This window comes from Oceanicella sp. SM1341, from assembly GCF_003448965.1.
Taxonomy (GTDB): Bacteria; Pseudomonadota; Alphaproteobacteria; order Rhodobacterales; family Rhodobacteraceae; genus Paroceanicella.
The window spans coordinates 1-55,616 of sequence record NZ_QRGC01000031.1 but is presented as its reverse complement, the minus strand read 5'-3'; the positions used below and the strand labels follow the sequence as shown (position 1 = coordinate 55,616).

Here is a 55,616-nt window from a genome sequence, read left to right as displayed (position 1 = left end):
ACCGAGGAGGCGACGCTGCTCTTCGAGGAGATCCGGCCCGTGTTCGGCATGCTGCGCGGCTTCACCTCCCGCGCGCGGGACATAAGGCAGGGGCATTCGGGGCGGCTGCGCATCATGGCCACGCCGCCGCTGGGCCACACCGTGGCCCCCGCCGCCCTGCGCAACCTGCTGCGTGACCGGCCGGAAGTCTCGGTGTCCTACGACGTGCGCCGGCTGGAGAACGTGGTCGAGGCGGTGAAGGACGGCTCGGCCGACATCGGCCTCGCCCTCGCGCTGGAGCGCCACCCGGCAGTGCATGTCGAGGTGCTGCACCGCGGTCACATGGTGGCGATGGTGCCGGCCGCCTCGCCCCTCGCGGCGCGGGCGGAGGTGACGGCGCATGACCTCGCCGAGCAGGGGTTCATCGGGCTGGAGAACGAATCCCGCCTCGGCAAGCTGGTGCAGACCGCCTTCGAGCGCGACGGTGCCGAGTATGCCCCCCGGGTGGAGGTGCGTTACTGCTCTACCGCCGCGGTGCTGGCGAATGCCGAGCTGGGGGCGGCGGTGGTCGACCCGTTCACCGCCCGGTTCCACGGCGCGCCGGGCATGGTGGTGCGGCCCTTCATGCCGCCCTCCGAGGTGGCGGCGGTGCTGATCCTGCGCCGCGGCGTGCCGCGCTCGCGCCTGTTGCACAGCTTCATCGCCGAGCTGAAGGCGGTGTTCCAGGAGCCCGGGGCCTTCACGTGAAACATTCAGGCTCCCTGATATAAGCACTGCCGCCGGGGCGGGCAGGTTCCGATGGGAAATGCCTTGCAGCGAGAGGTCCGGGGCCCCGCGCACCGCTGCTCCGGCCGCAGAGCCGGAGCCTCGCCGGGCGGGCGGAGGGCGCAGCGGCACGCGCTCAGCTCCCCGGGCCCGTCTCCAGGGCGTCGAGGTAGAGGCGCACCGCGTCCTGCACGTGGCGGAAACGGTCTCCGCCGAGGTGCTTTCCGCCATACCAGCGTGTGACGACCACGATGTGGTCCCGGACCCCCTCGCGCTCCAGCATGCGCAGGATCACCATGCCGGCACCACTCTCGCCATCGTCGTTCTTCACCGGGCCGGCCTCGGTAAGCAGGCCCCAGGTGTTATGCGTGGCCTTCGCGAATTTCTTCCGCCGCTTCAGCTCGGTGATGAAGGCGCGGGCCTCCTCCTCCGATGCGCAGGGACCGCCGGAGACGGCGTATTTCGACCCGCGGTCGCTGATGATGTTCTCGAAGACGCGCATGGCACCGGCCTATCGGCGCCCCGCCGGCAATGCAAGCGGGGGCGCCCCGCGGCCCCGCCTCAGCGGATGGTGATGTCGCGCGGCAGGGCGGAGAGGGGCTCGCAGCCGGTGGCGGTAACGATCACGGTCTCGCTTGCCCCCACGGTCCAGGTGCCGAAGGCGCGCAGCGTGGCGGGCAGGTGGAAGACCATGCCCTCCTCCAGCACCGTGTCGACGCCGGTGAACAGGCTCAGCACCGTGCCCTCGCCCCAGTCCGGCGCGAAGGCGACACCCATGGAATAGCCGATGCGCTTGCCGAAGGCGGAGGTCTGGCCGGCGGCGTCGATCACGGCCTGCGCGGCCTCGTGGGGGGCGGAGCAGGGGGCGCCGGGGCGGATGGCGGCGAGCGCCGCGGCGAGGGCGTCGAGCGCGCAGTCCATCATCGCGCGCGCCTCGGCCGGGGGCTGGCCGATCCAGGCGCTGCGCATCAGCGCGGCGTGATAGCGGGCGTGGCTGCCGGCGAGCTCGAGGAACAGCGGGTCGCCCTGCTCCAGCGCCCGGCGGCGCCAGGTCATGTGGGGCAGGCCGGAGCGCGGGCCGGAGGAGACCAGCGGCTCCATCGCCATCGCCTCGGAGCCCGCGGCAGTGGCGGCGGCGAGCATGGCGGCGGCCACGTCGTTCTCGCTCGCCCCGGCGCGGCAGGCCGCGAGCGCGGCGCTCATGCCGGCCTCGGCATAGGTGGCCGCGGTGCGGATGGCGGCGAGCTCGGCCGGCGATTTCACCATGCGCAGCGGCTCTACGAGGCCCGAGCCGTCGGGCAGGGGGCCGGCACCGAGCACCTCCTCGATGCGCGCGATCAGCCCGGGCGAGACGAACCAGCCCTGCCGCTCCAGCGCCGGCCGGGCCAGCCCCATGCGGGCCAGCAGGCCGGCGAGGGCGGCGGCGGGGTCTTCGCCATCGGCCCAGGTGGTGAGCGGCAGGAAGGTGTTGGCCGCCGCCCCCGGCCCCTCGAGCCGGCGCACCAGCAGCTCCGGCGTGCCCTCGGCCGGCAGCACCAGCGCCTGGAAGGCGAAGTAACCGGCGGTCTGCCGCCCGGTGAGCCAGAAGATGTTCTCCGGCCCGGTGACCACCAGCGCCTCGTGCCCGGCGGCGGCGATGGCGGCGCGGGCGCGGGCCTGGCGGCCGGCGAATTCGGCTTCGGGGAAGGCGGCCTCGCAGCCACGCGGCAGGGCGGTGTCGATCATCTCGGTCTTTCGGGCAACGGAAGGGGAGGGGGTCAGGGGCGGGCGAGCCAGCCCAGGAAACGGGCCCGCACGCTCTCGAAATGCGCGTCCATCGCGGCGCGGGCGGCCTCGGGGCGGCCGGCGGCGATGGCGTCGATCACGGCGATATGCTCCTGCGCCTGCTCGGCGAAACGGTCATGGGTGCGGGTGATGGTGCAGCGCCGGGCCTCGTCGCGCATCTGGGCGAGCAGGCCGGGCAGCAGATGCAGCCCGGCGGCCTCGGCCACGGCGGTGTGGAAGGCGTCGTCATCGGCCCAGAAGGCGGGGAAGGCGGCGTCGGCGCCCGCGGCATAGGCCGCCATGCGCCGGCGCGCGCGGGCGAGCGCGGGGCTGAGGGCGGCGCCCGCGGCCACCGCCTCGGCGGCGCGGGCGGCGGCGGCGGCCTCGAGCAGCCGCCGGGTCTGGACGATCTCGAGCAGCGTCTCGGCGGTGACCGGCCGGATCATCAGCGCGCCGCCCGGCAGCCGGGCGATCACGCCTTCCGTCTCCAGCCGCGAGATCGCGGCACGCAGCGGGGTGCGCGAGACACCGGAGGCCGCGGCAAGCCCGCGCTCGGTGAGCATGTCCTCGGGCGCGAAGCCGCCCTCCAGGATCCGGCTCTTGAGCGCGCGGTAGGCCTGCTGGGCCAGTGTCTCGGCGCCGCTCACCGCGGGGCCTGCCGGTCTGCGAAGGCGGCGTGGACCATGCGCACGGCCTGGCCGAGGTCGGCGGGGTCCATGCCCTCGGCGGGGTTGTGGCTGCCGTCCCAGTTGCGCAGGAACACCATCACCGAGTCCCAGCCCGCCTGGGCGAAGGCCGCGGCATCGTGGCCGCCACCGGAGAGGATGCGGCGCGGCGCGTGGCCCAGCGGCGCCGCCGCCTCGGCCAGCCGGTCTCCCAGCGCGGCGGAGAGCGGCGAGGGCTGGCTGCGCGACTGCGCGCCGAGCGCGAAGCGCACACCGCGCGCGGCCTCGATGGCTGCGATCTGCGCCTTCAGCTCGGCGTCCATCCGCTCCAGCACCGCGACATCGTCGGAGCGCAAATCGAGGCAGAAGTCGCACAGGCCCGGCACCTTGGCGAAGGCGTGTTCCTCGGTGGCCGCATCCACCCGGCCGAAGGTGACCGCGAGGTCCTGCCCCCCGGCCAGCACCTCGCCCCACACCCGGTCGAGCCCGGTCACGAGGTCGGCGAGGGCGAAGACCGCGTCGGCCCGGGTCTCGCGCGGGGCGCCGCCGGAATGCGCCCAGGTGCCCTCGATGCGCGCAGTGCGGTAGCGCAGGCCGCCGCGCACGCCCTTCACGATGGCGAAGGGCTCATCGGCGTCGAACAGCACCGGGCCCTGCTCGATGTGCAGCTCGATGAACTGCGCGGGCGCGAGGCCGGGGCCGCGCAGCACCGCCTCGGGGTCGGCGCCCTCGTCGCGCATGTGATCGGCGAGGGTGCGGCCGGTGTCGCAGCGCACTGCCTCCATCTCCTCCGGTTTCAGCCGGCCGAGGGCGGCGCGCGAGCCGATGTAGGACACCGGGAACCACACGCTCTCCTCCGCCCGGGTGACGGTGACGACGATGTCGACCGGCGGCGTCTCGCCGCTCTTCACGAAGGCGGCGACGAGGGCCATGGCCCCGGCCACGCCGGCCGCCCCGTCATAGGCACCGCCGAAGGGCACCGTGTCGACATGCGAGCCGATGTAGAGCGGGGGCGCCGCGCGGTCGCGGCCCGGCAGGCGGGCGAAGAGGTTCATGCCCGCGTCGCGCGTCACCTCCAGCCCCAGCGCCTCGGCCTCCTCGGCCACGATGGCATGGGCCTGGCTCTCCAGCGGGCTGTAGGAGGGGCGGGTGTAGCCCGGCCCGGGCAGGCTGAGGGCGTTGATGCGGGTGAGCAGTCGGTCGATGGTCTCGTCGATCACGTGGGTCATGCGAAGTCCGGTTCCGGGGCGTTGAGGGCCGTTGCGGGGCGCTGCCCGGAGAGGGCGGCGACGACATGCCCCGCCGCGCCGAGGGCGACACGGCGGAGTGCCTCTTCGGTAGTGCCTCCGAGATGCGGTGTGAAGATCACCCGCGGGCTTTTTGCCAGCGGGCCGCGCGGCGCCTCGGGCGAATAGACGTCGAGCCCGGCGGCGGCGATGTGGCCGGAGGCGAGCGCCTCGGCCAGTGCGGCCTCGTCCACCAGCCCGGCGCGGGCGGTGTTCACCAGGATGGCGCCGGGTTTCATCGCGGCCAGCGCGGCGGGCCCGATGAGGCCGCGGGTCTCTGCCCTGAGCGGCGTGTGGAGCGAGACGAGGTCGGCGCGCGCCAGCCCCTCCTCGAGGCTCGCCACGCGCTCGAAGCCGCCCACGTCCGCCGCGCGGGGGGAGTGGACGAGCACGCTCATGCCGAGGGCCGCGTGCAGCATGCGGCCGAAGCCGGCCCCGGTGGCGCCCCAGCCGACGATGAGCGCCGTCTTGCCCGAGAGCTCGGAGAAGGAATGCGTCTCGCGAAAGCCGCTGGCGCCGGCGCGCTCGGCGGCATCGGCGGCGGGAATGGCGCGTGCGGCGGCGAGGGCGAGGCCCAGGGCCAGTTCGCTCACCGAGCGGGCGTTGGCGCCGGGCGTGTTGCACACCAGCACGCCGCGGGCGGTGGCGGCCTCCTTGTCAACCGCGTCATGCCCGGCGCCGTGTACCACCACCACCTTCAGCGCATCCGCCGCGGCGATGGCGGCGGCGGAGAGCCCGGCATCGCGGGTGATGACCGCGGCACAGCCGGGGATGTGATGGGCCACGGTCACCATGTCCGGCGCGGGGCAGATCACCGGGGTGATGCCGTGCTCGCGCAGCAGCGCCTGGCCGGCTTCGTGAACGGGCTGGATGAGAAGGCAACGGGTCATCTGGTCTGTCCGGTCAGCGTGTCGATACGGGCGAGGATGGCGTCGCGCGCGCCGGCCACATGGGCGGCCATCAGCCGGGCGGCGGCGGGGCCGTCGGCGGCGCGCAGGGCGTCGAGAATGGCGAGGTGTTCCTCGCAGCCGCGGCGGAAGCGCTCGGGCACCTGGGTGTGGTCGAACATGCAGGTGCGCAGGCGCAGGTCGTCGACCGTGCGCAGCAGGGTGGCGTTGCCGGTGGCGCCGGCGAGCAGGCGGTGGAAGGCGTTGTCCACCCGCCAGTGCTCCTCGCCCTCTTCCTCCTCGCCGGGGCTGTCGGCCTCGGGGCCGGTGTCCATCAGGGCGCGGATGCGGGCCTCGATGGCGTCGAGCGCCGGCCCGGGGAGGGAGGTGGCGGCGCCGGCGCTGTAGCTTTCCAGCGCGCCGCGCAGGAAGAAGATCTCCTCCACCTCGGCGCGGCTGAGCCGGCGCACGCGCAGGAAGCGCCCGTCGCGGGCCGCCAGCCCCTCCGCCTCGATGCGCTTGATCGCCTCGCGCACCGGGGTGCGCGACATCTCCAGCAGATCGCCCAGCTTGGCTTCCTGCAGGGCGTCGCCGGGGGCGATGGCGCCGGAGAAGATCATCTCGATGATGCGGGCATGGGCCTGGCGGGCCAGCGACAGCGGGCTCATGGCTCGGCCGCCTCCGGCCCCACCACGCCGTCGATCAGGTTGACCGAGAGCAGGTATTCCGAGCTGAGCTGCAGGCTGCCCTTGGGCGCCAGCGTGTCGATGGCAAGGGCGAGGGCGCGGCGGGCGGCCAGCGCCGCGTCCTCCGCCTCCTCCCGGCTCACCTTCGTGAAGCTGAGCGCCGCCCCGCTGGGGGTCTGGGCGAGGCGCGGCAGGTCGGCCGAGGCGACGGTGGCGATCTTGGGATAGCCGCCGGTGGTCTGCCGCTCGGCCATCAGCACGATGGGCCGGCCGGAGCCGGGCACCTGCACCGAGCCCAGCGGCGTGCCGTCGGAGACGATGTCATGCCCTTTCGCGGCGCGGATCTCCTGGCCCTCCAGCGCGGTGGCCATGCGGTCGCGCGTGGCGGAGACGGTGAAGGCGCCGCCGGCGAAGGCCGCCCAGGCGGCCTCGTCGAAGAAATCGTCCTGCGGGCCGGGCACCACGCGGATCGGGCCGGTGGCGCGCGGCAGGGGGCTGCGCAGGCGCAGGCAGGGGCCGACGGCGGTCTCGCCCAGGGGCAGTTCGTCGCCCTCGCGCAGGGCGCGGCCCTCGTGGCCGCCGAGGCCGGTGCGCAGGTGGGTGGCGCGGGCGCCGAGCACCGGCGGGGTCTCGATGCCGCCCGAGACGGCGATGTAACCCCAGACCGCGTCCTTCAGCGCGCCGACGCTGAGCACCTGGCCGGGGGCGAGATCGTGGCTCTCCCAGGGGGCGAGGGCGGTGCCGTCGCGGCTCAGCTGCGCCTCGCCGCCGGTGACGGCGATGCGCACCGGGGCGGTGACCTCGAACGTGCCGCCGAACCCGGCGAATTCCAGCCCCGCCGCCTCCGGCCCGTTGCCCACGAGGGCGTTGGCCAGCGCGAAGGCCGGCGGGTCCATGGGCCCCGAGCCGGAGACCCCGGCATGCAGCAGTCCGCGCCGGCCGCGGTCCTGCACGGTGAGCATGGGCGAGGCGCGGCGGATCTTGAGGAGCGCGCTCATGCCGCCACCTCCGGGGTGACCGGGCTCTCGCCGCGGGCGAGCGCGGCGTCGAGCCGTGCGGCCTCGGCGGAGGTGACGGGGTGGAAGCGGATGCGGTCTCCGGCGCGGAACAGGAAGGGCTCCTCCCGCGCGGGGTCGAAGGGCACCAGCGGCGTGCGCCCGAGGAAGCGCCAGCCGGAGGGGCCGGCCACCGAGTTCACGCTCGCCTGCTTGCCGCCGATGCCGATGGAGGAGGCGGCGACGAACTGGCGCGGCGTGGCCCGGCGCGGGGTGTGCAGCCGCTCGGGCAGCCCGCCGAGATAGGTGAAGCCCGGCGCGAAGCCGATCATGTGCACCCGGTACTCGGCCGAGCCGTGCAGGGCGATGAGCTCGTCGGGGCTCATCTCCTTCATGCGGGCCATCTCCTCGAGGTCGAGCGCGGTCTCGCCGCCGTATTCCACCGGCACGTGCCACAGCCGGGCGGCGCCGGCGCGCACGTCGAGCGCGCCGAGCCGCTCGAGCAGCGCCGCGCCGAGTGCCGCGCCGCGCACCGTTCCGGGGTCGTAGAGCACGAGGAGCGAGCGGTAGGTGGGCACCGTCTCCTCCACCCCGGGCAGGGGATCGTCGGCGAGGGAGCGCGCCAGCGCGATGACCCGTGCGTTCACCACCTCGTCCACCTCGGAGGAGAGTTCGACGGTGAGGGCCTGGTCGCCGGCGGCTAGGATGCGGGGAGTCATGGCAGGGGTCAGTTCCGTGCAGAGAGCGTGTCGGGCAGCCAGGTGACGATGCCGGGGAAGACGGCGATCACCAGCGCGAAGGCGGCCATGATGAAGAAGAACGGCAGCGCCGCGCGGGCGATGGTGCCGATCCGGTCGCCGGTGATGCGCTGGATGACGATGAGGTTGAACCCCACCGGCGGGGTGATCTGCGCCATCTCCACCACCAGCACCAGGAAGACGCCGAACCACACCTTGTCGTAGCCGGCGGCGAGCACCAGCGGCAGGGTGATGGGCAGGGTCATCACGATCGAGGACATGCCCTCCATCAGGCAGCCGAGGATCACGTAGAACACCAGCAGCACCACGATGAGCGCGAAGGGCGACAGGCCGAGCGCCTGGATCTCGCCGGCGATGTAGCGCGGCAGCCCGAGGTAGCCCAGCGACACCGAGAGGAACATCGCGCCGATGATGATCAGCCCGATCATCGCCGAGGTCTGGGCGGCGTGATAGGCCGCCTCGGCCAGGGTCTTCACCGAGAGCGTGCGCTGGAAGGCGCCGACGAGGATGGCACCGGCCACGCCCACGGAGGCCGCCTCGGTGGGCGAGGCGATGCCGCCGTACATCGAGCCGATCACCGCGAGGATGAGCAGCAGCACCGGGCCGAGCCCGCGCAGGGCGGCGAGCTTTTCCATCAGCGTGGTATGGGGCGGGGTGTCGCCCACCAGCGCGGGGTTCATCACCGCGCGGAAGCCCAGGTAGCCCATGTAGGAGAGCGCCAGCAGGCCGCCGGGCAGGATGCCGGCCATGAACAGCTTGAGGATCGATTCCTCCGCCAGCACCCCGTAGATGATCATGATCACCGAGGGCGGGATGAGGAAGCCCAGCGTGCCCGCGCCGGCGAGGCTGCCGATGATCAGGTTGCGGTCATAGCCGCGGCCGATGAGCTCGGAGGCAGAGATGCGCCCCACCGTGGCCGTGGTGGCGGCGGAGGAGCCGGAGACGGCGGCGAACAGCGTGGAGGAGAGCACGGTGATGTGGCTCAGCCGGCCCGGCAGGCGGCGGGTCCAGGGCGCGAGCCCGGTGAACAGCGCCTCCGACAGCCGGGTGCGGAACAGGATCTCGGCCATCAGGATGAACAGCGGCAGGGCGAGCATCTCCATGCTCACGGCCGAGTTCCACGCCTGCTGGGCGAAGAGCTTCTCCACCGGCATCATCGGCTTGAACAGCGCCAGCGTGCCGATGCCGGCGCCGATGAGGCCGAGCCCGACCCAGACACCGGAGCCGAGCAGCAGGGCGAGCAGCCCCAGGAGGGTGAGTCCGATCTTGCCCATCACGCGGCCTCCTCGGTCTTGGGGTCTTCGATGAGGGTCTCGCCGCGCAGCACGCGCAGGAGCTGTGCCAGCATCTGCAGCACGAAGATCAGCGCGCCGACGGCGAGCACCAGCTGCGGGATCCACAGCGGGGTCTTGATCACGGAGGAGGCGGTGGTGCCGCGCCCGAAGGAGAGCCAGGCCATGTGCCCGAGCGCCCAGAGGATGAACGCGGTCACCAGCAGCCCGGCGAGGCAGGCGGCGAGGTCCATGCACCACACGGCGCGGGCCGGCACCACCTCGTGCAGTGCTGTCACCCGCACATGGGCGCCGCCGCGCAGCGCGCTGCCGCCGGCGAGCAGGAAGCACGCGCCCATCATGTAGGCCGCGTAATCCCAGCTGAAGGACAGGCTGGTGCCCCAGATGTTCCGGGCCAGCACCTCGGCGAAGATGAGCCCGAAAAGGGCCATGAGGCAGGCCGCCGCAACGACGCCTCCCGCCAGGGTGATCGCGTCGATGCCGCGGATCAGCGGCCCGAACCGCACAGGTCTCGTCTCGTCCATGGGTAGCTCCGGAGGGGACGTGGAAGGGAACGATGCGCCGCGGGCGAAGGATGCCGCCCGGGGCCGTCACACCGAAGGTGTGCAAAAGGCGTCACACCTCAGGTGTGCAGGTAGCCTGTCACGCCTCTGGCGTGGAGGGAGCCTCTCGCGCCTCCGGCGCGGACAGAGTTTCCTGCGCCGTTGCGGCGCGGGGGGCCGGCACGCCTGCTGGCGGGCCGGCCGGGGCGCGCCTTACTGCTGGCGCGCCGCGAGGTAGGCGTCGATGTAGGGCGCGGCGCCGGGCACGCGCTCCTTGAAGTCGTCCCACATCGGCTTCGCGCGCTCGAGCAGGGCGGCCTTCAGCTCCTCGGAGGGGGCGGTCACGGTGACGCCGTTCTCCTTGAGGACGGCGATCTTCTTGTCGTCCTCGGCCTTGCTGGCCAGCCAGAACTCGCCTTCCAGCTTCTCGGCCACGGCCTCGATGGCGTCCTGATCCTCGGGGGAGAGCTCGTTCCAGGCGTCGAGGTTCACCGTCACGATGTTGGAGGAGGCCTGCCAGTTGAAGGTGCTCATGTTGTCGAGGAATTCCCAGAACGCCCCGTCCACGCCGGAGGAGGAGGAGGTCGTCACGCCCGAGATGGTGCCGGCCGCGAGCGAGGGAACCACTTCGCCCCAGGGCATCTGCAGCGGGGCGGCGCCGAGGCGGGTGAAGAAGTCATGCCCGTTGGCGTCCACCACGCGCAGCTGCAGGCCGGCGAGGTCGTCGATCGTGTTGATCGGGTTCTTCGAGTACACGGCCTGGCCCGGCCAGGGCACCATGTAGAGCAGCTTCTGATTCATCGATTCGGCCACTTCCTCCACCTTGGGGCGGTAGAACTTGTGCAGCAGCGCGAGGTCGGCCAGCGTGGGGGCGAGGTAGGGCAGGGTCTCGACACCGAGCTCCGGCGCGTCGCCCACCTGCTGGCTCATCAGGATGTCGGCGATCGGCACCAGGCCGTCGCGCACCGCGGCCATGCCCTCGGGGCCCTTGATGCCGAGCGCGCCGCCGGAATGCACGGTGATGACCACGTCACCATCGGTAACCTCTTTCACCGCCTCGGCGAATTTCATCGCGTCCTGGGTGTGGAAGTTGCCCTCGGGCCAGACCACGGACATGTCCCAGGCGGTCTGGGCCGCGGCGGGCAGCGCGAGGGTGGCGAGCAGGGCGCCGAAAGCGGCGCTGGACAGGTGTTTCATCTCGGGTCGACTCCTTGTCGGTGGTGGGTCGGTGTCTGCGTCGGCTGTGTGGAGCTGGTGTCCGGATCCTCCGGGATCGGGCCCGTTGATCTCTTGTCATTTCGGTATACCACCTGTATGGCAAGACATGCCAGACGCAATGGCGGATTTTTTCGCAGCGCGGACGGAATGATGAAATTATGCGCTCCCGAGGCAGGTCTTTGCCCGGCGCATCGGCAGGGAAAGGACGGCAGAATGGCGATCTCGATCGATCTCAACTGCGACATGGGAGAGAGCTTCGGCGCTTACACCATCGGCGACGACAGGTCGATGCTGGAGCTGATCACCACCGCGAACGTGGCCTGCGGCTTCCATGCCGGCGACCCCTCGGTGATGCGCGACACCATCCTCAACGCGAAGGCGCGCGGCGTGGCCGTGGGCGCGCATCCCTCCTTCATGGACCTCTACGGCTTCGGCCGCCGCCGCATCTCCGGCGAGCGCCCGGAGGACCTCGAGGCGCAGATCATCTACCAGATCGCCGCCATCCAGGGCATGGCGCAGGCGCTCGGCTGGCCCATCACCCATGTGAAGACCCATGGCGCGCTGGGCAACATGGCCGCGGTGGACCGCGAGCTGGCCGAGGTCTGCGTGCGCGCGGCCAGGGCCGTCGACCCCACGCTCACCTTCGTCACGCTGCCCTATTCCGAGATGATGACCGCCGCCGAGGCCGCCGGCCTCACCGTGGCCTGCGAGATCTACGCCGACCGCACCTACACCGATGCCGGCACCCTGACCCCGCGCAGCGAGCCCGGCGCGGTGATCCATGACCCCGCCCAGAGCGTGGCGCAGGTGCTCTCGATGGTGCGCGACGGGGTCATCCCCACCACCGGCGGCAGGAAGCTGCCGGTGCAGGCCGCCAGCCTCTGCGTGCACGGCGACACGCCGGGCGCCGTCACCATGGCCGCCGAGCTGCGCCGCGCGCTCGAGGCCGAGGGCATCGCCATCGCCCCCTTCCGCACTCCCGGAGTTTCCGCATGACCCGCATCGTCTGGCACAAGGGCGCCTTCATGCCCGAAAACGAGGCACAGGTCTCGATCTTCGACCGTGGCTACCTCTTCGCCGACGCGATCTACGAGGTCACGGGCGTGGTGGGCGGCAAGCTGGTGGAATACGAGGGCCATGCCGCGCGGCTGCAGCGCTCGCTCGCCGAGCTCGGCATTCCCTGCCCGCTCACGCCCGAGGAGCTGCTCGCCGTGCACCGCGAGATCGTGGCGCGCAACGACCTCGACGAAGGGCTGATCTACCTCCAGCTCTCCCGCGGCCCGGCCGACCGTGACTTCGTGTTCCCGGCAAACCCCGAGCCCACGCTCTCGCTCTTCACCCAGGCCAAGCGCGTGCTGGAAAACCCGCAGGCCGGGCGCGGCATCTCGGTGATCTCGCTGCCCGACCTGCGCTGGGCGCGCCGCGACATCAAGACCGTGCAGCTCCTCTACCCCTCCATGGCCAAGATGCAGGCCAAGGCCGCCGGCGCCGATGACGCCTGGCTGACCCAGGACGGCACCGTGACCGAGGCAAGCTCGGCCACCGCGCATATCGTGGTGGGCGGCACGCTGATCACCCGGCCGCTGTCCAACGACATCCTGCACGGCATCACCCGCGCCTCCACCCTCGATCTCGCGCGCGGCGCGGGCATCCCGGTGGTCGAGCGCGCCTTCACCCTGCGCGAGGCCCAGATCGCCGACGAGGCCTTCATCACCTCCGCCACCAATTTCGTGCTGCCCGTCGTGTCCATCGACGGTGCGCCGGTGGGCGACGGCAAGCCCGGCCCCGTCACCCGCCGCCTGCGCGAGATCTACATCGCCGACCGCCTGTCCCGCGCCATCTGAGGAACCCGAGAATGCCGCTGATCGACCGCAACACTTCCGGCGTCTACATCATCTGCGCCACCCCCTTCACCGAGACCGGGGCGCTCGACCTCGACAGCCTCGACCGGCTGGTGGATTTCTACGTCGAGAAGGGGGTCACCGGCCTCACCATCCTCGGCATGATGGGCGAGGCGGACAAGCTCACCCCCGAGGAGCGCCGCGCCGTGATCGACCGGGTGATGGCCCGCACCAGCCTGCCGGTGGTGGTGGGCGTGTCCGACGCAGGCCTGGACAACCTCGCCGCGCTGGGCTCCTACGCGATGGAGAAGGGCGCCGCCGGCCTCATGGTCGCGCCCTCGAAGGGCAGCCCGCGCGAGGACCGGGTGATCGCCTATTTCCACGCCGTCGCCCGGGCGCTGGGCCGCGACGTGCCGCTCGTCTTCCAGGATTTCCCGCAGGCCACCGGCATCCCGGTGTCCTCGCGCACCATCCTCGAGCTCTCCGCCGACCTGCCGCAGATGGTGATGCTCAAGCACGAGGACTGCCCGGGCCTCACCAAGATCACCACCCTGCGCGAGGCCGAGGCCAAGGGCGCGCCGCGCCTCTCCATCCTGTGCGGCAACGGCGGGCTCTACCTGCCGCAGGAGCTGGCGCGCGGCGCCGACGGCGCGATGACCGGCTTCGCCTACCCCGAGGCGCTGGTCGAGACCGTGCGCCTGTGGCAGGAGGGCAAGCAGTGCCAGGCCGAGGACCTGTTCGACCGCTACCTGCCGATCCTGCGCCACGAGCAGCAGCCCGGCTGGGGCCTCGCGGTGCGCAAGACGGTGCTGATGAAGCGCGGGGCCATCGCCTGTGCCGCCACCCGCGCGCCGGGGCCGCGCCTCACCGGCACCGATGTCGCCGAGCTGGAGCGCCTGATGGGCCGGCTCGCCAAGAAACTCGCGAAGGAGGTCTGATCCATGGATTTCGGACTGAACGGGCGCCGCGCGCTCGTGCTCTCATCCTCCCGGGGCCTCGGCCTCGGCATCGCAACGGCGCTTGCCGCCGAGGGCGCCGAGGTGCTGCTCACCGGGCGTGACGAGGCGGCGCTGGCCGAGGCCGCAGCCACCATCACCGCCGCAGGCGGCAAGGCCTCCTGGGTGTCGGCCGACCTGTCGGACCCCGCCACCCCCGCCGCCCTCGCCGCGAAGGCGCGCGAGGTGCTCGGCTCGGTCGACATCCTGGTGAACAACACCGGCGGCCCCCCTCCGGGCGGCGTGCAGGCGATGGAGCCCGGGGTGCTGGCCGCCCAGGCGCAGGCGATGGTGTTCTCGGTGATCGAGCTCACCAACATCCTGCTCGCCGACATGAAGGCCGCCGGCTGGGGCCGGGTGCTAACCGTCGCCTCCTCCGGCGTCGAGCAGCCGATCCCCACGCTCGCGATGTCCAACACCCTGCGCTCGGCCCTGCGCGGCTGGTCGAAGACCCTCTCGGGCGAGGTGGCCGCCGACGGCATCACCGTGAACATGCTGCTGCCCGGCCGCATCCACACCGCGCGGGTCGACCAGCTCGACGCCGCCGCCGCCGGCCGCACCGGCAAGGACATCGAGGCGGTGCGCAGCGCCTCGCGCGCCACCATCCCCATGGGCCGCTACGGCACGGTGGAGGAATTCGCCGCCGCCGCGGCCTTCCTGTGCTCCGCGCCCGCCAGCTACGTGACCGGCGTCACCCTGCGCTGCGACGGCGGCGCCATCCGCTCGGTCTGAGACCCCTCCAAAAGAAGGACACGACAATGCGTTCGCTCTTCCATCTCGCCTACCACGTGACCGACCTCGACGAGACCCGCCGCTTCTACGGCGAGGTTCTCGGCTGCAAGGAAGGCCGCAGCACCGACACCTGGGTTGATTTCGACTTCTTCGGCCACCAGATCTCGCTGCACAAGGGCAAGCCCTTCGAGACCACCAACACCGGCAAGGTGGGCGACCACATGGTGCCGATGCCCCATCTCGGCGTCATCCTGCCGCTGGAGGACTGGCTGGCGCTGGCCGACCGGCTCACCGCCCACGGCCTCGCCTTCGAGATCCCGCCGGTGATCCGCTTCGAGGGCGAGCCGGGCGAGCAGCGCACGATGTTCTTCCGCGACCCCTGCGGAAACCCGATCGAGGTGAAGGGCTTCAAGGATTTCGACGGCGTCTTCGCCAGCTGATCCGCCAAGGCCCCGGCGCGCTCCCTCCGCGCGCCGCGGCCCGCCCGCCGTCCGCCTGAGCGGCGGGCCGTTCCGGCCCCGGCAGCGCGCAATGTCTCCGCGCCGCCGGGGCTTTCCTTTTGTCGCGGGGCCGTGACGCCCGGCCGCGCAACACCGCGCTCCGCCGCCCGCTCCGCAACCGCGAAGGCATCACGCACGACCACTGCAGTCTTCACCCCGCCTCTCGCCCCACGCTCCGCTGCCCCGGCCCCCGAGCCGGGGCCTCCCGGCCGACCGCCCCGCGGCACAACGGCCACTGCGCGATCACCCCTCTGCAGTTTGCACGCCGCCCTGCACTCCGCTGCACCGGCCCCCGAGCCGGGGCCTCCCGGCCGGCCGCCCCGCGGCACCGAAGGCCCGCGTCAGGCTCTCAGAACTCCACGCCCTTCTGCGCCTTCACGCCGGAGCGGAACGGGTGTTTCACCAGCTCCATCTCGGTCACCATGTCGGCGAGCTCGATCAGCTCCGGCTTCGCGTTGCGCCCGGTGAGCACCACATGGGTCATGTGCGGCTTCTCGGTGGCGAGGAACTCGAGCACCTCCTCGAGCGGGATGTAATCGTAGCGCAGCGCGATGTTGATCTCGTCGAGCAGCACCATGGAGTTGCGCTCGTCGCGGATCAGCTCCTTGGCCTTCTCCCAGGCGGCGCGGGCCATCTCCATGTCGCGGGTGCGGTCCTGGGTCTCCCAGGTGAAGCCCTCGCCCATGGTGTGGAACTCGCACAGGTCGGAGAACCGCGCGAGGATCATGTCCCGCTCGCCGGTGCTCATCCCGCCCTTGATGAACTGCACCACCGCGCAGGGCATGCCATGGGCGATGTGGCGGAAGATCATCCCGAAGGCGGCGGTGGACTTGCCCTTGCCCTTGCCGGTGTGGACGATGATCAGGCCCTTCTCGTCGGTCTTGGTGGCCATGATCTTGTCGCGCGAGGCCTTCTTGCGCGCCATCTTCATTGCGTGGCGTTCGGGATCTTCGGTCATCTCAGCTCCTTGCGCATGGTGAGGCTCGTGGGCCGGTCATAGCCCGGATGCGCCGTGCGCGCGACCTCGACGAAGCCCAGCCGGGCGAAGGTGGCGTGGTTTTCGGTGAGCTCCACCCGGGTCTGCAGCTCGAGCGCGCCGAGGCCGCGGGCCCGCGCCTCCGTCTCCGCCGCTTCCACCAGCGCCCGGGCGAGGCCACGGCCCCGCGCCACCTCCGCCACCGCGAGCTTGCCGAGGTAGAGCGCGCCGGGCTTCACCGTGCAGAACACGCAGGCGAGCGGCGGCCGGCCTGCGGCGAGCAGCAGCCCCGCGCGCGCCATGTCGCGCATCTCGCCCGGCCCGGTGCGATGGATGGAGGAGGGCGGGTCCACGCGCCCGTCCATGTAGCCGAAGGCGGCGGTGACAAGCGCGTGCACGGCGGGCAGGTCCGGGTCGTCCGGCCCGAGGCGGCGGATGTCGGTCATTCCCGGGTCAGCCCGTCTTCGGCATGGACGAGCCAGGGCACCCGCTCGCCCCAGTGGAAATGCGCCTCGGGGGCGAGGCCTGCGGGGTCGTCCACGAGCGCGAGGTGGAAATGCGTCTCGCCCGGGTAGCGCGCGGCCCTGTAGGCCACGGGCGATCCGCAGGTCGGGCAGAAGACCCGCTCCACTCCGGGCGACGAGGCGTAGAGGGCGGGTGCCGCGCCGGTCCAGCGCCAGGCGCTGTCCGGAACGCCCACGAAGCTGGTGAGCGGCGAGGCCGTGGCCCGCCGGCAGCTCTCGCAATGGCAATGGCCCACCCAGTTCGGCGGCCCGTCCCACTCGAAGCGCACCGCGCCGCAGAGGCAATGTCCCTGTCGCATTCGCATCTCCTCCCGTTCTCCGGCAGCCTAAGCCCGCCGGCCCGCAGCCGTCCATAGCCACCCTCCCGGCCCGCCCGGGGGAACCCCGGGCCGCGCCCGACCTCCCCCCGGAGGGCGCGATGGCGGTGTCACCCGCAGCCCGCGCGGCGCAGATGCAAGGGGTGCCGCGCCGGCCAGTCGGGGCGCGCGCCCTCCAGGTCGGGCGCGGCCCTCCGTGCGCCGCTGGGGCGTGGTGTGCGTTCCGATTGGGTCGGCGATGGCGTGTCGGGAACGAGCGGCCCCGCGTTGCAGCGCCATCGCTCTCGGGAGCCGCGTGTACGTCTATCCGCGCTCCCCACCTGTCTCGCCCGGGGGGAACCCCGAGCCGCGCCCGATCTCCCCCCGGAGGGCGCGATGGCGGTGTCACCCGCAGCACGCACGGCGCTGATGCTTCGAGGTGCCACGCCGGCCAGTCGGCGCGCGCGCCCTCCTGGTCAGGTGCGGCCCTCCGTGCGCCGCTCGGGCGTGGTGTGCGTTCCGATTGGGTCGGCGATGGCGTGTCGGGCACATGCGGCCCCGCGTTGCAGCGCCATCGCTCTCGGGAGCCGCGTGTACGTCTATCCGCGCTCCCCACCTGTCCCGCCCGGGGTTGCCCCGGGCCGCGCCCGACCTCCCCCCGGAGGGCGCGTCGGCGATCTCGCCCGCAGCCCGCGCGACACTGATGCAAGGGGTGCCGCGCCGGCCAGCCGGGGCGCGCCCTCCAGGTCGGCCGCGGCCCTCCGTGCGCCGTTCAGCCGGTCAGCGTGTCCAGCAGCGCCCGGGCGGAGTTGGAGCGCGGTTGCCAGAGGCCGCGGTCGATGGCCTCGGTCAGGCGCGCGGCGATCTCGCCGAGGGCGGCGGGGTTGGCCTCCGCGATGAAGCCGCGAACGGTCTCGTCCTCGAGATACGCCTGGTGCACGAGGTCGAAATGGTGGCTCTTCACCGCCCGCGTGGTGGCGGCGAAGGCGAAGAGATAGTCCACCGTGGCGGCCATCTCGAAGGCGCCCTTGTAGCCGTGGCGCTGCACCCCCGCGATCCACTTCGGGTTCACCACGCGCGAGCGCACGACCCGGCCGATCTCCTCCTCGAGCGAGCGGATCACCGGTCGCTCCGGGCGGGAATGGTCGTTGTGCCAGACCGGCCGGTCGCGGCCCTGAAGGGCGGCCACGGCGGCGGCCGCGCCGCCCTCGAACTGGTAGTAATCGTCGGAATCGAGCAGGTCGTGCTCGCGGTTGTCCTGGTTCTGGACGATGCCTTCGAGCCGCGCCACCCGGGTTTCAAGCGCGGCGCGGGCCCGGGCGCCCTCGGCGCCGCGGCCATAGGCATAGCCGCCCCAGTCGAGCCAGGCGGCGCCGAGATCGGCGCGCTCGGCCCAGATGCGCTCGTCGATCAGGGCCTGGAGGCCGGCGCCATAGGCCCCGGGCTTGGCGCCGAACACCCGGTAGCCGGCGGCCTCGCCCGCACCTTCGGCGCGGAAGCGGGCGGCGGCGGGGTTGTCCTCCTCCGGCTCGTCGAGGGCCATCACTGCCCGTGCGGCGCTGTCGAACAGGTCGATCAGCCCGGGGAAGGCGTCGCGGAAGAAGCCGGAGACGCGCAGCGTCACGTCCACCCGCGGCCGGCCCAGCACGCCGGCCGGCATGATCTCGAACCCGGTCACCCGGCGGCTCGACGTGTCCCATGTCGGGCGCACGCCCATCAGCGCGAGGGCCTGGGCGATGTCGTCGCCCCCGGTGCGCATGTTCGCCGTGCCCCAGGCGGTGACGAGCAGGGCGCGCGGCCAGTCGCCCTCGTCCTGCAGGTGGCGCTCCACGAGGGCGGAGGCGGATTTCCAGCCCAGTGTCCAGGCGGTGGGCGTGGGCACGGCGCGGGTGTCGACCGAGTAGAAGTTGCGCCCGGTGGGCAGCACGTCCGGCCGGCCCCGTGTCGGCGCGCCGGACGGCGCGGGGGCGACGAACTGCCCCGAAAGGGCGGTGAGGAGCCCCTTCCCCTCCGCCGGGCCGCAGGCCGCAACGGCCGGGGCCAGGCGCGCGCGCACCTCTTCCAGCACCGCCTGCGTGGCGGGCCAGCCCGGCGCCGTGTCCTCCGCGCCCCCCATCACCGCCTCCAGCAGCGTGGCGGCGAGGGTTTCCAGCCGCTCCACCGTGTCGCCGTTGCTGCGCCAGGTGCCGGGCAGGGCGCGGGCGAGGGGCTCGGGGCGGGGCCCGTCCCAGGGGGCGGCCATGGCGCAGTCGAGCGGATCGAACGCCGCACCGAGGCCGAGGTCGGCGGCGAGCGCGCGGATGAGCGAGGCCTCGCCCGCCCCGCTGCCGCGCGGCAGGCGGACGAGCGCCTGCACGAGGTCGCGGGCCAGCCGCCCCTCCGGGCTGCGGCCGAAGATGTGCAGCCCGTCGCGGATCTGCGCCTCCTTCAGGTCGCAGAGCCAGGCGTCGAGCTTCGTGAGCGCGGCCTCCTCGTCGAGCCCGGAGATGCCGGCATCCGCGTCGATGCCGCTCGCGGCGGTGAGGGTGAGGATCTCGCGGGCGAGGTGCTCCAGCCGCCGGCGGTCGACGCCCGCGGCCTCGTAGTATTCGTCGACCAGCGCCTCGAGGTCGCGCAGCGGGCCGTAGCTCTCGGCGCGGGTGAGCGGCGGGGTGAGGTGGTCGATGATCACCGCCGCGGCGCGGCGCTTGGCCTGCGTGCCCTCGCCGGGGTCGTTCACGATGAACGGGTACACGTGCGGCACCGGGCCCAGCACCGCCTCGGGCCAGCAGCTCTCCGACAGGGCCACCGCCTTGCCCGGCAGCCATTCGAGGTTGCCGTGCTTGCCCATGTGCACGATGGCATCGGCGCCGAACTCCTGCCGCAGCCAGGCGTAGAAGGCGAGGTAGTTGTGCGGCGGCACGAGGTCGGGCGCGTGGTAGGTCTCCTTCGGGTCGATGTTGTAGCCGCGCGCCGGCTGCACCCCCACCACGGCGTTGCCATGGGCGAAGATGGAGAGGGCGAAGCCGTCCGGCCCGCAGAACGGGTCGTCCTCCGGCGGGCCCCAGCGGGCCTCCATCTCCCGGCGCAGGTCATGCGGCAGGCTGGCGTGGAAGGCGCGGTAGGCCTCGAGCGACAGCCGCTCGCCGCCCGTGCGCGCCGCGCGGTCGGTGAGCCAGTTGGTGGGGCCGGCGGTGATGCGCGCCATCAGGGCAGCGCCCGAGGCCGGGGGCTCCACCGCGTAGCCTTCGGCCTGCATCAGGCGCAGGGCGTGCACCGTGGCCTCCGGCGTGTCGAGCCCCACGCCATTGGCGAGGCGGCCGTCCTTGTTGGGGTAGTTCGCCAGCACCAGCGCCACCCGGCGCTCGGCCACGGGCCGGGCGCGCAGCCGGGCCCAGCCGGCGGCGAGATCGGCGGTGAAGTCGATCCGGTCGCCCCGGGCGCGGTAGGCGGTGATCGGGCACTCGGTGGCCTCGTCGAAATAGGCCTCGCCCTTGAAGCTCACCGCGCGGGTGAGGATGCGGCCGTCGAGCTCGGGCAGGGCGACGTTCATCGCGATGTCGCGCGGGGCGAGGCCGGCGGTGCCGCGCTCCCATGTCTCCTCGTCGGAGGCGGCGAAGACCACCTGCAGCACCGGGGCGCCGAACCGGTCGAGCGGCGCGCCGCCGCCCACCGCGAAGCTGGTGGCGTTGAGGATGACGTCCGGCGGCGCCTCGGCGAACAGGCTCTCGAGCGTCGCGACCGAGAGCGGGTCCTTCAGCGAGGCGACGAAGACCGGCAGCGGGTTCAGCCCCCGTCGCAGCAGGGCGCGCACCATGCGGTTCACCGGGTTGAGCCCCGCGCCCTGCACCAGCGCGCGGTAGAACACGAGCGGCACCACCGGGGCGCCCTCGGTCCAGCCCTGCCGGGCGGTGTCGAGCCCGGCCAGCCCCTCGCCGGGCCAGTAGATGCCGGCGCGCAGCAGGGGCTTCGCGCCCGGCGGCACCTCGGCCTCGCCCAGCAGCGCGCGGGCGGCGCGCAGGAAATTGGCGGAGTTCTCCGGCCCGCCCTCCACGAGATAGCCCCAGAGCGCCTCCCACTCCGCCTCGCTCACGGTGGAGAGGCGGCGCAGCTCGTCGTCGGGCTTGTCGTCACCGGGCAGGGCGGCGAAGGGGATGCCCTCCTCGGCCAGCCGGCGGGCGTATTGCTCGAGCCCGTAGCGCCAGTAGCCGGCACCGCCCAGCACCCGGGCGACCACGAGGCGCGAGCGCGCGGCGCAGTTCTCCAGGTGCAGGTCCACCGACATCGGGTGGCGCAGGTGGTTGAGCGAGACCAGCCGCAGCGACGGGGCTTCGGCGCCCAGCTCCTCGCGCGCCTGGGCGAGGGCGGCGAGCTCGGTGTCGGCGGCGGAGATCACCACCACGTCGGCCGGGGTCTGGCCGGGGTCGACCGGCTCGGACCCGTCGTCGATGCTGCCCGCCTGGGCCTGCAGCAGGTGCATCAGCCAGCCCTCCGGAGGGGGGCGGCGCGGCGGCGGGGCGGGCGAGGGGCGATGCGCTGGCACATGCCGCCTCTATGCCCCGGATCGGCCCCGGCACTCAAGCGCGCCGAAGGTGCCGTGGCGGCAGCCGGGCGCGGCCCGGGGGCAGGCGGTGGGCTCAGCCGGCGAGAGTGTCGAGCAGGCGATCGATGTCGGCCTCGAGGTCGCGGATGTCCTCCAGCCCCACGCTGATGCGCAGCACCAGGTCCTCGCCCTGCCAGGGCCGCACGCTGCGCGCCCCGGCGAGCGACATGGGGGCGGCGAGGCTGCGCGTGCCGCCCCAGCTCGCGCCGATGGCGATGGTCCGCATCCGGTCCAGCGCCGGGCCGATGCGCGCGGCGGCACCGGGGCGGAACACCACGCCGAACAGCCCGGCGGCGCCGGTGAAGTCCCGCGCCCAGGCGGCATGGCCCGGGGCGTCGGGCAGGGGCGGCCAGAGCACCCGCGCCACCGCCGGGTGGGCCTGCAGCCGCGCCACCAGCCGCCGCGCCCCGGCGGCGGAATGGGCGAAGCGCAGGGCCATGGTCTCGGTGCCGCGCAGCACCAGCGCCGCATCGTCGGGCGACACGCCGATGCCCATGCGCCCGAGATAGCCGCGCACCCGCAGGGCCAGGGCCTCGTCGGCGAAGGTGATGGCGCCCATCAGCACGTCGGAATGCCCGCCGGCGTATTTCGTCAGCGCCTCGGTCACGATGTCGACCCCCAGCGCCAGCGGCTTCAGCGCCAGCGCGGTGGCCCAGGTGTTGTCGCAGCCCGTCAGCGCGCCGGCCTCCCGGGCGACGCGCACGATGGCCGGCAGGTCCTGCACCTCCATGGTGGTGGAGCCGGGGGATTCGCACCACACCAGCCGGGTTTCCGGGCGCAGGCGGCGGCGCAGGTCCTCGGGCGAGAGCGGGTCGTAGAACTCCGCCGCGATGCCGGCGCGGGCCATGTCCTCCACCGCGAGCGCGCGCATGGCGGGGTAGGCGGTGTCGGTGATCAGCACATGGTCGCCGGCCTGCAGCAGCGCCATGGCGGCGAGGGCGTTCGCCGCCTGGCCCGAGGGCACCAGCAGGCAGCGCGCCGCCCCGGCGAGCCCGGCGAGCTTCGCTTCCAGCGCCCGGGTGGTGGGGGTGCCGGCGAGCCCGTAGGAATAGCCGTCCGGCCCGCGTGCGCCGCGCCCGGCATAGGCGGCGGCATCGGGGAAGACGATGGTCGAGGCCCGGTGCACCGCCGGGCCCAGGGCGCGGTATCCGGTCTCGTCCACCTGCGGGGTGAGGACGCATCTCGTGGGCTCATGCATGGCGCGGGGTCCTTGTTCCGGGGGGCGTGGAGCCAAGGATATGGACCCGGAGAGTTGATACTGGCAAATACCGATATCCGCCCAGTTCATTCCGGTAGGTTATATGTCAGGAAAAAGCCGACTGAACCTGAGGCAGGTGGAGGTGTTTCGCGCCGTGCTGCTCAACGGCACCACGCAGGCGGCGGCCGAGGTGCTGCATGTCTCCCAGCCGGGGGTGAGCAAGTCGTTGCAGGAGCTGGAGCGCCAGCTGGGCTTCGCGCTGTTCCACCGCAGCCGCAAGCGGCTGGTGCCCACGGCGGAGGCGCGGCTGTGGTTTCGCGAGGTGGAGGGCGCCTTCGAGGCCCTGTCGCGGCTCGACAGCGCCGCGGCCCGCATCCGCGATTTCGGCTCCGGGCAGATCCGCATCGCCACGCTCTCGGCGCTGAGCACCAACGTGGTGCCGCGGGCGCTGCGCCGCTTCCGCGACCGGCATCCGGACGTGTCGGTCACGCTGCAGGCGCGCATGTCGGCCACGGTGCGCGAGCTGGTGCACTCCGGCGGGTTCGACATCGGGCTGGCGGCCGACGAGATCGACGTGACCGGGCTCGACGCGCAACCCTTCGCCCGTTTCGAGGCGGAGATCGCGCTGCCCGCCGGCCATCCGCTGGCGGCGCGGGCGGTCCTCACCCCGGCGCTGCTCGACGGATGCGACTTCGTGGCGCTTTCGGCCGAGGACACCACACGCCGGCAGTTCGACGCGGAGATGGCCGCCGCCGGTGCCGCCCCGCGCATCGTGCTCGAGACGCCCTTTGCCCACACGGTCTGCGCGCTGGTGGAGGCGGGGCTGGGCTGCGGGCTGGTGAACCCGCTGGCGGCCGGGCCCTGGGCCGGCCGGGGCGTGGTGCTGCGCCCCTTCCGCCCGGCGGTGCAGTTCCGCACCCTGCTGCTGCGCCCGGCGGGGGAGCCCGCCTCGCGCATCGTGGCGGAATGCATCGCGGCGCTGCGGGCGGAGGTGGCCGGGCTCAGCCCAGAGGCTTCTCCATGAACACGCTGGAGCCGTTTTCGGTGTAGGCGCCGAAGGGGCCGCGGCGGCGGTAGCCGCACTTCGCGTAGAGGCCGATGGCGGCGGTGCTGTCGGCGCCAGTTTCCAGCCGCATCAGCGGCAGGGCGAGGCCGGCGGCGATCTCCTCCAGCCGGGCGAGCAGGGCAGGGGCCACGCCGCTGCCCCGGCCCTCCGGGCGCACGTACATGCGCTTGAGCTCGCCGTAGCCCGCGCAGGGCGCCACCCCGCCGCAGCCGAGCGCCACCCCGTCGCGCCAGGCGACGAGGAAGCGCACGCCGGCATCGACCAGCTCCTGCGGCGAGAAGGCGAAGCGGACCTCCGCGGGGTAGAGCGCCGCGAGCTCCGCCTCGGAGCCGGCGATCAGCTCGAGCGCCTCCGGGGCGAAGGGCGCGGTCTCGCGGAGCTCGAGGGTCATGCGAGCGCGGCGGAGATGGCGGCGCGGTCGAGGCCGGCCTCGCCGATCACCACCAGCCGGGTGGCGCGGGGCTCGCCGGCGGTGAAGGCGCGGTCGAAATAGGTGTCGACCCGCGGGCCCACGGCCTGGATGGCGAGGCGCATCGGCTTGCCCGCCACCGCCGCAAAGCCCTTCAGGCGCAGCACGTCATGGGCGCGGATCACCTCCGCCAGCCGGGCGGCGAAGGCGCGGGGGTCGGCGATCTCCGGGAGCTCGAGCACGAAGCTCTCGAACTCGTCATGCCCGTGGTCGTGGTGATGGTCGTCCTCGTCGTCATCATCGTGGTGATGGTGGTGGTGCACCTCGTGGCGGGCGTCGAGATCGTCCTCCGCGCCGATGTTGAGGCCCAGCAGCACCTCCACCGGCAGCGCGCCCATCGCGGTGCGCACCACGCGCACGCCGGGGCGCGCGCTCTCGCCCAGCTTCGTGGCCACGCTCTCGGCCCCGGCCTCGCCGATCAGGTCGGTCTTGTTGACCACGATCATGTCGGCGCAGGCGAGCTGGTCCTCGAAGAGCTCGGAGAGCGGGGTCTCGTGGTCGAGGTTGTCGTCGGCGGCGCGCTGGGCGTCGAGCGCGGCCTCGTCATGGGCGAAGCGCCCCTCGGAGACGGCGGCGCCGTCGACCACGGTCACCACCCCGTCCACCGTGAGGCGGGTGCGGATCTCGGGCCAGCCGAAGGCGCGCACCAGCGGCTGGGGCAGGGCGAGGCCGGAGGTCTCGATCACGATATGGTCGGGCTTGTCGGGGCGGGCGAGGAGCTTTTCCAGCGTGGGGATGAAATCCTCCGCCACGGTGCAGCAGATGCAGCCGTTGGAGAGCTCGACCACGTCTTCCTCGCGGCAGGTGGCGTCGCCGCAGCCCTTCAGGATCTCGCCGTCGACCCCGAGGTCGCCGAACTCGTTGATGATGAGCGCGATGCGCTTGCCGTTCGCGTTGGTCAGCATGTGGCGGATGAGCGTGGTCTTGCCGGCGCCGAGAAAGCCGGTGACCACGGTGGCGGGGATCTTCGAGGGCATGAGGGATGTCCGCTGTTTGAGGGGGCCGGAGAGCAGAACGCGCCGCGCGCCGGGCGGGGCGTGCAGCGCGTGGTGCAGGCGGGCCGTGAGGCCGGGGGATGGCCCGCCGCGGGGGGCGGGCCCTTGGCTCGATCAGGCGGCGGTGCGGAACAGCCGCGGCGTGACGAGGCCGGTGGTCTCCAGCCCGCGGGCCGCCTTCGCGCCGGCCAGCACCGCGAGGTCGACCAGCGGCTCCAGCGCCACCACCAGCATGTAGGCGCCGCCGAAGGTGGTCACCGCGGCGATGTTGGCAGCCGAGAAGCCCTGGCCGTAGAAGGCCCAGAAGCCCACCCAGAGCACCACGCCGCCCTGGTAGGCGGTGGAGAGCGCCAGCGCCTGGCCGTAGCTGAGGTCGACATAGGCGGTGCCCGGCGCGATCAGCCGCTTGGCCAGCATCTGCAGGCCGAAGAGCGGCACCAGCAGGGTGGTGACGTTCATGCCGTACTGCGGCAGGTCGAAGGGCGCGAAGAGCAGGCCCTGGATCAGCAGCCCGAGTGCCAGGCCGATGGCCGCCGGCGCCGCGCCGAACAGCAGGAACAGCGTGGAGCCGAGGATGAGGTGCACCTCGGAGACGCCCACCGGCCAGTGCGGCAGGATCTCGAAGAAGGAAAATACCAGCGCGGTGGACATCACGCTGCGCGTGGCCAGCGAGGCGAGGCTGCGCTCGCGCGCCGCGCCGAAGCTCAGGCGCAGGGTCTGCAGGGCTGCTGCCGCGGCGGTGCCGTAGCTGAGCACGATCTTGGCGCCGTTAACGAGGCCGGGTTCGATATGCATGTCGCGTTCTCCTGTTCCCGTCACACCCGACGGGGGGATGATGTTGGCTGCAGGGCTGGTCTCCTGGCTCGCGGGTCGATGCGCCTGCCCGCCTTCCCGGCTCTCGCCAGTGGCATATCGGACAGGCGCTCACCGCTTACAGTCGCGGGGGCGGCTGCGGCATCGGGCCCCTGCTTCGGGTCGTCCCTCACCGCATTCCCATTTCATCCCCGGAGGCTTTGCCTCCCGCGGGGAACCATGCAGGCGGGCATTGTCATCGCAAACCCGTGAGCGGGTCAAGGCGGATCTGGCCGGCCGTGGGCCGCGGGCTCGGGATAACCCTGGGGAAAACCACCATATCTTGTGGATAAGCCGGCCCGCGGGGCGATCCTTGGCGGGGCAGGCGTTGACTTTCGCGCCCGCGCGCGGGATTCTGGCGGGATATACCCTCATTGGCCGGAACCGGTACGCGCGTGGAGTTCACCAAACTCAGACTGACGGGCTTCAAGAGCTTCGTGGACCCCACGGAGCTCAGCATCGCGCGCGGTCTCACCGGCGTGGTGGGGCCCAACGGCTGCGGCAAGTCGAACCTGCTCGAGGCGCTGCGCTGGGTGATGGGCGAGAACCGCCCCACCGCCATGCGCGGCGCCGGCATGGAGGACGTGATCTTCGCCGGCGCCTCCTCGCGCCCGGCGCGCAACTACGCCGAGGTGACGCTCACCATCGACAACACCGAGCGCCGCGCCCCCGCCGCCTTCAACACCGCCGACCAGATCGAGGTGATCCGCCGCATCACGCGTGACGCGGGCTCGGTGTTCAAGACCAACGGCCGCGAGGCGCGGGCGCGCGACGTGCAGATGCTCTTCGCCGATGCCTCCACCGGCTCGCACTCCCCCGCCCTCGTGCGCCAGGGGCAGATCTCGGAGCTGATCAACGCCCGGCCCAAGGCGCGCCGGCGCATTCTCGAGGAAGCCGCCGGCATCTCCGGCCTTTACCAACGCCGCCACGAGGCGGAGCTGAAGCTCTCGGGCACCGAGCAGAACCTCACCCGCGTGGCCGACGTGCTCGACCAGCTCGACCAGCAGCTCGCCAGCCTCTCGCGCCAGGCCCGGCAGGCGGCGCGCTACCGCGAGATCTCCGAGGGGCTGCGCCAGGCCGAGGGCCTGCTCCTCTACCTGCGCTGGCGCGAGGCGGATGACGAGCGCGAGCGGGCCCGCGCCGCCCTCACCGAGGCCACCCGCGCCGCCGCCGCCGCCCAGGGCGCCACCGGCATCAAGGCCCGGGTGCGCGAGGAGGCCGAGGCCGCCATCCCGCCCCTGCGCGAGGAGGAGGCCATCGCCGCCGCCGTGCTGCAGCGCCTCTCCGTGGAGCGCGAGCAGCTCGCCGAGCAGGAGGCCCGCGCCCGCCAGACCATCGCCGAGCTCACCTCCCGCCTCACCCAGATCGGCCGCGACCGGGAGCGCGAGCAGGGCCTGAACCGCGACGCCGGCGAGACCCTGGAGCGTCTCACCTGGGAGAGCGGGCAGCTCACGAAGGCCGCCGAGGGCCATGCCGACACGCTCGCCGCCATGCAGGAGGCCGCGCGCTCCGCCGCCGAGAGCCTGCAGGAGCAGGAGGCGAACCTCGACCGGCTCTCCGAGGAGAGCGCCCGCCTCGCCGCCCGCCACCAGACCGTGGCGCGCCGGCTGGAGGACGCGGACCGCACCCTCGCCCGCACCCGGAAGGACGCGGAGGAGGCCCGCGCGAGCCTCGCCGCCGTGGATGCCGAGCGCGACACCGCCGCCGCCGCCGCCACCCATGCCGGCGACGGGCTGGTGACCGCGCAGGAGCACCAGATCGCCGCCGAGGAGGCGCTTTCCGCCGCCGAGGCCGCCCGGGCCGGCGCGCAATCCGCCGAATCCGAGCGCCGCGCGGCCTTCTCCGTGGCCGATGGCGAGGCGAACGCCCTGCGCGCCGAGGTCTCGGGCCTCGAGCGCCTGCTCGCCCGCGACGCCGGCAAGGGCGACCAGCTGCTCGACCGGGTGCGCGCCGCGCCGGGCTTCGAGGCCGCCCTCGGCGCCGCCCTCGCCGAAGACCTGCGCGCGCCGGAAACCGACGGCGCCACCGGCTGGGCCCTGCTGCCGCCCTACGACGAGACCGCGCCGCTGCCCGGCGGCGCCGAGCCGCTGGCAGCACGGGTGACCGCGCCGCCCGTTCTGGCCCGCCGCCTCGCCCAGACCGGCATCGTGGCGCGCGCCGATGGTGCCGCCCTTCAGGCCGCCCTGCTGCCCGGCCAGCGCCTCGTCTCGCCCGAGGGCGACCTCTGGCGCTGGGACGGGCTGCGCACCGGGGCCGACGACACCCCCTCCGCCGCCGCCCTGCGCCTGCAGCAGCAGAACCGGCTTGACGCGCTCTCCGCCGATCTCGCCACCGCCGAGGCCGCCGCCGCCGAGGCGCGCGACGCCCACGAGGAGGCCCGCGAGGAGCTGGAGGCCGCCACCGCCGCCGATGCGCAGGCCCGCCAGGACCGCCGCGCCGCCGACGAGGCCGTCACCGCCGCCACCCGCGCCCTCAACCGCGCCGAGGCCGAGGTGGAGCGCCTCGCCGGCCGGCACGACACCCTCACCCTCGCGCTGAAGCGCCGCGAGGAGGAAGCCGCCCTCGCCGCCACCGAGCGCGCCGATGCCGAGGCCGCACAGGCCGAGCTCGGCCCGCTGGAAGACGCGCGCGACGCGGTGGAGGCGGCGAAAACCCTCGTGGAGGGCGCCCGGCTCTCGATGCTCACCGCCCGCGCGAATGCCGACGAGATCCGCCGCGAGGGCGAGGCGCGCGAGCGCCGCCTGCGCGACATCGCGAGGGAAAGCGCCACCTGGACCACCCGCCTGCAGAATGCCGAGAAGCGCGTGGCCGATCTCGACGCCCGGCAGGAGCAGGCCGAGGAGGCGCTGGAGGAGGCCACCGGCCGCCCGGAGGAGATCGCCGCGCAACGCGAGACGCTGGCCGCGAATTTCGAGGCCGCCGAGGCCCGTCGCCGCCGCGCCGCCGACACGCTGGCCGCCGGCGAGAACGCCCTGCGCACCGCCGTGGAGGAGGAGCGCGCCGCCGAGCGTGACGCCTCCGCCGCCCGCGAGCTGCGCGCCCGCGCCGAGGCGATGTGCGAAAGTGCCGACGCCCGCGTGGAGGAAGCCGCCGCCCGCATCGCCGAGGAGACGGAGGAGAGCCCCGAGGCCCTGCTCGAGCGCCTCGGCGTGGCGCCGGACGCGCTGCCCTCGCCGGAGGAATGCGAGCTCGACGCCGCCCGCCTGCGCCGCCAGCGCGAGGCGCTGGGCGCGGTGAACCTGCGCGCCGAGGAGGACACCCGTGAGGTGAGTGCCGAGCGCGACACGCTGGGCCGCGAGAAATCCGACCTCGAGGAGGCGATCGTGAAGCTCCGCCAGGGCATCTCGGAGCTCAACCGCGAGGGCCGCCAGCGCCTGCTCGCCGCCTTCGACGTGGTGAACCGCAACTTCGCCACCCTGTTCCGCCACCTCTTCGGCGGCGGCGAGGCGAACCTCGTGCTGGTGGAGAGCGAGGACCCGCTCGACGCCGGGCTCGAGATCATGTGCATGCCGCCGGGCAAGAAGCTCGCCACGCTCTCGCTGCTCTCGGGCGGCGAGCAGACGCTCACGGCGCTGTCGCTGATCTTCGCGGTCTTCCTCGCCAACCCCGCGCCGATCTGCGTGCTCGACGAGGTCGACGCCCCCCTCGACGACGCGAACGTCACCCGGTTCTGCGACCTGCTCGACGAGATGACCCGCCAGACCTCGACGCGCTTCCTGATCATCACCCACCACGCGGTGACCATGTCGCGCATGGACCGCCTGTTCGGCGTCACCATGGCCGAGCGCGGCGTGAGCCAGCTCGTCTCCGTCGACCTCGCCCGCGCCGAGGCGCTGGTGGACGGCTGAGGGGGGGCGGGACCGGGATCAGGCGTGCTTCAGGTGCGGCCGCACCTGCCGGGACCGGCTTTGCATGAGCATCGGCAATGCGGAGTTTGCTACCGTTTGCCGGGCTGCGCGAAGGTCTGCTTCTCCAGTGATCCGCGGCTATTGATCGACGATCTGTTGTTCCTCAAGTCTCGCGTGCCAAGTTTCGATGAGAAACAAGGCCATGGACCCAGCGAGGTTAACCGTCAAAGCGGCATGACGCGGCTTGAATGGAACTCGCGAGCGTCCCCCAGCATGGGCATCACCACCTTTGTTGCGCAGAGAGCCGATACTCTGAACGACACTCTGGCAGTTTCCCAGAATCGTCCTGAATACTTCTTCCTGATGCTGCGATGGTGAGAGTTTCAAAATCTTTGCGGCTTCGGAATAGAGTTTTGGAAATTTCCAGTTCTTCTCCCAATTTGCGCCGCTGTCCTCGATGATGTGTTTGCATATCTCTTCAATTAACGTACTCGCGGCGGTAACGGCGCCCTCCGGGTCGGTCTTTCGTCTTTCCAAAGCCTTCACCCAAAAAGCTTGGACAGCGGGAGCGTCATAGGCACAAAGACCGTCTGTGATCGTGGCGTCTGCAACTCCGCCGCCTGACTCTAAGAAAGTCAGCAGCGGTACGAAGGCATCGGCAACGTGGCTTGCGCGAATGGCCCATGAACCTGAACCACTTGCAACGCGGGACAATGATGACTTCACAGAAGCGGCATCGTTTGAGTAGCGCACAAATTCCGGCAGACGCCTCTTGCATTCCGGATGTGCCATTAGCCTTGTTCTGGTGAGTTTATACTCGGCCTCCGAAGCCCCGCTGGTTGTCAGGCCAATGATGTTGTTCTTTAGAAGCACTGCGCAATCAAAAGGGTCGTCAGGGATTTCAGGTCCATTGAATTCATTATAGGTCATCAGCCTTCCTCAAGCTAAAGGGTGCTCGGAATGTGATCCAATTGGCGGACCGAGCGCAAGATGTTGAGCGCTTGGACGATCAAAGCACAGGGCATTTGAGGAAGCAGGAGCATCCTGCAGCGCAAGTGAGAACGGAGGCACCGGAACTCCATGCGACACCAGCCCGCCCGGCCTTCAGCCTTGCGGCGCGCCGCGGCAGCGGTCAAGACAGGGGGACACCTGTCGGCACGGAGGAAGACGGCATGACCCCTGGTTTCGATCCCGAACGCATGGCCCGGGCCGTCGCGCTGGCGGAGGCGAGCGACTCTCCCTGGCCGCGGTCGATGTACTACGATGACGGCAGCTATGTCGGGAACGTGGAGTGGAACGAGACCGGGCCGTGGACCGAGATCGTCGGCCCCGTGGCGCCCCGCGGCGGGCCGGCCGGGCTGGTGCTGCGCGGCGGGCAGGAGATCGCGCGCTGGGGCGATGTCGAGCGGGCCGACATGACCTTCTCGATCGCGAAGAGCTACCTCTCGGTGCTGGCGGGCCTCGCGCATGGCGACGGGCTGCTGCCCGACCTCGACGAGCCGGTGTGCGTCCGCGTGCCGGGGCCGGTGTTCGAGGGGCCGCACAACGGCGGCATCACCTGGCGGCATTTCCTCAACATGAACAGCGAGTGGCGCGGCGAGCTGTTCGGCAAGTCCGACCAGGTGGACCATTTCCGGCAGATCGGCGTGGGCGCCGACAATTCGCGCAAGGGGCAGCTGCGCGCCATGCAGGCCCCCGGCAGCTACTACGAGTACAATGACGTGCGGGTGAACGCGCTGTCCTTCGCGCTGATGTCGCTGTTCCGCCGGCCGCTGCCCGAGGTGCTGCGCGAGCGGATCATGGACCCGATCGGCGCCTCGCAGGGATGGCGCTGGGAGGGGTACGAGACCTCCTGGACGGAGATCGACGGCCGGCGCATGCAGTCGGTGCCCGGCGGCGGGCACTGGGGCGGCGGCATGTTCATCTCCGCCGCCGACCATGCGCGCTTCGGCCAGTTCATCCTGCGCGACGGGGTGCACGACGGGGTGCGCGTGCTGCCCGAGGGCTGGATGGCGCAATCGGTCACGCCCTCCGCCACGCTGGCGAACTACGGTTTCCTGTGGTGGCTGAACCGCGGGCCGGCGGCCAACCCGGCGCTGCCCGAGGGCGCCTTCGCCGCCCAGGGCGCGGGCACCAACCACATCTGGATCGACCCCGAGCATGACGTGGTGGTGGTGCTGCGCTGGGTGGCGGGCGACCGCGCGCAGAAGGTGCTGGAGGCGATCGTCCGGGCGCTGTGACGGGCCGGGGGCGTGCGCGGCTTCGCTGGCCCCGTGCCAGCGTGGTCGACATGTCGTGAAGCGGCTCGGTGCCGGGGGCATCGGGCCGGCTTCCGCGGGCTGACAGAGGTCTGCCTGCGGCGCCCCCGCCCGGCCGTGCCGCGGGCTCTTCAGTCGTAGTAGACGCAGATGCGGGTGCCGTCGATCTCGTGGATGCGGGCGTCGATGCCGTAGAGGGCGTGGAGCAGCTCGGGGCGCATGATCTCCTCCGGGGTGCCAGAGGCGTGCAGCCGGCCGTCCTTCATCGCCACGATCAGATCGGCGTAGGTGGAGGCGAAGTTGATGTCGTGCAGCACCACGACGATGGTCTTGCCCAGCTCGCGCGCCGCGGCGCGGAGCTGGCGCATCATGGTGACCGCGTGGCGCATGTCGAGGTTGTTGAGCGGCTCGTCGAGCAGCACGTAGTCGGTGTCCTGGCACAGCACCATGGCCACGAAGGCGCGCTGGCGCTGGCCGCCGGAAAGCTCGTCGAGAAAGCGGTCGGCCAAGGTCTCGATGCCGAGCCAGCGCATGGCGCGCTCCACGTGCTCCATGTCGGCCGCCGTGGGGCGGCCCTTCGAGTGCGGGTAGCGGCCGAAGGCCACCAGGTCGCGCACCGAGAGCCGGGCCACCACGTGGTTTTCCTGCCGCAGGATGGAGAGGCGGCGGGCCAGAACATCGCCCTTCGTGTGGGCCACGTCGAGCCCGTCGACCGTCACCGTGCCCGCGTCGGCGCCGATCAGCCGGCCGATCATCGACAGCAGGGTGGACTTGCCGGCGCCGTTGGGCCCGATGAGCGCGGTGATGCCGCCGCGCGGCAGGGTGAGGGTGACCCCGTCCACCACGGTTTCGGTGCCGTAGCGGCGGGTGAGGTCGCGGGTCTCGATCATCGCAGCGCTCCGCGCAGCAGGAGGAAGAGGAAGAACAGCCCGCCGAAGAACTCGACGAGGATGCCGAGCGCGGTGGCCATGCCGAAGCCGTGCTCCAGCACCGCCTGGCCGCCGACGAGGCAGATGGCCGCGATCAGCACCGCCGCCGGCAGCACCAGCGCGTGGCGGTGCGAGCGGATCAGCATCCAGGCGAGGTTGGCCACCAGCAGGCCGAGGAAGGTCACCGGCCCCACCAGCGCGGTGGAGACCGAGACCAGCACCGAGACCACGGCGAGGCAGCCCAGCACCGTGCGGCGATGGTCGACCCCGAGGTTGATCGCCCCCTCGCGGCCGAGGTGCAGCACGTCGAGCCGGTGCAGCCGGCCGAGGCCGGCGAGGCTCACCGCCGCGATGAGCAGCGCCGAGAGGCCCAGCAGCCCGGCATCCACGGTGTTGAAGCTGGCGAAGAGCCGGTCCTGCAGGGTGAGGAAGGCGCCGGGGTCCATCAGCCGCTGCAAGAGGCCCGCGACGGAGCGGAACAGGATGCCCAGCACGATGCCCACCAGCAGCACGAGGTGCAGGCTGCGCCCGCCCTTCAGGAACAGCCAGGAATAGAGGGCGAGGGCAAAGCCGGTCATCACCGCCACCTGGGCGAGGAACATCACCCGCGGGTCGAGCGCCGAGACCGCGAGCCCGCCGAGGCCGAAGGCCAGCCCGGTCTGGATCAGGATGAACAGCGCGTCGAACCCCATGATGGCCGGGGTGAGGATGCGGTTTCCGCTCACGCTCTGGAAGATCACGGTGGAGACGGCCACGGCATAGCCCACCAGCAGCAGGGCGGCGAGCTTGGTGGCGCGGAAGGGCAGCAGGAAGCTCCAGGGCCCGCGGGCGTCCCACAGCATGAAGGCGGCGGCGCAGGCGAGGGCCGCGAGGCCGAGCAGTGCGAGCATGCGGCGGGGCGTGGGGAAGGCGCGGGCGTCAGGCACGGGCAGCGGGCCTCCGCAGCAGCAGGAGCAGGAAGACCGCGGCGCCGAACACGCCCATCATCGGCCCGATGGGGATCTCGTAGGGGGCCACCACCACGCGGCCGAGGATGTCGCAGCCCAGCACCAGCCCGGCGCCCAGCAGCGCCACCCAGGGCACGGTGCGGCGCAGGTTGTCGCCGATGGCGAGGCTCACGATGTTGGGCGCCACCAGCCCCAGGAAGGGGATGGAGCCGACGGTGACCACCACCGTCGCGGTCACCGTGGCGACGATGAGCATGCCCTGCGCGAACACCCGGGTGTAGTTCAGCCCCAGCGTGGTGCTCAGCCCCTCGCCCAGCCCGATCACGGTGAAGCGGTCGGCGGCGAGGAAGGCGAGCCCGGTGAGCGCGCCGGAGATCCACAAGAGCTCGTAGCGCCCGGCGAGCACGGCGGAGAAATCCCCCAGCGTCCAGGCGCCGAGCGACTGGGTGAGGTCGTAGCGATAGGCGAGGAACACGGTGAAGGCGCTGATCACCCCGCCCAGCATGATGCCCACCAGCGGTGCGAGCAGCGGCGAGCGCAGCGGCACCCGGCGCAGCACCCAGAGAAACAGCGCCGTGCCGGCAAGGGCGAAGCCGGTGGCCACCAGCATGCGGCCGAACACCGGCAGGCCGGGCGCGAGCAGCATCACCGTGAGCATGCCCAGCGTGGCGGATTCCACCACGCCGGCGGTGGAGGGCTCCACGAAGCGGTTGCGCGCCAGCATCTGCATGATGAGCCCGGCCACCGCCATCGACATGCCGGCCAGCACCAGCGCCAGCGTGCGCGGCACCCGGCTTTCCAGCAGCACGTCGAGGGCGCGGCCGTCGGCCGTGCCGGAGAGGAGGGCGGCGGGGGTGACATCGCTCACCCCGGTGAACAGGCTCACCAGGGCGAGGAGCAGCACCAGCGCCAGGCCGGCGAGCAGGGCCTTCATCGCGGGGTCACCGGCAGGCGGGCCTCACTGCGAGGCGCCGGAGAGGGCCGCGTCCAGCGCCTGCGCCGAGGCGAGGACAGAGGGCAGGCCGCCGCCGGCGAGATACCAGCGCGCCGGGTCGAGGTAGACGACATGGCCCGCCTTCCAGGCCTTCGTCTGGCGCACCAGCGCGTTGTCGAGCAGGGCGGCCGCGCCCTCGCCGGCGCGGCCGATGGCGGCGTCGCGGTCGATCACGAAGAGCCAGTCCGGGTCGGCCTCGAGGATGAACTCGTTGGAGATCGCCTGGCCATGGGTGCCCACCTCGAGGTCGGGCACGGCGGGGGCGATGCCGAAGGCGTCATGCAGGATGCCGAAGCGCGAGCCGGGGCCGAAGGCGCTAATCCGCCCGCCGGTGGTGAGGATCAGCAGGCCGGTGCCGGCGCCGGCGGCCTTCTCCTTCACCGCGGCCACGGCGGCATCGGTGCGCGCCACCAGCGCCTCCGCCTCGGCCTCGCGGCCGAAGATGCGGCCGAGCAGCAGGGCGTCACGCTCGGCGCTGCCGAGGAAATCCGCGGGGTCGACCGAGAGGTCGATCACCGGGGCGATGGGCGAGAGCGCGTCGAACTTCGGGGTGGAGCGCCCGCCGGTGATGATCAGCTCCGGTGCGGCGGCGGCGATCGCCTCCATGTCGGGCTCGAACAGGGTGCCGATGCGCGGCGTGTCGGCGTAGGTCTCCGCCAGCCAGCCAGGCATGGTGTTCGAGGCGACGCCCTCCACCGGGATGCCGAGCGCCTGCATCGTGTCGAGCACGAAGAAGGGGAAGACCATCACCGGGTGGGGGTTGGTGCTCAGCTCCGTCTCGCCGCGGGCGTGCTCGACGGTGATCTGCTCCTGCGCCGCGGCGGGCAGGGCGGCGGCGGCGAGACAGGCGGCCAGCGCCAGGGCGAGGCGGCGGGGCGAGCGGGCAGTGCTGGGCATCATCGGGCGGGCTCCTTGCCCCGGCCTGCCGGGCCCGGGGCGGGGGGTGAGGCGGGCCGGCATCCGGTCCGCTGGCTGGAGAGGCGCCGGAGGCCTTGCGGCGCGGCGCGGGCGTGCGGGGAGGCGGTGCGGCCCGGGTGTCCGGCCGCCCGCCGTTTCTCCGGCAGTGCCAAAGCCGATAAAAATAGTCAACTCATATGGCGGTGAAACAGGGCGGTCATGCCCCGGCCGCAGGGCTGTCCTTCGGGCTGCCGCGTGCAGGCCGGGGCGGGCGGCGGCACCGGCCCCGGGGTGCGACACCCTGTCCGCCGGGTGACGGGGCGTTCCGGGCCTTCCGGCCGGCGCCGTTTCGTGCCAAAGGGGGAGGGCAGGCAAGCGGGCGCGGCATCTCCGGCCCCCGCCGGATCCGGAGCAGCATGACCACCACCCCAAGACCGCCCCGCGCGCCGGGCCCTGTCCTGAGCGCGCTGCGCCGCGCCGGCCCCGACGGCTGGCTGGCGCGTGCGCTCACCTCCGACAGCTCGCCCACCGCCGACCTCTACCTGGTGAATTCCTGCACCGACATGCTGGCCGAGGGCCGCATCCGCCGCCCGGCCCCCACCGTGTTCGAGACCGATGACGCCCTGCTGGTGATGCGCCATGACGCGCGCGCGCCGCTCACCCTCGCGCGCAAGCGGCTGGTGTATTTCATCGATGACGCCTGGCGCGCGGCGGGGGCCGACCTCTCGCTCTCGCGCTTCTGGCGCGGCAAGATGAAGCTGGTGGAGGGGCGCGCCGCCGCCTTCCACATGCCGCGGGCCGGGCACGTCGTGGTGAGCACCGAGGCGCTGCTGCCCGCCGCCCGCGCCGCCGCCCCGCAGGCCGGGCTGCATTGCATCGACCCCTACTGGTCCGAGCCGCTGGCCGATGACGCGCATTTCGACGGCGAGGGCCTCGAGATCGTCTTCCTCGGCGCGCAGCTGCACGGCGCCGACCTCGCCTTCCTCTTGCCCGCGCTCGCCGAGGTGCTGGCGGCGCTGCCGCAGGCGCGCTTCACCCTTTCTGCCGGCCACGCCCTGCCGGCGGAATGGGAGGCGCACCCGCAGATCCGCCGCATCCCCGGCCTGCGCTGGCGCGACTACCGCGCCGGGCTCACCGAGCGGCGCTTCCACCTGGCGCTCTACCCGCTGATGGACACGCCGTTCAACGCCGGGCGCTCGCGCAACAAGATCATCGAGCACGCGGTGGTGGGCGCCGCCCCGCTCTACTCCGAAACCTGGCCCGAGGGGCGCGAGGCCGCCGCCGCCGGCGCGGGGCTCGCGTTGCCGAACCGGCCGGAGGACTGGGCGCAGGCGCTGCTGGCCCTCGCCGCCGACCGGGGGCGCCTGCGCGGCCTCGCCCGCGCGGCGCGGGCCCATGCCGAGGCCATCAACCGCCCCGAGCCGCAGCGCGCGCTGTGGCAGCGGCTGCTTTTTTCGCCGGCGCCCCCCGGCGGGGGGTGACAGAGCCGCCCGCCGCGCCACTTTCTGCGCACGGGCATGCAAATCAGGGTCGATCCGCCGGCGCGGCTCTGCGATAAACGCCCCGAAGGCCAAGAGGCCGGGAGAACCACGGGACAGACTGGACCATGAAACTTCTGATTACCGGCGGCTGCGGCTTCATCGGCTCGGCGGTCGTGCGCCAGGCCATCGCGGACAAGCACCACGTGGTGAACGTGGACGCCCTCACCTATGCCGGCAGCCGCTCCAACGTGGCCTCCTGCGAGGAGCACCCGCGCTACGCCTTCGAGCATGCCGACATCCGCGACCGCGCCGCACTCGACCGGATCTTCGCCGAACACCGCCCCGAGGCGGTGATGCATCTCGCCGCCGAAAGCCATGTCGACCGCTCCATCGACGGGCCGGGCGACTTCATCCAGACCAATATCGTGGGCACGTACAACATGCTCGAGGCGGCCCGCGCCTACTGGACCGGGCTGCGCGGCATGGCCAAGGCCGCCTTCCGCTTCCACCACATCTCGACCGACGAGGTGTTCGGCGCGCTGGGCGAGCAGGGCCTGTTCACCGAAACCTCGCCCTACCAGCCGAACTCGCCCTATTCCGCCTCCAAGGCCGGCTCCGACCACCTGGTGCGCGCCTGGGGCGAGACCTACGGCCTGCCGGTGCTGCTCACCAACTGCTCGAACAATTACGGGCCGTTCCACTTCCCCGAGAAGCTCATCCCGGTGGTGATCCTGAATGCGCTGGCGGGCCGCGACATCCCGGTCTACGGTGCGGGGGAGAACGTGCGGGACTGGCTGTTCGTCGAGGACCACGCCCGCGCCCTGCTCACCGTGGTCGAGCGCGGCACCGTGGGCGAGACCTACAACATCGGCGGCAACGCGGAGGCGCGCAACATCGACATCGTGCGCCAGATCTGCGCCCTGCTCGACGAGATGCGCCCCGGAAACGAGCCGCGCGAGACGCTGATCCGCTTCGTCACCGACCGGCCGGGGCATGACTACCGCTATGCCATCGACGCCTCGAAGATCCGCGCCGAGCTGGGCTGGGAGCCCTCGGTGACGCTGGAGGAAGGGTTGCGCCGCACCGTGGCGTGGTACCTGGAGAACACCGGCTGGTGGCAGGAGATCGCCGCCCGCGGCGCCGAGCTGAAGCGCCTCGGCCTCGGCGCCAGCTGAGAGCCAGTACCGGCCGGCGGCCGGCGGAGAGAAGGAACGGGAATGACTGAGAACAGCGCCACCGCCCCGCGCAAGGGCATCATCCTGGCGGGCGGGTCGGGCACGCGGCTCTACCCCATCACCCATTCGGTGTCCAAGCAGCTGCTGCCGCTCTACAACAAGCCGATGATCTACTACCCGCTCTCGGTGCTCATGCTTTCCGGGCTGCGCGAGGTGGCGATCATCACCACCCCCGGCGACATCGAGCAGTTCCGCCGGCTGCTGGGCGACGGCGCGCAATGGGGCATGCGGCTGGAATACATCGTGCAGGAGAGCCCCGACGGGCTGGCCCAGGCCTATCTGCTGGCCGAGGAATTCCTCGACGGCGCCGGCTCGGTGATGGTGCTGGGCGACAACATCTTCTACGGCCACGGCCTGCCGGAGGTGCTGCTGGAGGCGGCGGCGAAGCCCACGGGCGGCACGGTGTTCGGCTACCAGGTGGCCGACCCCGAGCGCTACGGCGTGGTGGATTTCAACGCCGACGGCCGGGTGCTCTCCATCGAGGAAAAGCCCGAGGTGCCGAAATCCGACTTCGCGGTGACCGGGCTCTACGTGCTCGACGGCCGGGCGCCCGCGATGGCGAAGCGGGTGAAACCCTCCGCCCGCGGCGAGCTGGAGATCACCGACCTGCTGAACCTCTACCTCGCCGAGGGCAGCCTCACGGTGCAGCGCCTGGGCCGCGGCTATGCCTGGCTCGACACCGGCACCCATGACAGCCTGCTTGACGCCTCGAATTTCGTGCGCACCATGGAGAGACGGCAGAACCTGATGATCGGCTGCCCGGAGGAGGTCGCCTTCTCGCAGGGCTGGGTGAGCGCGGACGCGCTGCGCGAGCTGGCCCGGCCCTATCTCAAGACGACCTACGGCAAGTACCTGATGCGGATAGCCGATCACGGCTGACCGCGAGCGAGAGGCGTAGTTTGGTTTCCCAGGGCCTGGAACAGGACGAGATCGGCAGGCAGGGCGCGCGGGCGCCCTCGCGCCTGCGCGAGGCATGGCTGCGCCTGCGCCATGCCGGGGCCTTCTGCGTGTGGTACGGGCGCCGGCCGCGGGTGATGGCCGAGCACATCGCCCATGCGGCGCGCACCCTGCGCCGGCACGGGATCTCCGCCTTCCTCGCCGATTTGCGCAACGCCTCCAACCAGATCAGCCACGAGGCCGGCCTCGCCCAGGTGGCCCGGCTGGCCGACCGCGACGCCCTGCGCGTGGCCCGGCAGGCCGAGCGGGTGCAGGGCACCATCCTCATCGTCGTCCACGACATGGAGATGGGCGGCGCCCAGCAGGTGGCGCGCCTCTTTGCGCTCTGGCTCATCAACCACACCCGCTACCGGGTGAAGTTCGTGGCCATGCGCGACGGCCCGTTCCGCAAGCGCTTCGAGGCGATGGCCGAGACCTTCTGCATCACCTCGGTGGCCAGCCTGCCGCACCGCGACGCGGTGGTGGCACTGCGCAAATGGGCCGGGCCGGACGTGAAATCGGTGTTCGTGAACTCGGTGGCCAGCGGCGGTTTCTACGATTACTGGCCGCTCGACACGCCCTCCGTGGCCTTCATCCACGAGCTGCCCAAGATCCTCGACCGTCACCGCCCGGCGCTCGACAACATCCTCCGCCACGCCACCCGCATCCTGGGCGGCAGCGACGCGGTGCGCGAGGTGCTCGCCACCCGCTACCGCGCCGACCCGGCGAAGCTCGACCGCACCTATGCCTACATCCCCGACGGCGACGTGCCCGACGCCCGCGCCCGCCGCCAGGCCCGCCGCCGCGCCGGCGCCGATGACGACACGCTGCTGGTCTGCGGCTCGGGCGTGCTGCACTGGCGCAAGTCGCCGGACGTGTTCATCGAGGTGGCGGCGAAGGTGGCGGCCGCGGCGCCCGGCCGGGTGCGCTTCGTCTGGGCCGGCGGCGGCCCGGACCAGGCGGTCTGCGAGGCGCTGATCGCCGAGCGCGGGCTGCAGGACACGGTGAGCATCACCGGCTACCTGCCCGACATCGACATGGTGCTCAACGGCGCCGACCTGTTCCTGCTGCCCTCGCAGGAAGACCCGTTCCCGCTCGCCGCCCTGCACGCCGCCCGCGCCGGTGCGCCGATCATCTGCTTCGACGATGCCGGCGGCATGCCCGAGTTCGCCGCCCGCGGCGCCGGTGTGTCGGTGCCCTTCGGCGACGCGGAGGCGATGGCGGCCCAGGTGCTCGCCTATCTCGAGGACCCCGCGCGCCGCGAGGCCGAGGGCGCGCGCGGCCGGCGGCTCGTGGCGCGCTACCACACCATCGGCCGGGTGGGCCCGGTGCTGCTCAACCACATCCGCGAGGTGGCCGGCCTGCGCCCGGCCGTCTCCGTCGTGGTGCCGAACTACAATTACGAGCGCTTCCTGCCCGAGCGGCTCGACAGCATCCTCGCGCAGGACATGCAGGATTTCGAGCTCATCCTGCTCGACGACGCCTCCACCGACGGCTCCGCGGCGGTGCTGGAGCGCTACGCCCGCCGCTGGCCCGGCGCGCGGCTGGTGGTGAACGAGGTCAACACCGGCTCGCCCTTCGCGCAATGGCTCCGGGGCATGGAGCTCGCCACTTCCGACATCGTCTGGATCGCCGAGGCCGACGACGCCTGCGAGCCCAACCTGCTCTCCACCCTGCTGCCCGCCTTCGACGACCGCAACGTGATGCTGGGCCATGTCCGCTCGGTGCCGGTGGGCGACGATGGCGCGGTGCTGGGCGATTACGAGAAGCTCTACCTCGACCGCATCGCGCCGGGCCGCTGGTCGCGCCCCTTCCTCGCCACCGACCACGAGGAGGTGAACGCCGGCCTCGGCATCGCGAACTCGATCCCCAACGCCTCCGGCATGATGTTCCGCAAGTTCGTGCCCGAGCCGGAATTCGCCGAGCGGGTGACGGCGATGAAGCTCTGCGGCGACTGGTATTTCTACCTGCGCGCCCTGCGCGGCGGGCTGATCGCCTACGAGCCCGGCGCGGTGAACCGCCACCGGCGCCACTCGCTCACCGTCACCCACCGGCTGGAGGGCACGAAGCTCTACTTCGACGAGCTCTCCGAGGTGCGCCGCTTCATCGCCCGCACCTGGACGCAAGGCGCGGCGGCCCGCGCCCGGGCGCTGGGCTTCGTCGAGCAGGACGTCGCCCGGTTTCCGCAGGTGGCGCCCGAGACCGCCGCCTCCGCCCGCGCCGCGCTGGAGCCGGCGGAGCCGGTGCTGCCCTGCCTGCTGATGGTGATCTCCGACCTCGGGCCCGGAGGCGGCCAGCTCTTCGGCGTGCGCTTCGCCAACCAGTGGATGCGCATGGGCGGCCGCGTGGTGCTGCTCAACGCCCGCGCCTACCGCGACCACCCGGCCGTGGTCTCCAAGATCGACCCGCGGGTGCTGCTGCTCGAGCGCGGCCAGGCCGGGGCCGACCTGCCGGGCATCGTGCGCCGCTTCGGGGTGGACGTGATCCATTCCTCGCTCTGGTGGGCCGACCGCCACGTGCTGCACCAGATCCGCCGGCTGGAGGAGAAGCGCCCCTGGGTGGTCACCATGCACGGCTGCCACGAGAGCATGGAGCACGACCCGCGCATCGACCGCGACTTCCAGAAGGTGATGACCCGGATGGTGAGCCTGGTCGACGCCTGGGCCTATACCGCCGACAAGAACCGCGCCGTGTTCGAGCGCATCGAGAAGCCCTCGCGCATCGAGAAACTCATCAACGGCATCGAGCTGGAGGGCGCCTCGCGCCCCCTCACCCGCGCCGAGCTGGGCCTGCGCGAGGAGGCGCTGGTGCTCTGCCTCGCCTCCCGCGCCATTCCCGAGAAGGGCTGGCGCGAGGCGGTGGAGATGGTGGCCGCCCTCAACGCCGAGGGCCGCGACACCGACCTGATGCTGATCGGCGAGGGCCCGGAGGCCGAGGCGCTGGCCGCCGAGGCGCCCGAGCACGTGCGCTTCTTCGGCCAGGTGGCGAACCTGCAGGATTACCTCGACTGCGCCGACCTCGGCCTGCTGCCCACCCGCTTCCGCGGCGAGAGCTTCCCCCTCGTGGTGCTGGAGATGATGGCCCGCGGCCGCGCCGTGGTCACCACCGATGCGGGCGTTCTGGCCGAGATCGTCGGCGAAGGCCCGGAGGCCGCCGGCGTGGTGGTTCCGCTCATCGAAGGCGAGATCGACACGCTGGGCCTGCGCGCCGCGGTGCTGGCGCTCTCCGAGCCCGAGGCGCGGCGGCTGGCGGGCGAGCGCGGCCGGGCCCGCTTCGAGGAGCATTACACCGTGGAGCGCATGGTGGCCGCCTATCTCGCGCTCTACCGCGGTCTCGGCGCGGGGACGACGGCACTGAAATGACCACCACGCCCGCCCCGACCCGCCGGCTGCTCCTGCACATGGGCGCGCCGAAGACCGGCTCTTCCCTGCTGCAATCCTTCTTCGCCCGCAACGTGGGCGAACTCGCCGCCCGCGGCATCGCCTACCCGGCGCTGGAGCCGCTGGAGGGGGCGCTGGGCAACGAGGCCACCTCCGGCAACGGCGCGCTGCTGGCCCGCGCTCTGATGCCGCCGCGCCACCGGGTGGCGCTCTCCGAGGCCGAGCGGGCGGCGGCGCTGGAGCGGCTCGACGCAGCGCTGGCCGATGCCACCGGCGACGTGCTGGTGAGCTCGGAGTGGTTCTTCGTCATCCCCAAGCTGGAGCAGGAGCGGCTGGCCGAGCGCGCGCTGCGCCACGGGCTGCGCCTGTGCCCGATCGTCTACCTGCGCCGGCAGGACGACATGATCATGTCGCTCTACGCCCAGGAGGTGAAGAAGGCCGGCCTCACCGAGGACGCCGCCACCTTCTGCATGCACTACGCCCAGAAGGACCGGCGGCTGAACTACTACGCCGTGCTGCAGGGCCTCACCACGCGCTTCCCCGCCGAGGACTGCCGGGTGCGGATCTACGAGCGCGCGCAATGGGTGAACGGCTCGCTGATCGACGATTTCCTCGCCGCCTGCGGGGTGGAGGACCTTTCGGGCTTCGACCGGCGGGTGGAGAAGATCAACGTCACCCCCGGGCGGCTGGCGCTGGAGTGGATGCGGCTCGCGAACGCTCTGCCGGCCCGAACCCCCGCGGCCGAGCGGCTGATGCGCGCCCTGCGCCGGCTCGACGGCCGCGAGGACAGCCCCGGCCCGGTGCTGCCCCCGAGGCTGCGCCTCGAGATCCTCGAGCGTTTCGCCGGCTCGAATGCCCGCGCGGCGCGGGAATTCCTCGGCCGCAGCGACGGCCGGCTCTTCCTCACGCCGCCCCCGGCCCCCGACGAGCCCTGGCAGGACATCGCCACCCTTGCCCGTGGCCGGATGATCTCCGGCCTCGCCTCCGCCATCCGCGGCGTCGACGCTCTCTTCGCCCGGAAAGGCTGAGCGCGCGCCCCGAGGCCACCCCCGGCGGCCCCCGGCCGGGGTGCTCCGCGCCTGCGTCTCCGGCTTCCCCCGCAGGATGTCTCTTGCCCTTCGCGGGGTACGGGATATTCGGTCTCAGGTCTCAGGTCTCAGGTCTCAGGTCTCAGGTCTCAGGTCTCAGGTCTCAGGTCTCAGGTCTCAGGTCTCAGGTCTCAGGTCTCAGGTCTCAGGTCTCAGGGCTCGGAGGGGCCCCACCTCAACCCGCTGCGCACGCGAGCCCTCCTCTCGTTCACTCCAGGCACAAAGGGCCGCGCCCGACCCTGGGTGGGCGCACTCACGCCCGTGGTCAGCGGTTTATCCCAAAAGCTCCGGAATCGGGCTGTGCGGGAGATGGCATCGCCATCGCGCCCTCCCGGGGGAGGGTCGGGCGCGGCCCGGGCTGGTCGCCCGGGCGAGCGGGTTGAGCAGTCGCGCGCAGAATGTCGGCAGGGTGCCCGGGCGGGTGGGGCGCGAGCGCGACATGCCGGGCCGTGCAGCCGCGCGGCACGCGCGGCTCGGCCCAAACCGCAGGAGATGCGCCCGCGAGGGCGGGTCGACGCAGGGCGGGAGGGCTCCGGCTCCGCTCGCAGGAGGCCTGCCGGCCGGGGGCGCTCCCGTGAGGCGGCCCCCTGTCGGTGCCCGCCTCTTTGGGCCAAGCCGGATGCTGCGCATCCGGCGTCCGCGCGGGGCTGGGGGCGACTGCGCGGGCTGCCTGCCGAAGCTGACCTGCCGGGGCGCCGGAAGGGCTGGTGAGAGCATCGGGCGGATCGGAAACCCATCTGCCTCGCGGCGCAGGCTCGCTCCCGGGCATCGCCTGCCGCGCCGGGGGGATCGATGCTGCACCTTGCCCGAGCGTGCCTTGCCGTGTTGGTGCCGGCTGGTGTCAGGCATGGCGCGCGGATCCCGACAGGTCGGTGCGGGCTCGCTGCCCGGGGAATGGCTGTGCGCCGGCCGCGTTTAGGTCCGGCAGCGCCTTTGCTCGGGATGCGCCGCGACACCTGCCCGTCCCGCCCCGGCCCGGGACGGGCAGGGCGGGGTGTCGGCTCCGCGCGGATACGGTGCGGCCTGGCCGGGCTCCGGCCCGGTTTAAGCCGGGCCGCGCTGGTTTCAGCTCCGGCGGCTGACGGGCCGGGCTCGGGACGGTCGCGCCCCGGCCCTGTTGCGGGTCGTCAGCCGCGGCCGACGAAGGGCATTTTCGTGGCCATCACGGTCATGAACTGCACGTTCGCCTCGATCGGCAGGCTCGCCATGTGCACCACGGAGCTCGCGACATGGGCCGGGTCCATCGTGGCCTCGATGGCGATGGAGCCGTCGGCCTGCGGCACGCCCTTGGTCATCGGCCGGGCCATGTCGGTGAGGGCGTTGCCGATGTCGATCTGCCCGCAGGCGATGTCGAAGGGCCGGCCGTCGAGGCTGATGCACTTCGTGAGCCCGGTGATCGCGTGCTTGGTGACCGTGTAGGCGGTGGAGCCGGGGCGCGGGGCATAGGCCGAGATCGAGCCGTTGTTGATGATCCGCCCGCCCTGGGGCGACTGGGCGCGCATCTTCGCGAAGGCGGCGCGGGCGCAGAGCACGGCGCCGGTGAGGTTCACGTCGAGCACGCCGTACCAGTCGTCGAGCGGCATCTCGTCGATCGGCTTGCCCGGTGCGCCGCGGCCGGCGTTGTTGAACAGCAGGTCGAGCCGGCCCATCGCCTTCACCGCGGCGTCGAACACCGCCTCGACCTCCTCGGGCTTCGTGACATCGGCGGGCAGAACGTGGCCGGAGCCGATGAGCGCCGCGGTCTCCTCCAGCGGCTCGCGGCGGCGGCCGACGAGCGCCACCTCCCAGCCCGCCTTCGCGAGCGCTACGGCGGTGTCGCGGCCCACGCCGCTTCCGGCACCGGTGATGAGTGCTGTCTTCATTCTGTCCCCCCTCGGTCGTGACCTTGTTCGTGGTGTCTTTCGGGGGGAGCCTAGAGCCTTGGCGGGCGCGAGGGAAGGGCGAAGGCCCTATTCCCAGCCCTGCATGTCGATCCAGCGGCGGCGCATCTGTTCGCCGATCATGCAATCGGTCATGCCGGCGTTGCGCAGCCGCGCCGGCGGCGGCAGGGCGGCGATTTCCATCACCATCTTCAGGCGGATGGCGGCGACGAAACCGCTCTTCTCCAGCACCGGCACCACGAAGGCGCCCGGCCCGCCGATCACGCAATCCTCGTAGTAGAAGTCGAGGTCGGGGAGGGAGAAGGGCCCGGTGGCGCGCTTGATCATCACCGGCAGGCCGTTGATCTGGATGCCGGCGGCCACCAGCGCGTCTCGCACCGGGGCTACGGGGCCGCCGGTGTTGTTCGGCCCGTCGCCGGAGACGTCGATCACCCTCCGCGTGCCCTCGAACCCGTTGTCGACGAAGAGCTGCGCCGCCTGGGTGAGCCCGGCGGAGATCGAGGTGCCCGAGGCGCTGCGCACCGGCACGGCGCGGAGCTGGGCTGCGGCGGCGCGGGCATCCTCCTCCGAGGCGATCAGCGTCCAGTCGAGCACCAGCCGGCCGGACCAGGGACCGCCCCATTCGAGATAGGCGATCGCGATGCGCCTGAGCTCGCCGGAGGTGATGGCCGAGAGCACGGCGGGATGGGTGAGCGCCTCGGCATAGCCATCGCGCTGCACCGCCTGCTCATCCGCGTCCATCGAGCGGGAAACGTCCACGGCGAAGACCAGCTCGAGGTCCACCGGCTCGGCGCTTGCCGCCGCCGCGGGCAGCACCTCCGCCGCCAGGGACAGGGCGAAGACAAGCGCCACACCCGCCGCGCGGGTGCCGGTGATCGCGGTCAGGGCCGCCGAAACTCTTGTCAGGGCGGCCACAGCCGCCGAAGCGCCTGATGTCGCGGCCATGGCCGCCGAATTACCTGTTGTCGCGGCCACGGCCGCTCGGGCCCGGGAGAACAGGGCCCCGGCCGGCCTTGCCTTCAGAAGCGCGGCCACCGCCGCAACACGCTCGGAAATCGCGGCCACCGCCGCAACACGCTTGGATATCGCGGCCACCGCCGCAACGGGCTTAACAGTCGCGGCCACGGCCGCTCGGGCGCCCATCAGGCGGTACCGTGCCGCAAGGGCGGATCCCCGCTGAGCAGGCGCAACAGGACAGCACAGGTCTCGTGGTTCATGGCAACCTCCGGATGACCCCTCGCAAGAAGAATCCTAGCCCGGAAAGTGTTAACCAAGAAGAAATTTGTGATCCTGCACGCTCACGACGACGGGAACGTGACAGGGCTGCCGCCTGAATATGACAGGGGTATCGCGGCGCGGGGCCGCCGCACGCGGGCGGTGCGGCCCCGCCCGGATGGGCAGGGCCGCGGGGACGTTCAGAGCTTGCCGCGCACCAGCTTCTCGTAGTCTTCCGCGATGGTGCGGGTGAGGGCGCCGACCTCGAAGTTGTAGTCGCCGATCTGGCCGACGGGGGTCACCTCTGCGGCGGTGCCGGTGAGCCAGCACTGCTCGAAGCTCTCCATCTCGTCGGGCATGATGTGGCGCTCGATCACCTCGACGCCGCGCTCCTTGAGCATGCCGATCACGGTCTGGCGGGTGAGGCCGTTGAGGAAGCAGTCCGGCGTGGGGGTGTGCACCTTGCCGTCCTTCACGAAGAACACGTTGGCGCCGGTGGCCTCGGCCACGTAGCCGCGATAGTCGAACATCAGCGCGTCCGAGCAGCCCTTCGCCTCGGCGGCGTGCTTGGACATGGTGCAGATCATGTAGAGGCCCGAGGCCTTGGCATGGCAGGGGATGGTCTCCGGCGAGGGGCGCTTCCAGGCCGAGATGTCGAGCTTGGCGCCCTTGAACTTCGCGTCGCCGTAATAGGCGCCCCATTCCCACACCGCCACGGCCATGTGCACCGGGTTCTTCGCCGAGGCGACACCCATGTCCGGGCCCGAGCCGCGCCAGACGACCGGGCGCACATAGGCGTCCTTCAGGCCGTTCTTCTCCAGCGTCGCGGCCTTCGCCGCCTCGATCTCGTCCACCGAGTACTGCAGCGGGATGTCGATGGCCTTTGCGGAGGCGATCAGCCGCTCGGAGTGCGCGCGGCTCTTGAAGATGGTGCCGTCGTAGCAGCGCTCGCCCTCGAAGACCGAGGAGGCATAATGGAGAGCATGGGTGAGCACGTGCACCTTCGCCTCGCGCCAGGGCACCATCGCGCCGTCAACCCAGATCCAGCCATCGCGGTCGTCATATGCACCGGCCATTGTCGTAACCTTTCGATTCCAGGGCTTCAGCCCCTTGATTTTTTTCCGGAAATTGCGCGTATCTGTTTCAACGCGACAGGAAGTTACCGAAAACTGGGTATGCGGCTATCATTTGGACCTTGGAATGTCAATAAGCCTGACTTAAACTGTGAAAAACCGAGACAGGGGAGCGAGACGATGACCACGCACAGCACCGCGCCGGCGGCCACCATCTCCCGCGGGGAGCAGCTGCTCTTCCTCACGGACGACCAGTTGCGGCAGGGCATCGAGCTGATGTTCTTCGCCTACCAGGCCTTCACCTCGGACCCGGACCGCATTCTCGAGGATTACGGATACGGCCGCGCGCATCATCGCGCCATCCATTTCATCAACCGCCGGCCCGGGCTCACCGTGGCCGAGCTGCTCGACCTGCTCGGCGTCACCAAGCAGTCGCTCAACCGGGTGCTGCGCCAGCTGGTGGAGGACGGGCTGGTGCAGAGCGCCGTGGGCAAGGCCGACCGCCGCCAGCGCAACCTCACCCTCACCGAGCGCGGCGCCACGCTGGAGCGCGAGCTCTCCGCCGCACAGCGCGAGCGGGTGCGCCGCGCCTACCGTGAGGCCGGCTCCGACGCCGTGGCCGGTTTCCGCCGCGTGCTCGAACAGATGGTGGACCCCGAGCGCAGGGCGCGTATCATCGGCCTCGTTGAACGGGGACGAACGTGACGTGACGTCGGAAGAAACGAGACGCGATGCCCATGTGCTGGTCGTCGACGATGACGAGAGGATCCGGAAGCTGCTGGCGCGCTTCCTGGCGCGCAACGGGTTCTGGGTTACTCCGGCCCGGGACGCGGCGCATGCCCGGCGGCTGCTGGGGGGGCTGGAGTTCGACCTCATCATCCTCGACGTGATGATGCCGGGGGAGGACGGGTTCGAGCTCACCCGCGCCCTGCGCCGCACGCTGGCGACACCGATCATCCTGCTCACCGCCCGCGGCGAGACCGACGACCGCATCACCGGGCTGGAGCGCGGGGCGGACGACTATCTCTCCAAGCCCTTCGAGCCGCGCGAGCTGCTGTTGCGGGTGAACGCCATCCTGCGCCGCGCCGCCCCGGTGGCGCCGCCGGCGCAGTTGCCCCGCGCGCTGATGCTGGGCGAGGTGCGCTACGACGCCGGCCGGGCCGAGCTGTGGCGCGGCGAGGAGCAGGTGCGCCTCACCTCCACCGAGGTGGCGCTGATGCGCATCCTCTCCGGCACCCCGCACGAGCCGGTGAGCCGGGCGCGGCTGGTGGAGGAGCTGGGCCGCACCGAGGGCGGCGCGCAGGAGCGCGCGGTCGACGTGCAGATCACCCGCCTGCGCCGCAAGATCGAGAAGGACCCCAAGGCCCCGCGCTACCTCCAGACCGTGCGCGGCGCGGGCTACATGCTCACCCCCGACTGAGGCCGGCCCCGCCGCGGGACCGGGGCGGTGCCCCCCCGGGAGGGGCGGACCCGGCGGCGCGCGCCTTCCCGCCAGGCGTCTCCGCCTCGCGGCCGGCCGGCGGCGGGGCAGCGCCGCAAGTCCGCCTGTCTAGGGCTCGTAGCCGTGTTCCTGCGGCGGGGGCAATGCGCCCCCTAGTCCTCGAGTGGCGGCCCGTACCCGGAGGTTGCCGGCAGCCGGCCCGTGCTCGCTGCCCTTGAGTGGCCGGCTTGTGCCCATTGCCTTCGAGCAGCGGGCTTGTGCCCGTTTCCTTCAAGTGGCGGGCTTGTGCCCGCGGGGGCGATGGTTAATGGTTCGCTCAAAGAACAACGCCCAGGGAGACGTCGCCACATGTCCACAGCCTTCCTCACCCATCCGGATTGCCTGCGCCACGAGACGCCGGAGGGCCATCCGGAGCGCGTGGCGCGGCTGCAGGCGGTGCTGCGGGTGCTCGGGAGGCCCGAGTTCGCGACCCTGCGCCATGTCGCGGCCCCGAAGGCGCAGGAGCAGGACCTGCTGCTGGTGCATCCGCCCGAGCATGTCGCCGCCATCCGCATGGCCCGGCCCGAGAGCGGGCAGGTGCCGCTCGACGCCGACACCTGGATGTCGCCCGGCTCCTGGGCGGCGGCGCTGCGCGCGGTGGGGGGCGCGATCCATGCGGTGGACCTGGTGCTGGCGGGCGAGGCGGCGAACGCCTTCGTGGGCTGCCGGCCGCCGGGCCACCACGCCGAGAAGACCACGCCGATGGGCTTCTGCCTGTTCGGCACCGTGGCCATCGCGGCGATGCACGCGCTGGAGCGCCGCGGCCTCTCCCGCGTGGCGATCATGGATTTCGACGTGCATCACGGCAATGGCACCCAGGACCTGCTGTGGGACGAGGAGCGGGTGCTCTTCGCCTCCACCCACCAGCGGCCGCTCTTTCCCGGCACAGGCGCGCAGACCGAGCGCGGCGCGCATGGCCAGATCCTCAACGTGCCCCTGCCGCCGGGCTCGGACGGGGCGCTGTTCCGCAAGCACATGGAGGACCTGGTGCTGCCGGCGCTCGACGGCTTCCGCCCCGAGCTGGTGCTGGTCTCCGCGGGGTTCGACGCCCACCGCGACGATCCGCTCGCCACGCTGAACTGGGAGGCGGAGGATTTCGCCTGGGTCACGGAACGCCTGTGCGATATTGCCGACGCACATTGCGGCGGCAGGCTGGTATCCAGCCTCGAAGGCGGATATGACCTTGAAGGACTCGCGGCCTCGGTGGCCGCGCATGTGGGCGTTTTGATGGAGCGGGGCCAATGACGGCGAAGCCGGTGGCTGAAATGAGTTTCGAGGAGGCGATGGGCGCGCTCGAGCAGGTCGTGGGCCAGCTCGAATCCGGCTCCGTGCCGCTCGAGGAGTCCATCGCGCTCTACGAACGCGGGGCGGAGCTGCGCAAGCATTGCGAGGACAAGCTGGCCGCGGCCGAGGAGAAGGTCGCCCAGATCACCCTCGGCCCGGACGGCAAGCCCGCCGGCGCCCGCGCCGTGGACATATCCTGATCATGCTCGCCGTGAGTTTCGTGGACACGCTCATGGAAGCCGCGCGACGCGTGGAATCCCGGGCCGAGACCCTGCTTCCGCGGCCGGGCGGGCCGGAAGGCCGCGTCTCCGCCGCCATGCGGCATGCCGTGCTGGGCGGGGGCAAGCGCATGCGCGGCTTCCTCGTGCTCTCCTCCGCGGCCATCTACGAGGTGGCGCCCCTGCGGGCCGAGCGCGCGGCCGTGGCGCTCGAGTGCCTGCATGCCTACTCGCTGGTGCATGACGACCTGCCCTGCATGGACGATGACAGCCTGCGCCGCGGCCAGCCCACGGTGCACGTGAAATGGGACGAGGCGACGGCCGTGCTCGCCGGCGACGCGCTGCACAGCCTCGCCTTCGAGATCCTCGCCGAGCCGGAAACCCACCCCGACGCCACGGTGCGCGCGGCGCTGTGCCTCGACCTCGCCCGCGCGGCGGGGCAGCACGGCATGGTGGGCGGCCAGGCCATCGACATCGCCGCCGAAACCGCAGCGGAGCCGCTGGTGCTCTCCGAGGTGAGCCGGCTGCAGGCGCTCAAGACCGGCGCGCTGATCCGGGCCTCGGCCCGGGCGGGCGCGCTGCTCGGCGGCGCCAGCGTCGAGGATATCGACGCGCTCGACGGCTATGCCGAGGCGCTGGGCCGGGCCTTCCAGATCCGCGACGACATCCTCGACGTCTCGGGCGACCCCGCGGCGGCCGGAAAGCGCCTGCGCAAGGACGAGGCCGCCGGAAAAGCCACCTTCGTGAGCCTGCTCGGGCTTGACGAGGCGGCCCGGCAGGCCGATCTCCTCGTGGCACAGGCCACCGCCCGGCTCGACCGGTTCGGCGCCGTGGCAAACCCGCTGCGCGAGGCCGCCCGCTTCGCCGTGGCGCGGCAGAGCTGAAACCTCCCCGCCCGGCGGCACTGGCGCCGGGGGGCATGAACTCCGGCGCGGCCCGGCATGGCGCCCCGCCGGCCGGCCCGGACCCCACCCATCCGCCCCCGGGCGGACCGGCAAGAGAACGGCCGGCAAGAGTACGGAAGGACGAGCACAGATGAGCGACAGGCCGGCCACACCGCTGCTCGACCGCGTGTCCGCCCCTGCCGACCTCAAGGGCTTCACCGACCCCGAGCTCACCCGCATCGCCTCCGAGCTGCGCGCCGAGACCATCTCGGCGGTCTCGGTCACCGGCGGGCACCTGGGCGCGGGGCTCGGCGTGGTCGAGCTCACCGTGGCGCTGCACGCCGTGTTCGACACCCCGCGCGACAAGCTGATCTGGGACGTGGGCCACCAGTGCTACCCGCACAAGATCCTCACCGGCCGGCGCGAGCGCATCCGCACCCTGCGCGCGGGCGGCGGGCTCTCGGGCTTCACCAAGCGGGCCGAGAGCGTCTACGACCCGTTCGGCGCCGCGCATTCCTCCACCTCGATCTCCGCCGCCCTCGGCTTTGCCACCGCGCGTGACCTGGGCGGCAGCTGCGAGGGCGGCCTCGGCGACGCGATCGCGGTGATCGGCGACGGCGCCATCTCCGCCGGCATGGCCTACGAGGCGCTCAACAACGCCGGCCACATGGGCCGCCGGCTGATCGTGATCCTCAACGACAACGAGATGTCCATCGCGCCCCCGGTGGGCGCGATGTCGGCCTATCTCTCGCGCCTCTACGCCGGCGCGCCCTTCCAGGAGATGAAATCGGCCGCCAAGGGCCTCACCCAGCTGCTGCCTTTCCCCTTCCAGGAGGGCGCGCGGCGGGCGAAGGAGCTGCTGAAATCGGTCACCATCGGCGGCACGCTGTTCGAGGAGCTGGGCTTCTCCTACATCGGCCCGGTGGACGGGCATGACATGGAGCAGCTCCTCGCCGTGCTGCGCACCGTGAAGGCCCGGGCCGACGGGCCGGTGCTGATCCACGCCATCACCCAGAAGGGCAAGGGCTATGCCCCGGCCGAGCGCGCGCGTGACCGCGGCCATGCCACGGCCAAGTTCGACGTGCTCACCGGCGAGCAGAAGAAATCGCCCTCCAATGCGCCGTCCTTCACCTCCGTCTTCGCCAAGTCGCTGGTGCGCGAGGCGGAGGATGACGGCAGGATCGTCGCCGTCACCGCCGCGATGCCGGACGGCACCGGGCTCAACCTCTTCGCCGAGCGTTTCCCGCGCCGCTGCTTCGATGTCGGCATCGCCGAGCAGCACGCGGTGACCTTCGCCGCCGGCATGGCGGCGGGCGGGCTGAAGCCCTTCTGCGCCATCTACTCCACCTTCCTGCAGCGCGGCTACGACCAGGTGGTGCACGACGTCGCCATCCAGCGCCTGCCGGTGCGCTTCGCCATCGACCGCGCCGGGCTGGTGGGGGCGGACGGCCCCACCCATGCCGGCGCCTTCGACGTGGCCTTCCTCGCCAACCTGCCCGGGTTCGTGGTGATGGCGGCGGCGGACGAGGCCGAGCTGGTGCACATGGTGGCTACGGCCGCGGCGCTCGACGACCGGCCCTCCGCCTTCCGCTTCCCGCGCGGCGAGGGCTCGGGCGCCGAGATGCCCGAGCGCGGCCAGCCGCTGGAGATCGGCCGCGGCCGCATCGTCACCGAGGGCAGCCGGGTGGCCATCCTCTCCTTCGGCGCGCGCCTGCCCGAATGCCTCGCCGCGCGCGAGGCGCTGGTGGCGCGCGGCATCTCCCCCACCATCGCCGACGCCCGCTTCGCCAAGCCGCTCGACCGCGAGCTGATCCTGCGCCTCGCGCGTGAGCACGAGGCGCTGATCACCATCGAGGAGGGCGCCGTGGGCGGCTTCGGCTCGCAGGTGGCGCAGCTGCTCTCCGACGAGGGCGCGTTCGATACCGGTCTGAAATTCCGGATGATGACGCTGCCCGACACGTTCATCGACCAGGACAGCCCGGCGGCGATGTATTCCGTGGCCGCGATGCAGGCGCCGGACATCGAGGCGAAGGTGCTCGAGGTGCTGGGCGTGGCGCGCATGGGCGCGCGGCGCGGGCTCGCGTGAACGTGCCCGGGGCGAGGCTGGATTTCCGCAGGTCAGGAGCTATTTCAGGGGCATGAACAAGCGCAGTTTTCTCGGCGGCATGGCCGCAATCGCCCTCATGGCGGCCACTGGCGCATCTGCGCAGAGCGGCGCCGATGTCCAGCGGATCTCGACCTATCTCAACGGTCTCACCACGATGGAGGGGAGCTTCATCCAGACCAACCCGGACGGGTCGGTCTCGGAGGGGAAGTTCTACATCCGCAAGCCGGGCCTGATGCGGTTCGAATACGCGCCGCCGAACCCGGCGGTGGTCGTGTCCGACGGCACCTGGGTCGCGGTGGTCGACCGGGCGTCGAACGCCGGCGCGCAGCGCTACCCGCTGGGCGAGACCCCGCTCGACCTCATCCTGCGCGACCGGGTCGACCTCGCGCGCGAGGGCGCGGTGCAGAGCGTCGAGCACCAGGGCGGCCAGCTGCGCGTGCGCGCGCTCGACCCGGACGCGCCGCGCAAGGGCGACATCACCATGGTGTTCTCCGACAACCCGCTCGAGCTGCGCCAGTGGATCGTGCGCGACGAGAACGGCGGCGTCACCACCGTCATCCTCTCGGAAATGCGCCGGGGGGTCGAGCTCAGCCGGTCGCTGTTCAGCATCGAGGCCACCGAGCTCGAGCGCTGAGGCGCCTGCCCGTTCCGTGCCATTCCGGCCCGCGCCTTCCCCGGCGCGGGCTTTTTCGTTTCAGCGGCAGTAGGCGCCGTTGCCGTGCTCGGCGATGTCGAAGTGGAAATGGTTGCGGTGGTAGCGGTCCGAGTTCGGGCCCAGGACGGTGCCGAAGGGCCCGCAGGCGCGCTTGTGCATGGCGGTGAGGAAGGGCTTGTCGCGCCGGGTGCGCCAGCCGTCGAGCACGGTGATCTCCCGGCCGTTGGCGAAACGGAAGCCGGCGATGTCCACCGCGTTGCCGCGCCCGTGCTCGGAGGTCTTGGCCCCGGACTGGTTGTTGCGGGGCCGGCAGGAATAGGAGGCGACCGTGTCGAGCGCCACCAGCTCCGTGCCGAGCGAGAGGGCGGCGGGAACCGCGCTCTCCTCCACCCAGTCCGCCATGCGCGAGGCGAGGCGGCAATTCACCGTGATCGGCCGGCTGAGCCGGACGCCGGAGACCTCGGTCACCCGCACCGGCTGCTCGATGCCGCAGCCCGGCCCCGCGCTGGCGATCTGGGTGATGCGCTGACCGGCGAGGCGCGGGTCGTCGCAGATCATCGCGCCGGCGGGCGTGCGGGCCCGCGGCGAAGGCAGGGCGGCGGCGAAGGTGATGCGCTCGGGGCCCGTGTTGCGGCCTGCCGCGCGCAGCGGCGCCGGCCCGCGCGGGCGCGGCCGGCTGGCCACCCGCGGGGCATGATCGGTGCCGGCCGCGACCCCCAGCGGATAGGGCGCGGGCGCGGTCGCGGTCATCCGCCGGGGCGACGGAAAAGCGGCCGGGGCTGCGCCGCCGGCCGCTGATGACTGCTTGTCGGCACCCGGAAGGGCGCCCTGTCCGCCGCCCGCCACGGGGCGGCGCTGGGGCGGAGCGGCCTCGCGCGGAGCGCGGTCACCGGAAGCGGCGCCGGTCTCCGGGGCAGCGGAGCGCTGCGGCTGGCCGTCCTGCTCCGGCGCGGCCGTGCCGCCC

The 55,616-nt window shown here is 72.3% G+C and carries 49 protein-coding genes and 1 riboswitch (1 of these 50 running past the window's edge); of the genes, 21 read left to right on the top strand and 28 right to left on the bottom strand.

Translation table 11 applies throughout. The features are described 5' to 3' along the window. Positions 1–726, top strand: the 3' portion of a protein-coding gene (locus D3P35_RS21695; protein WP_232830594.1) for a LysR family transcriptional regulator. 204 nt of this gene lie to the left of the window's left edge; only the last 726 of its 930 coding nucleotides appear in the window; its start codon lies beyond the left edge, outside the window; it ends in the stop codon at positions 724–726. A 154-nt stretch (positions 727–880) separates the two neighbouring features. Here D3P35_RS21695 and D3P35_RS21690 read toward each other — a convergent pair whose 3' ends face one another. The 11 genes from D3P35_RS21690 to D3P35_RS21640 all read right to left on the bottom strand — a co-directional run bounded on the left by D3P35_RS21690 (position 881) and on the right by D3P35_RS21640 (position 10,816). After that, positions 881–1,246, bottom strand: coding sequence for a YigZ family protein (locus D3P35_RS21690; RefSeq protein WP_118137814.1), 366 nt, complete (start codon positions 1,244–1,246; stop codon positions 881–883). Between the two features lie 59 nt (positions 1,247–1,305). Then, positions 1,306–2,469, bottom strand: coding sequence for a Xaa-Pro peptidase family protein (locus tag D3P35_RS21685; RefSeq protein WP_118137812.1), 1,164 nt, complete (start codon positions 2,467–2,469; stop codon positions 1,306–1,308). A 32-nt stretch (positions 2,470–2,501) separates the two neighbouring features. Then, positions 2,502–3,155, bottom strand: coding sequence for a GntR family transcriptional regulator (locus tag D3P35_RS21680; RefSeq protein ID WP_118137810.1), 654 nt, complete (start codon positions 3,153–3,155; stop codon positions 2,502–2,504). Then, positions 3,152–4,402: a hydantoinase/carbamoylase family amidase gene (locus D3P35_RS21675; RefSeq protein ID WP_118137808.1), complete on the bottom strand. Its 1,251-nt coding sequence runs from the start codon at positions 4,400–4,402 to the stop codon at positions 3,152–3,154. Before D3P35_RS21675 ends, D3P35_RS21680 begins: the two co-directional genes overlap by 4 nt. Further along, a complete protein-coding gene (locus D3P35_RS21670) occupies positions 4,399–5,349 on the bottom strand; it encodes an NAD(P)-dependent oxidoreductase (RefSeq protein ID WP_118137806.1) in 951 nt (316 codons plus the stop codon). Before D3P35_RS21670 ends, D3P35_RS21675 begins: the two co-directional genes overlap by 4 nt. Further along, positions 5,346–6,014, bottom strand: a complete 669-nt coding sequence (locus D3P35_RS21665) for a GntR family transcriptional regulator (RefSeq protein ID WP_118137804.1) — start codon at positions 6,012–6,014, stop codon at positions 5,346–5,348. Before D3P35_RS21665 ends, D3P35_RS21670 begins: the two co-directional genes overlap by 4 nt. Further along, the gene (locus tag D3P35_RS21660; protein WP_118137802.1) at positions 6,011–7,030 is read right to left on the bottom strand and encodes a biotin-dependent carboxyltransferase family protein; all 1,020 of its coding nucleotides are present in this window, start codon (positions 7,028–7,030) and stop codon (positions 6,011–6,013) included. The genes D3P35_RS21665 and D3P35_RS21660 overlap by 4 nt, the downstream gene beginning before the upstream one ends. Next, positions 7,027–7,746 carry a 5-oxoprolinase subunit PxpB gene (pxpB, locus tag D3P35_RS21655; protein ID WP_118137800.1) on the bottom strand — a complete coding sequence of 240 codons (720 nt, stop codon included), beginning with the start codon at positions 7,744–7,746 and terminating at the stop codon, positions 7,027–7,029. Before pxpB ends, D3P35_RS21660 begins: the two co-directional genes overlap by 4 nt. A gap of 8 nt (positions 7,747–7,754) precedes the next feature. Continuing rightward, the gene (locus tag D3P35_RS21650) at positions 7,755–9,059 is read right to left on the bottom strand and encodes a TRAP transporter large permease (RefSeq protein ID WP_118137798.1); all 1,305 of its coding nucleotides are present in this window, start codon (positions 9,057–9,059) and stop codon (positions 7,755–7,757) included. After that, positions 9,059–9,601 (bottom strand): TRAP transporter small permease subunit, encoded by a 543-nt coding sequence (locus D3P35_RS21645; RefSeq protein ID WP_118137796.1) that lies wholly within the window; start codon positions 9,599–9,601, stop codon positions 9,059–9,061. The genes D3P35_RS21650 and D3P35_RS21645 overlap by 1 nt, the downstream gene beginning before the upstream one ends. A 231-nt stretch (positions 9,602–9,832) precedes the next feature. After that, positions 9,833–10,816: a TRAP transporter substrate-binding protein gene (locus tag D3P35_RS21640; protein ID WP_118137794.1), complete on the bottom strand. Its 984-nt coding sequence runs from the start codon at positions 10,814–10,816 to the stop codon at positions 9,833–9,835. Between the two features lie 234 nt (positions 10,817–11,050). Here D3P35_RS21640 and D3P35_RS21635 point away from each other — a divergent pair, with 234 nt between their 5' ends. From D3P35_RS21635 to D3P35_RS21615, 5 genes are read left to right on the top strand one after another with little or no spacing between them, the layout of a single operon-like run. Next, positions 11,051–11,833: a LamB/YcsF family protein gene (locus D3P35_RS21635; protein ID WP_118137792.1), complete on the top strand. Its 783-nt coding sequence runs from the start codon at positions 11,051–11,053 to the stop codon at positions 11,831–11,833. Then, positions 11,830–12,681 carry a D-amino-acid transaminase gene (locus D3P35_RS21630; RefSeq protein WP_118137790.1) on the top strand — a complete coding sequence of 284 codons (852 nt, stop codon included), beginning with the start codon at positions 11,830–11,832 and terminating at the stop codon, positions 12,679–12,681. The genes D3P35_RS21635 and D3P35_RS21630 overlap by 4 nt, the downstream gene beginning before the upstream one ends. A gap of 11 nt (positions 12,682–12,692) precedes the next feature. Then, complete coding sequence (locus D3P35_RS21625) at positions 12,693–13,616, top strand: dihydrodipicolinate synthase family protein (protein ID WP_118137788.1); 924 nt, start codon at positions 12,693–12,695, stop codon at positions 13,614–13,616. Positions 13,617–13,619: 3 nt separating this feature from the next. Continuing rightward, on the top strand, positions 13,620–14,405 hold the full coding sequence (locus tag D3P35_RS21620; protein WP_118137786.1) for an SDR family oxidoreductase: 786 nt from the start codon (positions 13,620–13,622) through the stop codon (positions 14,403–14,405). A 26-nt stretch (positions 14,406–14,431) separates the two neighbouring features. Further along, positions 14,432–14,845: a VOC family protein gene (locus D3P35_RS21615; protein WP_118137784.1), complete on the top strand. Its 414-nt coding sequence runs from the start codon at positions 14,432–14,434 to the stop codon at positions 14,843–14,845. 409 nt (positions 14,846–15,254) lie between these two features. Here D3P35_RS21615 and cobO read toward each other — a convergent pair whose 3' ends face one another. The 5 genes from cobO to D3P35_RS21590 form a co-directional block, all read right to left on the bottom strand. Beyond that, positions 15,255–15,863, bottom strand: a complete 609-nt coding sequence (gene cobO, locus D3P35_RS21610; protein WP_118137782.1) for a cob(I)yrinic acid a,c-diamide adenosyltransferase — start codon at positions 15,861–15,863, stop codon at positions 15,255–15,257. Then, positions 15,860–16,327 (bottom strand): GNAT family N-acetyltransferase, encoded by a 468-nt coding sequence (locus tag D3P35_RS21605; RefSeq protein ID WP_118137780.1) that lies wholly within the window; start codon positions 16,325–16,327, stop codon positions 15,860–15,862. The genes cobO and D3P35_RS21605 overlap by 4 nt, the downstream gene beginning before the upstream one ends. Further along, complete coding sequence (locus tag D3P35_RS21600) at positions 16,324–16,704, bottom strand: GFA family protein (protein ID WP_157982256.1); 381 nt, start codon at positions 16,702–16,704, stop codon at positions 16,324–16,326. Before D3P35_RS21600 ends, D3P35_RS21605 begins: the two co-directional genes overlap by 4 nt. 769 nt (positions 16,705–17,473) lie before the next feature. Further along, on the bottom strand, positions 17,474–21,160 hold the full coding sequence (cobN, locus tag D3P35_RS21595; RefSeq protein WP_118137776.1) for a cobaltochelatase subunit CobN: 3,687 nt from the start codon (positions 21,158–21,160) through the stop codon (positions 17,474–17,476). Positions 21,161–21,317: 157 nt separating this feature from the next. Beyond that, complete coding sequence (locus tag D3P35_RS21590; protein WP_118137774.1) at positions 21,318–22,481, bottom strand: PLP-dependent aspartate aminotransferase family protein; 1,164 nt, start codon at positions 22,479–22,481, stop codon at positions 21,318–21,320. 103 nt (positions 22,482–22,584) lie between these two features. On the opposite strand from D3P35_RS21590, the gene D3P35_RS21585 reads away from it, so the two are divergent. Next, positions 22,585–23,505, top strand: a complete 921-nt coding sequence (locus D3P35_RS21585; protein WP_198670744.1) for a LysR substrate-binding domain-containing protein — start codon at positions 22,585–22,587, stop codon at positions 23,503–23,505. On the opposite strand, the gene D3P35_RS21580 is transcribed toward D3P35_RS21585, so the two are convergent. From D3P35_RS21580 to D3P35_RS21570, 3 genes are all read right to left on the bottom strand, one after another. Continuing rightward, positions 23,483–23,938, bottom strand: coding sequence for a GNAT family N-acetyltransferase (locus D3P35_RS21580; protein ID WP_118137772.1), 456 nt, complete (start codon positions 23,936–23,938; stop codon positions 23,483–23,485). The two genes, D3P35_RS21585 and D3P35_RS21580, sit on opposite strands and share 23 nt — an antisense overlap. Next, on the bottom strand, positions 23,935–24,993 hold the full coding sequence (cobW, locus tag D3P35_RS21575; RefSeq protein ID WP_118137770.1) for a cobalamin biosynthesis protein CobW: 1,059 nt from the start codon (positions 24,991–24,993) through the stop codon (positions 23,935–23,937). Before cobW ends, D3P35_RS21580 begins: the two co-directional genes overlap by 4 nt. Before the next feature lie 132 nt (positions 24,994–25,125). After that, a complete protein-coding gene (locus D3P35_RS21570) occupies positions 25,126–25,806 on the bottom strand; it encodes an energy-coupling factor ABC transporter permease (RefSeq protein WP_118137768.1) in 681 nt (226 codons plus the stop codon). A gap of 35 nt (positions 25,807–25,841) precedes the next feature. Next, positions 25,842–26,061, bottom strand: a riboswitch (cobalamin riboswitch). Positions 26,062–26,258: 197 nt separating this feature from the next. On the opposite strand from D3P35_RS21570, the gene smc reads away from it, so the two are divergent. Then, entirely contained in the window at positions 26,259–29,711 is a 3,453-nt protein-coding gene (smc, locus tag D3P35_RS21565) for a chromosome segregation protein SMC (RefSeq protein ID WP_118137766.1), read from the top strand. Between the two features lie 138 nt (positions 29,712–29,849). On the opposite strand, the gene D3P35_RS21560 is transcribed toward smc, so the two are convergent. After that, positions 29,850–30,641, bottom strand: a complete 792-nt coding sequence (locus D3P35_RS21560) for an abortive infection family protein (protein ID WP_118137764.1) — start codon at positions 30,639–30,641, stop codon at positions 29,850–29,852. Between the two features lie 242 nt (positions 30,642–30,883). Here D3P35_RS21560 and D3P35_RS21555 point away from each other — a divergent pair, with 242 nt between their 5' ends. After that, positions 30,884–31,951: a serine hydrolase gene (locus D3P35_RS21555; protein ID WP_118137762.1), complete on the top strand. Its 1,068-nt coding sequence runs from the start codon at positions 30,884–30,886 to the stop codon at positions 31,949–31,951. A gap of 149 nt (positions 31,952–32,100) precedes the next feature. Here D3P35_RS21555 and D3P35_RS21550 read toward each other — a convergent pair whose 3' ends face one another. The 4 genes from D3P35_RS21550 to D3P35_RS21535 are packed head-to-tail and all read right to left on the bottom strand — an operon-like array spanning position 32,101 to position 35,739. Then, positions 32,101–32,859: an ABC transporter ATP-binding protein gene (locus tag D3P35_RS21550; protein WP_118137760.1), complete on the bottom strand. Its 759-nt coding sequence runs from the start codon at positions 32,857–32,859 to the stop codon at positions 32,101–32,103. Continuing rightward, on the bottom strand, positions 32,856–33,824 hold the full coding sequence (locus tag D3P35_RS21545; RefSeq protein WP_232830593.1) for an iron chelate uptake ABC transporter family permease subunit: 969 nt from the start codon (positions 33,822–33,824) through the stop codon (positions 32,856–32,858). The genes D3P35_RS21550 and D3P35_RS21545 overlap by 4 nt, the downstream gene beginning before the upstream one ends. Next, positions 33,817–34,779, bottom strand: coding sequence for an ABC transporter permease (locus D3P35_RS21540; RefSeq protein ID WP_118137758.1), 963 nt, complete (start codon positions 34,777–34,779; stop codon positions 33,817–33,819). The genes D3P35_RS21545 and D3P35_RS21540 overlap by 8 nt, the downstream gene beginning before the upstream one ends. Positions 34,780–34,803: 24 nt before the next feature. Continuing rightward, positions 34,804–35,739, bottom strand: a complete 936-nt coding sequence (locus D3P35_RS21535) for a siderophore ABC transporter substrate-binding protein (protein WP_232830592.1) — start codon at positions 35,737–35,739, stop codon at positions 34,804–34,806. 413 nt (positions 35,740–36,152) lie between these two features. Between D3P35_RS21535 and D3P35_RS21530 the strand changes: the two genes are divergently transcribed. From D3P35_RS21530 to D3P35_RS21510, 5 genes are all read left to right on the top strand, one after another. Continuing rightward, on the top strand, positions 36,153–37,217 hold the full coding sequence (locus D3P35_RS21530; RefSeq protein ID WP_118137756.1) for a hypothetical protein: 1,065 nt from the start codon (positions 36,153–36,155) through the stop codon (positions 37,215–37,217). 125 nt (positions 37,218–37,342) lie between these two features. Next, a complete protein-coding gene (rfbB, locus tag D3P35_RS21525; protein WP_118137754.1) occupies positions 37,343–38,392 on the top strand; it encodes a dTDP-glucose 4,6-dehydratase in 1,050 nt (349 codons plus the stop codon). Between the two features lie 42 nt (positions 38,393–38,434). Beyond that, positions 38,435–39,331 (top strand): glucose-1-phosphate thymidylyltransferase RfbA, encoded by an 897-nt coding sequence (gene rfbA / locus D3P35_RS21520; protein ID WP_118137752.1) that lies wholly within the window; start codon positions 38,435–38,437, stop codon positions 39,329–39,331. Positions 39,332–39,351: 20 nt separating this feature from the next. Then, complete coding sequence (locus D3P35_RS21515; RefSeq protein WP_118137750.1) at positions 39,352–42,750, top strand: glycosyltransferase; 3,399 nt, start codon at positions 39,352–39,354, stop codon at positions 42,748–42,750. Next, the gene (locus tag D3P35_RS21510) at positions 42,747–43,796 is read left to right on the top strand and encodes a hypothetical protein (protein WP_118137748.1); all 1,050 of its coding nucleotides are present in this window, start codon (positions 42,747–42,749) and stop codon (positions 43,794–43,796) included. Before D3P35_RS21515 ends, D3P35_RS21510 begins: the two co-directional genes overlap by 4 nt. Before the next feature lie 1,187 nt (positions 43,797–44,983). On the opposite strand, the gene D3P35_RS21505 is transcribed toward D3P35_RS21510, so the two are convergent. The 3 genes from D3P35_RS21505 to D3P35_RS21495 form a co-directional block, all read right to left on the bottom strand. Beyond that, complete coding sequence (locus D3P35_RS21505) at positions 44,984–45,718, bottom strand: SDR family oxidoreductase (RefSeq protein ID WP_118137746.1); 735 nt, start codon at positions 45,716–45,718, stop codon at positions 44,984–44,986. 87 nt (positions 45,719–45,805) lie between these two features. Next, the gene (locus D3P35_RS21500; protein ID WP_198670743.1) at positions 45,806–46,651 is read right to left on the bottom strand and encodes a DUF1194 domain-containing protein; all 846 of its coding nucleotides are present in this window, start codon (positions 46,649–46,651) and stop codon (positions 45,806–45,808) included. A 500-nt stretch (positions 46,652–47,151) separates the two neighbouring features. After that, positions 47,152–48,027: a branched-chain amino acid aminotransferase gene (locus D3P35_RS21495; RefSeq protein WP_118137742.1), complete on the bottom strand. Its 876-nt coding sequence runs from the start codon at positions 48,025–48,027 to the stop codon at positions 47,152–47,154. Between the two features lie 177 nt (positions 48,028–48,204). On the opposite strand from D3P35_RS21495, the gene D3P35_RS21490 reads away from it, so the two are divergent. From D3P35_RS21490 to D3P35_RS21460, 7 genes are all read left to right on the top strand, one after another. Beyond that, positions 48,205–48,729: a MarR family winged helix-turn-helix transcriptional regulator gene (locus D3P35_RS21490; RefSeq protein WP_118137740.1), complete on the top strand. Its 525-nt coding sequence runs from the start codon at positions 48,205–48,207 to the stop codon at positions 48,727–48,729. Between the two features lies 1 nt (position 48,730). After that, on the top strand, positions 48,731–49,444 hold the full coding sequence (locus D3P35_RS21485; RefSeq protein ID WP_118137738.1) for a response regulator: 714 nt from the start codon (positions 48,731–48,733) through the stop codon (positions 49,442–49,444). A gap of 369 nt (positions 49,445–49,813) precedes the next feature. Continuing rightward, a complete protein-coding gene (locus tag D3P35_RS21480) occupies positions 49,814–50,749 on the top strand; it encodes a histone deacetylase family protein (RefSeq protein WP_118137736.1) in 936 nt (311 codons plus the stop codon). Then, complete coding sequence (locus D3P35_RS21475; RefSeq protein ID WP_118137734.1) at positions 50,746–50,988, top strand: exodeoxyribonuclease VII small subunit; 243 nt, start codon at positions 50,746–50,748, stop codon at positions 50,986–50,988. The genes D3P35_RS21480 and D3P35_RS21475 overlap by 4 nt, the downstream gene beginning before the upstream one ends. Positions 50,989–50,999: 11 nt before the next feature. Beyond that, entirely contained in the window at positions 51,000–51,890 is an 891-nt protein-coding gene (locus tag D3P35_RS21470; protein ID WP_232830595.1) for a polyprenyl synthetase family protein, read from the top strand. A 151-nt stretch (positions 51,891–52,041) separates the two neighbouring features. Beyond that, positions 52,042–53,976: a 1-deoxy-D-xylulose-5-phosphate synthase gene (gene dxs / locus D3P35_RS21465; protein WP_118137730.1), complete on the top strand. Its 1,935-nt coding sequence runs from the start codon at positions 52,042–52,044 to the stop codon at positions 53,974–53,976. Between the two features lie 52 nt (positions 53,977–54,028). After that, positions 54,029–54,631 carry an outer membrane lipoprotein carrier protein LolA gene (locus D3P35_RS21460; protein WP_118137728.1) on the top strand — a complete coding sequence of 201 codons (603 nt, stop codon included), beginning with the start codon at positions 54,029–54,031 and terminating at the stop codon, positions 54,629–54,631. Between the two features lie 60 nt (positions 54,632–54,691). Here D3P35_RS21460 and D3P35_RS21455 read toward each other — a convergent pair whose 3' ends face one another. Further along, complete coding sequence (locus tag D3P35_RS21455) at positions 54,692–55,402, bottom strand: extensin family protein (RefSeq protein ID WP_118137726.1); 711 nt, start codon at positions 55,400–55,402, stop codon at positions 54,692–54,694. Positions 55,403–55,616 lie beyond the last annotated feature (214 nt).

What these genes read in the sequence shown, in the direction of transcription:
- D3P35_RS21615 (WP_118137784.1), top strand. Translation starts at nt 14,432, where the DNA reads ATGCGTTCGCTCTTCCATCTCGCCTACCACGTGACCGACCTCGACGAG.
- D3P35_RS21600 (WP_157982256.1), bottom strand. Translation starts at nt 16,704, where the DNA reads ATGCGACAGGGACATTGCCTCTGCGGCGCGGTGCGCTTCGAGTGGGAC.
- cobN (WP_118137776.1), bottom strand. Translation starts at nt 21,160, where the DNA reads ATGCACCTGCTGCAGGCCCAGGCGGGCAGCATCGACGACGGGTCCGAG.
- D3P35_RS21685 (WP_118137812.1), bottom strand. Translation starts at nt 2,469, where the DNA reads ATGATCGACACCGCCCTGCCGCGTGGCTGCGAGGCCGCCTTCCCCGAA.
- D3P35_RS21460 (WP_118137728.1), top strand. Translation starts at nt 54,029, where the DNA reads ATGAACAAGCGCAGTTTTCTCGGCGGCATGGCCGCAATCGCCCTCATG.
- D3P35_RS21535 (WP_232830592.1), bottom strand. Translation starts at nt 35,739, where the DNA reads ATGATGCCCAGCACTGCCCGCTCGCCCCGCCGCCTCGCCCTGGCGCTG.
- D3P35_RS21530 (WP_118137756.1), top strand. Translation starts at nt 36,153, where the DNA reads ATGACCACCACCCCAAGACCGCCCCGCGCGCCGGGCCCTGTCCTGAGC.
- D3P35_RS21645 (WP_118137796.1), bottom strand. Translation starts at nt 9,601, where the DNA reads ATGGACGAGACGAGACCTGTGCGGTTCGGGCCGCTGATCCGCGGCATC.
- D3P35_RS21495 (WP_118137742.1), bottom strand. Translation starts at nt 48,027, where the DNA reads ATGGCCGGTGCATATGACGACCGCGATGGCTGGATCTGGGTTGACGGC.
- D3P35_RS21675 (WP_118137808.1), bottom strand. Translation starts at nt 4,402, where the DNA reads ATGACCCACGTGATCGACGAGACCATCGACCGACTGCTCACCCGCATC.
- D3P35_RS21505 (WP_118137746.1), bottom strand. Translation starts at nt 45,718, where the DNA reads ATGAAGACAGCACTCATCACCGGTGCCGGAAGCGGCGTGGGCCGCGAC.
- cobW (WP_118137770.1), bottom strand. Translation starts at nt 24,993, where the DNA reads ATGCCCTCGAAGATCCCCGCCACCGTGGTCACCGGCTTTCTCGGCGCC.
- D3P35_RS21625 (WP_118137788.1), top strand. Translation starts at nt 12,693, where the DNA reads ATGCCGCTGATCGACCGCAACACTTCCGGCGTCTACATCATCTGCGCC.
- pxpB (WP_118137800.1), bottom strand. Translation starts at nt 7,746, where the DNA reads ATGACTCCCCGCATCCTAGCCGCCGGCGACCAGGCCCTCACCGTCGAA.
- D3P35_RS21670 (WP_118137806.1), bottom strand. Translation starts at nt 5,349, where the DNA reads ATGACCCGTTGCCTTCTCATCCAGCCCGTTCACGAAGCCGGCCAGGCG.
- D3P35_RS21510 (WP_118137748.1), top strand. Translation starts at nt 42,747, where the DNA reads ATGACCACCACGCCCGCCCCGACCCGCCGGCTGCTCCTGCACATGGGC.
- D3P35_RS21660 (WP_118137802.1), bottom strand. Translation starts at nt 7,030, where the DNA reads ATGAGCGCGCTCCTCAAGATCCGCCGCGCCTCGCCCATGCTCACCGTG.
- cobO (WP_118137782.1), bottom strand. Translation starts at nt 15,863, where the DNA reads ATGACCGAAGATCCCGAACGCCACGCAATGAAGATGGCGCGCAAGAAG.
- D3P35_RS21635 (WP_118137792.1), top strand. Translation starts at nt 11,051, where the DNA reads ATGGCGATCTCGATCGATCTCAACTGCGACATGGGAGAGAGCTTCGGC.
- D3P35_RS21480 (WP_118137736.1), top strand. Translation starts at nt 49,814, where the DNA reads ATGTCCACAGCCTTCCTCACCCATCCGGATTGCCTGCGCCACGAGACG.
- D3P35_RS21475 (WP_118137734.1), top strand. Translation starts at nt 50,746, where the DNA reads ATGACGGCGAAGCCGGTGGCTGAAATGAGTTTCGAGGAGGCGATGGGC.
- D3P35_RS21455 (WP_118137726.1), bottom strand. Translation starts at nt 55,402, where the DNA reads ATGACCGCGACCGCGCCCGCGCCCTATCCGCTGGGGGTCGCGGCCGGC.
- D3P35_RS21630 (WP_118137790.1), top strand. Translation starts at nt 11,830, where the DNA reads ATGACCCGCATCGTCTGGCACAAGGGCGCCTTCATGCCCGAAAACGAG.
- D3P35_RS21540 (WP_118137758.1), bottom strand. Translation starts at nt 34,779, where the DNA reads ATGAAGGCCCTGCTCGCCGGCCTGGCGCTGGTGCTGCTCCTCGCCCTG.
- D3P35_RS21620 (WP_118137786.1), top strand. Translation starts at nt 13,620, where the DNA reads ATGGATTTCGGACTGAACGGGCGCCGCGCGCTCGTGCTCTCATCCTCC.
- D3P35_RS21640 (WP_118137794.1), bottom strand. Translation starts at nt 10,816, where the DNA reads ATGAAACACCTGTCCAGCGCCGCTTTCGGCGCCCTGCTCGCCACCCTC.
- D3P35_RS21690 (WP_118137814.1), bottom strand. Translation starts at nt 1,246, where the DNA reads ATGCGCGTCTTCGAGAACATCATCAGCGACCGCGGGTCGAAATACGCC.
- dxs (WP_118137730.1), top strand. Translation starts at nt 52,042, where the DNA reads ATGAGCGACAGGCCGGCCACACCGCTGCTCGACCGCGTGTCCGCCCCT.
- D3P35_RS21570 (WP_118137768.1), bottom strand. Translation starts at nt 25,806, where the DNA reads ATGCATATCGAACCCGGCCTCGTTAACGGCGCCAAGATCGTGCTCAGC.
- D3P35_RS21560 (WP_118137764.1), bottom strand. Translation starts at nt 30,641, where the DNA reads ATGACCTATAATGAATTCAATGGACCTGAAATCCCTGACGACCCTTTT.
- D3P35_RS21490 (WP_118137740.1), top strand. Translation starts at nt 48,205, where the DNA reads ATGACCACGCACAGCACCGCGCCGGCGGCCACCATCTCCCGCGGGGAG.
- D3P35_RS21665 (WP_118137804.1), bottom strand. Translation starts at nt 6,014, where the DNA reads ATGAGCCCGCTGTCGCTGGCCCGCCAGGCCCATGCCCGCATCATCGAG.
- D3P35_RS21605 (WP_118137780.1), bottom strand. Translation starts at nt 16,327, where the DNA reads ATGACCGACATCCGCCGCCTCGGGCCGGACGACCCGGACCTGCCCGCC.
- D3P35_RS21550 (WP_118137760.1), bottom strand. Translation starts at nt 32,859, where the DNA reads ATGATCGAGACCCGCGACCTCACCCGCCGCTACGGCACCGAAACCGTG.
- D3P35_RS21555 (WP_118137762.1), top strand. Translation starts at nt 30,884, where the DNA reads ATGACCCCTGGTTTCGATCCCGAACGCATGGCCCGGGCCGTCGCGCTG.
- rfbB (WP_118137754.1), top strand. Translation starts at nt 37,343, where the DNA reads ATGAAACTTCTGATTACCGGCGGCTGCGGCTTCATCGGCTCGGCGGTC.
- D3P35_RS21590 (WP_118137774.1), bottom strand. Translation starts at nt 22,481, where the DNA reads ATGCATGAGCCCACGAGATGCGTCCTCACCCCGCAGGTGGACGAGACC.
- D3P35_RS21580 (WP_118137772.1), bottom strand. Translation starts at nt 23,938, where the DNA reads ATGACCCTCGAGCTCCGCGAGACCGCGCCCTTCGCCCCGGAGGCGCTC.
- D3P35_RS21650 (WP_118137798.1), bottom strand. Translation starts at nt 9,059, where the DNA reads ATGGGCAAGATCGGACTCACCCTCCTGGGGCTGCTCGCCCTGCTGCTC.
- rfbA (WP_118137752.1), top strand. Translation starts at nt 38,435, where the DNA reads ATGACTGAGAACAGCGCCACCGCCCCGCGCAAGGGCATCATCCTGGCG.
- D3P35_RS21585 (WP_198670744.1), top strand. Translation starts at nt 22,585, where the DNA reads ATGTCAGGAAAAAGCCGACTGAACCTGAGGCAGGTGGAGGTGTTTCGC.